Below are 56,461 nucleotides of genomic sequence, written 5' to 3'. Positions count from 1 at the left end.
CACCGACTTCCCGAACCGGTGGAGCGACCTGGCCCGGCAGACGGTCGGTGGCACCGGCATCCCGCTGATCGTGGTCGTCTTCGCCGTGCTCGCGGTCGTGTTCACCTGGCTGCTGCACTTCTCCTCGTTCGGTCGGGGTGTCTACGACATCGGCCTGAACATCGAGGCGGCGCACTTCACCGGCGTACCCGTCGCGCGCAGCAAGTTCGTGCTGTTCCTGTTCTCGGGCGTGGTCTCGGCGCTCGCCGGGATCTACTTCACGCTGCGCTTCACCAGCTCCCGCGGCGACAACGCCACCGGCCTCGAGCTCCAGGTGATCGCCGCGGTCCTCCTCGGCGGCGTCTCGATCTTCGGCGGCCGCGGCAAGGTCATCGGCGTGATCGCCGGGGTGCTCCTGATCGGGGTGCTGTCGAGTGCCCTGCGGTTGCAGGGCGTCACGGTCAACGTCATCAACATCATCATCGGGCTGCTGCTCGTCGCCTCGGTGATGTCCACCAGTGTCCTGGCGTGGGTCTCCGACGCCGCTGCCAGGCGCCACAACCGGGACCGGGCGGCCTCGTCCGATCCCCAGCTCACGCCAGCCGGCGTTGGAAACCAGAAGAGGTAGCACACATGTTGAGCAGCACGAAGAGGATCACCGGCGTCGCTGCCGTTGCCCTTTCGCTGGCGCTGGCCGTCAGCGGCTGTGGCAAGGGATCGGGCGACAGTAACGACAGCAGCAGCAGCGGGTCCAAGGCGCAGACGATCACGTTCATCCCGAAGAACCTCGGCAACCCCTACTTCGACAGCAGCGACGCGGCTGGCAAGAAGGCGGTCGGGGAGTTCGGCGGAACGTACTCCCAGGTCGGTCCGCAGGACGCCAGCCCGGACGCCCAGGCGCAGTACATCGACACCGAGGCGCAGAAGCACACCAATGCGATCGTGGTCTCCGCCAACGACCCCAAGGCACTCTGCGACTCGCTGAACCAGGCCAAGGACGCCGGCACCAAGGTCGTCACCTTCGACTCCGACACCGACCCGAGCTGCCGCGACATCTTCGTCAGTCCGTCCAACACCGAGGGCATCGGTAAGACCCAGGTGGACATGATCGCCGACCAGATCGGTGACGCAGGGGAGGTCGCGATCCTCTCGGCGAGCGCCAACGCGACCAACCAGAACGCGTGGATCGACGTGATGAAGAAGGAGCTCGCGAACCACCCGAAGATCAAGCTCGTCGAGACCGTCTACGGCGACGACGACGACCAGAAGTCCTTCGACAAGACCGCGGCGCTGTTGCAGAAGCACCCGAACCTGAAGGGCATCATCTCGCCCACCACGGTCGGCATCGCCGCTGCTGCCCGTTACCTGTCGACCTCGTCCTCCAAGGGCAAGGTCATGCTCACCGGCCTCGGCACGCCGAACCTGATGCGCAAGTACGTCAAGGACGGCACCGTCAAGGAGTTCGCGCTCTGGAACCCCGAGGACCTGGGCTACCTCGCGGCCTACGCCGCGCACGCCCTGGTCAGCGGCGACATCAAGGGCGACGAGGGTGACAAGTTCAAGGCTGGCAAGCTCGGTGACTTCACCGTCGGTGCGGACAAGGTGGTCGTGCTCGGAGACCCCTTCAAGTTCAACGCCAGCAACATCGACAAGTTCAACTACTGATCGCCTGAGGTCGGCGACAGTGCCGGTGACCATGCAACGGGTGTGCTTCCAGCTCCAGGTGAGGCCAGAGCGCCTCGAGGAGTACACCCGCCGCCACCGGGCCGTGTGGCCGGAGATGCTCCGTGCACTGTCGTCGACCGGCTGGCACAACTACTCGCTGTTCCTGCGTGAGGACGGCCTGCTGGTCGGATACTTCGAGACTCCCGATCTGCAGGCGGCCCTCGCCGGGATGGACGAGACGGACGTCAACGCCCGCTGGCAGGCGGAGATGGCTGAGTTCTTCGCCGACCTCGGCGAGGCACGCCCCGACACCGGCTTCACGCAGCTCGCGGAGATCTTCCACCTCGAGGACCAGCTAGACCCAGAAGGACAGGACTCATGACCAGCTTCACCGACATCACCGACCGGCTCGCCGAGCTCGCGATCGAGGTTCCGTCGTGGGCCTACGGCAACTCCGGCACCCGGTTCAAGGTGTTCGGCTCGGCCGGAACCCCCCGCAGTGTGGAGGAGAAGATCGCGGACGCCGCTCAGGTGCACACGTTCACCGGGCTGGCTCCGAGCGTGGCGCTGCACATCCCGTGGGACCTCGTCGACGACTACGGCAAGCTCGCGGCGTACGCCGAGGACCTCGGCGTCCGCCTCGGGACGATCAACTCCAACACCTTCCAGGACGACGACTACAAGCTCGGCAGCCTCGCTCATCACGACCGCGAGGTGCGGGCCAAGGCGATCCAGCACAACCTGGACTGCATCGAGATCATGAACCAGACGGGGTCGCGCGACCTGAAGATCTGGCTGGCCGACGGCACCAACTACCCCGGGCAAGGCGACATTCGGTCACGCCAGGACTGGCTGGCCGAGAGCCTGGCCGAGATCTACTCCCAGATCGGTGAGGGTCAGCGGCTGGTGCTGGAGTACAAGTTCTTCGAGCCGGCGTTCTACCACACCGACGTGCCGGACTGGGGTTCGTCGTACGCCCAGGTCAGCGCGCTGGGGGAGCGGGCCGTGGTCTGCCTCGACACCGGGCACCACGCGCCGGGCACCAACATCGAGTTCATCGTCGCGCAGCTGCTGCGGCTCGGGAAGCTCGGCTCGTTCGACTTCAACAGCCGGTTCTACGCTGACGACGACCTGATCGTCGGGGCGGCCGACCCCTTCCAGCTGTTCCGCATCATGGTCGAGGTGATCCGGGGCGGCGGCTTCGGCGCCGGATCCGACGTCGCGCTGATGCTCGATCAGTGCCACAACATCGAGGCGAAGATCCCCGGACAGATCCGCTCGGTGCTCAACGTGCAGGAGATGACCGCGCGGGCCCTGCTGCTGGACAAGGAGGCGCTCGCCGCCGCGCAGGCCGATGGCGATGTGCTGCTCGCCAACGAGATCTTCATGGACGCCTTCTACACCGACGTACGCCGTGACCTGGCCGCATGGCGCGAGGAGCGCGGGCTGCCGGCCGACCCGATGCGGGCCTATCTCGCGAGCGGGTACCAGGAACAGATCGAGGCCGACCGCGTGGGCGGGGCCCAGGCAGGATGGAACTGACGTGACCGACATCGCTGACCGACCTTTGAATGGGACCGTTGCCGCTCTGGTGGAGCGCTCCAACCGGCTCGGCGCGAACCCGAAGAACACCAACTACGCCGGCGGCAACACCTCCGCCAAGGGCGTCGAGACCGACCCCGTGACGAACGAGGACGTCGAGCTGGTCTGGGTCAAGGGTTCCGGAGGCGACCTCGGCACGCTGAAGCCCGCCGGCCTCGCGGCCCTGCGGCTCGACCGGCTGCGCGCGCTCGTGGACGTCTACCCGGGCGTGGAGCGCGAGGACGAGATGGTCGCCGCCTTCGACTACTGCCTGCACGGCAAGGGCGGTGCGGCGCCGTCGATCGACACAGCGATGCACGGACTCGTCGACTCGGCGCACGTCGACCACCTGCACCCCGACTCAGGCATCGCCATCGCAACCGCGGCTGACGGCGAGGAGCTGACCCGCAAGATCTTCGGTGACGCCGTCGTCTGGGTGCCGTGGCGGCGTCCCGGCTTCCAGCTCGGCCTCGACATCGCCGAGATCAAGGCGCAGAACCCACAGGCGATCGGGTGCATCCTCGGCGGCCACGGCATCACGGCGTGGGGCGGTACCAGCGAGGAGTGCGAGGCCAACTCGCTCAAGATCATCGACACCGCCGCGGAGTACATCGAGGCCAACAGCAAGGCAGAGCCCTTCGGTCCCGCCCTCGATGGGTACGCCGCCCTGCCGGCCGACGAACGTCGCGCCAAGGCGGCGGCCATCGCGCCGGCGGTGCGCGCCATCGCCTCGAAGGACCGGCCGATGGTCGGTCACTTCACCGACACCGACGCGGTGCTCGACTTCCTCTCCTCCGCGGAGCACCCGCGGCTTGCCGAGCTGGGCACCAGCTGCCCCGACCACTTCCTGCGCACCAAGGTCAAGCCGTTGGTGCTCGACCTGCCCGGCACCGCCTCCGCCGAGGAGATGGCGACGCGGCTCAAGGAGCTGCACGAGCCCTACCGCGAGGACTACCAGGCCTACTACGACCGCAACGCGACGCAGGACTCCCCGGCCATCCGTGGCGCCGACCCGCTGATCGTGCTCGTGCCTGGCGTCGGCATGTTCAGCTTCGGCAAGGACAAGCAGACCGCCCGTGTGGCCGGTGAGTTCTACGTCAACGCGATCAACGTGATGCGAGGCGCCGAGGGTGTCTCGACGTACGCACCCATCGACGAGGCGGAGAAGTTCCGCATCGAGTACTGGGCGCTGGAAGAGGCCAAGCTCCAGCGGATGCCGGCGCCGAAGCCCCTCGCCACGCGCATCGCGCTGGTCACCGGCGCGGCCAGTGGCATCGGCAAGGCCATCGCCGAGAAGCTCGCGGCCGAAGGTGCCTGCGTGGTGGTCGCCGACCTCGACCTGACCAAGGCGCAGGACGCGGCGTCCGCCATCGGCAACACGGATGTGGCCGTGGGCGTTCGGGTCGACGTCAGCGACGAAGACGCCGTGCACGCGATGGTCGACGCGGCCGTGCTCGCCTTCGGTGGGCTCGACCTCGTGGTCAACAACGCCGGGCTCAGCCTCTCCAAGCCGCTGCTCGAGACCACTGTGCAGGACTGGGACGTCCAGCACGACGTGATGGCCAAGGGATCGTTCCTCGTCTCGCGGGCGGCCGCCAAGGTGCTGATCGAGCAGGAGCTCGGCGGTGACATCGTCTACATCTCCTCGAAGAACTCGGTGTTCGCAGGGCCCAACAACATCGCCTACTCCGCGGTGAAGGCCGACCAGGCCCACCAGGTGCGGCTCCTCGCCGCCGAGCTCGGCGAGTACGGCATCAAGGTCAATGGCGTGAATCCCGACGGCGTCGTCCAGGGCTCCGGGATCTTCGCCGGCGGTTGGGGAGCGAAGCGCGCTGAGGTCTACGGCGTCGAGGAGAAGGACCTCGGCAAGTTCTACGCCCAGCGGACGCTGCTCAAGCGCGAGGTGCTGCCGGAGCACTGCGCCAACGCCGTCTTCGTGCTGTGCGGCCCGAACATGACCCACACCACCGGACTGCACGTGCCGGTGGACGCGGGCGTCGCGGCTGCCTTCCTGCGATGAAGCCTCGACTGCCGTGAGACGTTGCGTCGCCTTCGATCTCGGCGCCACCTCGGGACGCGTGATGGTGGCCGAGGTCGGAGCCGACGCGCTGCGCCTCGACGAGGTGCACCGGTTTCCCAACGGGGGCGTGCGTCACGAGGACGGCTCGTTGCGCTGGGACGTCGAGCGCATCCGTTCGGAGCTGCTGGTCGGGCTCCGAGTGGCGGCCGAGAGCGGTCCGGTCGACGGCATCGGTGTCGACTCGTGGGCCATCGACTATGGCCTCCTCGACGCCGACGGGAGGCTGCTCGGCGCGCCGTACTCCCACCGTGACGGGCGCACCGACGGCGTCCGGGAGAGGGTCGTGGCCGAGCTCGGCGAGTCGCTGCTGTACGACGTCACCGGGATCCAGCAGCTGCCGTTCAACACGCTCTACCAGCTCGTGGCCGCCAAGGACTCCGAGGAGTACGCCGACGCCACGACCCTTCTGCTGCTACCCGACCTCATCTCCTACTGGCTCACCGGTCGGCGTGTCGCCGAACGCACCAACGCCTCGACCACTCAGTTCCTCGACGCCACCACCCGCGAATGGGCGGTGCCGCTGCTCGAGCGTCTCGGGCTGCGCACGGACCTGCTGCCCGAGCTGGTCGATGCCGGCGAGACGGTCGGCACACTGCTGCCCGAGGTGGCCGCGCAGGTCGGCCTGCCGGAGGAGACGCCCGTGATCGCGGTGGGCTCGCACGACACGGCGTCCGCGGTGGTGGGTGTGCCGATGGGTGGGTCGGCGGCGGCGTACATCTCCTCGGGCACCTGGTCCCTCGTCGGCCTCGAGCTGCCGCAGCCGATCTTGACCGAGGAGGCACGGCGCGCGGACTTCACCAACGAGGCCGGCGTCGACGGCACCGTCCGGCTCCTGAAGAACGTGATGGGACTCTGGGTGCTCTCGGAGTGCGTGCGCGAGTGGCGTGCCGACCTGCCCGACCTGCTGGCCTGGGCCCACGCCGAGCCTGATCTCCGCAGTGTGGTGGACGTCGACGACCCGAGCCTGCTCCCACCGGGCGACATGCCAGCCCGGCTGCGTGCGCTGGCCGAGGCGGCGCGGGAGCCCGTGCCGTCCACGGAGGTGGGCATGGTCCGGATGGTGCTGGACAGCCTGGCGCTGGCCTATCGGCGCACGATCCGGAGTGCGTCTAGCATCGCGGGTGTGCGTCTCGAGGTCGTGCACGTCGTCGGAGGTGGCTCGCAGAACGAGCTGCTCTGCCAGCTCACGGCAGACGCGTGCGGCCTTCCGGTCGTCGCGGGACCAATCGAGGCGGCGGCCCTGGGCAACGTGCTCGTGCAGGCCCGGTCGCTCGGAGAACCACTGCCCGACCTGTCCTCCATGCGCGCGCTGGTGAGACGTACTCAGCGATTGCGCACCTACGAACCCCACAGCGTCTCGGGGGACTGGGACGCCGCAGAGAAACGGCTGGGCTGATCGCGTGCGCGTAGCCCTGCAGGTGACCTGCCTCAACGATGCCCTGTTCCCCGACACCGGCAAGGCGGTCGTGACGCTGCTGCGGCGGCTCGGCGTCGAGGTCGAGTTCCCCGAGGGCCAGACCTGCTGCGGGCAGCCGATGGTCAACACCGGTTACCTCGACGAAGCGGTGCCGGCGGTGCGCAGCTTCGTGGACGCCTTCGAGTCGTACGACGCCGTCGTGACTCCCTCAGGATCGTGCGCCGGCTCGGCTCGTCACCAGCAGCGCATCGTCGCCAAGCGGGCGGGGGACACGCGACTGCAGGAGCGGGTCGCCAGCCTCGAGCCGAGGGTCTTCGAGCTCTCGGAGTTCCTGGTCGACGTGCTCGGGGTGACCGACGTGGGTGCTTCGTTCCCGCACACCGTCACCTACCACCCGACCTGCCACTCGCTGCGCGCCCTCGGGGTCGGCGATCGACCACGCCGGCTGCTCGAAGCCGTGCACGGGCTCACGCTCGTCGACCTGCCGGGCGCCGACCAGTGCTGCGGGTTCGGCGGCACCTTCGCGGTCAAGAACGCCGACACCTCGATCGCGATGGGCTCCGACAAGGTGCGGCACGTGCGTGAGACCGGGGCCGAGGTGCTCGTCGCCGGCGACAACTCCTGCCTGATGCACCTGAGCGGGCTGCTCACCCGGCAGCGGGCCGGCGTACGCACGATGCACCTGGCTGAAGTGTTGGCGATGACGTGACCGCGACCTTCGTCGGGATGCCGGCCTTCCCCGAAGCGGCCCGGACCGCTCTCGCCGACACCCAGCTGCGCCACAACCTCGCGCACGCGACCACCACCATCCGCGACAAGCGAGCCCGGGTCGTGGCCGAGGTGGCGGACTGGGAGGACCTGCGCGTCGCCGGCGCCGCGATCAAGGACGCCACCCTCGCCGACCTCGAACATCACCTCGTCCAGCTCGAGGCTGCGATCACGGCAGCCGGAGGCACGGTGCACTGGGCCAGGGACGCGGCCGAGGCCAACCGGATCGTGGCCGACATCGCCAAGGCCCATGACGCCGACGAGGTGGTCAAGGTCAAGTCGATGGTCACCCAGGAGATCGGGCTCAACGAGGCCCTGGCCGCGGAGGGCATCGCCGCGTGGGAGACCGACCTGGCCGAGCTGATCGTGCAGCTGGGCGACGACCTGCCCAGCCACATCCTGGTCCCGGCCATCCACCGCAACCGCGCAGAGATCCGGCAGATCTTCCGTGAGCACATGGCGGCCGCCGGCAGGCCCGCGCCGGACGACCTCACCGACGATCCGGCCGAGCTGGCCGGGGCGGCCCGGCTGCACCTGCGCGAGAAGTTCCTGCGCGCCAAGGTCGCGGTCTCCGGAGCCAACTTCGCCGTCGCGGAGACCGGGACGCTCGTGGTGGTGGAGTCCGAGGGCAACGGCCGGATGTGCCTGACGCTCCCCGAGGTGCTGGTCTCGGTCGTCGGCATCGAGAAGGTGCTCCCGACCTGGCAGGACCTGGACGTGTTCCTCCGGCTGCTGCCGCGCTCCTCGACCGGCGAGCGGATGAACCCGTACACCTCGATGTGGACCGGGGTGACCCCCGGCGACGGGCCGCAGGAGATCCACGTCGTACTCCTCGACAACGGGCGCACCAACGCCCTCGCCGACGAGGTCGGTCGACAGGCGCTGCGCTGCATCCGCTGCTCGGCCTGCCTGAACGTGTGCCCGGTCTACGAGCGCGTCGGCGGCCACGCCTACGGCTCGGTCTACCCGGGGCCGATCGGCGCGATCCTGAACCCGCTTCTGCACGGGGTCGGGTCGGACCCGCAGACCGACTCCCTGCCCTACGCCTCCTCGTTGTGCGGCGCCTGCTTCGAGGTGTGCCCGGTGCGCATCGACATCCCCGAGGTGCTGGTCGACCTGCGTGCCCAGGTGGTCGACGCCCACCGCGGTGACCGTCGTCCCAAGGCCGAGTCGCTGGCGATGAAGGCGACCGGAGCCGCCTTCGGATCCGCTCGGCGCCTGGCCCTCGGCGAGAAAGTCGCCGGGCTCGCCGGAAGGATGCTGAACCGGGAGAGCAGACCACCGGGAGGGTCGGCCTGGACGGGGGCGCGCGACCTGCCGGTGCCGGCGCGCGAGTCGTTCCGCTCCTGGTGGAAGCGGACCCAGCGATGAGTGCACGCGAGGAGATCCTGCGCCGGGTGCGCGAGGCCACCGCCGGAGTGGAGGCGCCGACGCGACCTGCGCTTGCCGACTCCGGTCCCGTGTCGGTGGACCTCTTCGCCGACCGGGTGGCCGACTACCGCGCCGTCGTGGAGAGGTGTACGACGGACCAGCTGCCCGAGCGCGTGGCGGCCGCCGTCGAGGGGCGGGTCGTCGTACCGGCGGGACTCGGCGTCGAGGTCGCGGACGCGATCGACGACGACCAGCTGACTGCCGCCGAGCTCGACCGGATCGACACGGTCGTCACCGAGGCCCGAGTCGGGATCGCCGAGACCGGCACCATCGTGCTCGACCACGGACCCGGCCAGGGACGCCGTGCGCTCACGTTGGTGCCCGACCGGCACGTCTGCATCGTCCGCGCCGACCAGGTGGTCGCCGACGTGCAGGATGCCCTCGCCCTGCTCGACCACGCGCGACCGCTCACCTGGATCAGCGGCCCGTCGGCCACCAGCGACATCGAGCTGGACCGGGTCGAAGGTGTCCACGGCCCCCGCAACCTGCACGTGCTGCTGGTCGAGGACTGAGCGCTCACTCCGAGGTGATCGTCCGGAGCTCGCCCAGGGCCTCGGTGATGATCTCGCCGAGCGGGCGCTTCTCCCGCGGCGCTGTCCAGCGCTCGAACGCGACGCGGAACACCGCGACGCCGGCCTCGGCGGTGAGGCTGGCGGCGGGTTCCTCGACTCCGCGTTCGCGCAGGGCCCGGGCCAGGGCGGTGGCGAGGCGAGCCATCTTGGTCAGCTCCCGCTCGGTCAGTGCGGAATGCGAGCTGATCACGGCCTGCCGGGCCCGGGCGAAGGTGCGCCGGTCGACGAACCAGCCGGAGGCCTGCTCGAGAGCAGCCGCGACTGCCTGCATCGGGCCGGCCGACTCCGGTGCGGCGGCCACGGTGTCGACGAAGAGGGCCTCCAGCTCCGAGGAGCCGGCGAACAGCACCTCGCGCTTGTCGGCGAAGTGCCGGAAGAAGGTGCGCTCGGTGAGGCCGGCCCGTTCGGCGATGCGGGCGACGGTGGTCTCCTCGTAGCCCGCCTCGGCGAACAGCTCCATCGCGGCCTGCGCCAGCCGGGCGGGTGCGTTCGGCTCCCAGCGGCTCATGCCCGTGATCCTAGTTGATGACAGTCTCTGACATCGGGTGCTACTGTCCATGACAGTGACTGACATCGGTCCCGTCATCCATCCAGGAGGTCCTGACATGCGTCTGTTCGTCACCGGAGCATCCGGTTTCATCGGTTCCGCCGTCGTGCCCGAGCTGCAACGGGCCGGCCACACGGTGGTCGGACTGGCTCGCTCCGACGCCTCGGCCGAGGCGCTGGTCGGGGCGGGAGCGGAGGTGCATCGCGGCGACCTCGGCGATCTCGACAGCCTGCGCGCAGGTGCCGAGAAGGCCGACGGGGTCATCCACCTCGCCTACGTCCACGACTTCAGCCAGATGGAGGACGCCGCCCGGACCGACCTGGCCGCCATCGAGGCGATGGGCGCCGCGTTGGAGGGCACCGGCAAGCCCATGGCGATCGCGTCCGGGACCCTCGGGCTCGCGCCGGGCCGGGTCGGCACCGAGCTCGACGAGCCTGCGGCCGTGCACCCGCGCGTGGCGAACGCGTCGGCCACGCTGGCGCTGGCCGATCGCGGCGTACGCCCCCTGGTGGTGAGGCTGTCCCCGACCGTGCACGGTCAGGGCGACCACGGCTTCATCGCCGTGCTGGTCCAGATCGCCCGTGACAAGGGCGTGTCCGGCTACATCGGCGACGGGCAGAACCGCTGGAACGCCGTGCACCGGGACGACGCGGCCGCGGTCTTCCGGCTGGGGGTGGAGCCCCGCTGGATCGGTGCTGCACGCGGTGGGGGAGGAGGGCATCGCCGTGCGCGACGTCGCCGGCGTGATCGGTGCACACCTCGACCTGCCGGTGGTCTCGATCCCCGAAGCCGAGGCGGCCGAGCACTTCGGCTGGCTGGGCGGGTTCCTCGGCGCGGATGCCCCGGCCTCCAGCACGATCACCCAGGAGCTGCTCGGGTGGAAGCCGACCGGACCGGGCCTGCTCGAGGACGTGGCGCGCTACTACGTCTGAGCCGGCCACACGGTGTTGCGTTGTGGGACATCGCCGGGGCGTACGCCGGCCTAGCGTCTGGGCATGACCGATCCACGGGTGGCCCTGGTGACCGGCGCGGCGCAGGGCCTCGGGCTGGCCACGGCCCGACGACTGGCCGAGGACGGCCTGCGCGTCGTCCTCACCGACGTGAACCGCGGCCTGCTCGAGGCGAGCGTCGCCGAGCTCGTGGGTGCCGGGCTCGACGTCGCCGAGGCGGTCCTCGACGTCACCGACGACGCGTCGGTGGACGAGTGCCTGCGCTCACTCGGCCACCTCGACGTGCTGGTCAACAACGCCGGCGTCATCTCCCGTACGCCGGCCCAGGACATCGACTCCCTCCGGTGGGACTTCGAGATGGCCGTCAACCTCGGCGGCACGATGCGGTGCAGCCGGGCGGCGTACCCCCTGCTGGTGCGGTCGGACAGCGCGGCGATCGTGAACCTCGCGTCGGTGGGGTCGACCTTCGGGCTGCCGCAGCGGTTGTCGTACTCCACGGCCAAGACCGGGATCGTCGGACTGACCCGCACCCTGGCCGCGGAGTGGGGCCGGGACGGCATCCGGGTCAACGCCGTGGCGCCGGGCTACATCGAGACCCCGATGATGCTGTCCGGTTTCGACACCGGTGCGCTCGACCGCGAGATCCTGCTGCGTCGTACACCCCTGGGGCGGTTCGGCCGGTCCGAGGAGATCGCGGCCGCCATCTCGTTCCTGACGGGGCCGGACGCGTCCTTCGTGAACGGCGTCGTGCTCGAGGTGGACGGCGGCATCACCGTCGACGGGACCTTCCAGGACCTGTCGCGAACTGACACAGCCGCACGCTGAGGCGCCTGCCTACGTTCAGGCCCCGGCGCCCCGATGGAACGGCGCCCTCGCCCGAGGAGTCCCCATGAAGGTGGGCGTCTACGTCTTCAGCACCGACCTCGACCTCGACCCCGGGCCGCTGGCCCGCGAGATCGAGGACCGCGGCTTCGCCAGCATGTTCTTCCCGGAGCACTCGCACATACCGGTCTCCCGGGAGACCGACTACCCCGAGTCGTACGGCGGGGGTGTGCTGCCCGACTTCTACAAGCGGACCTACGACCCGTTCATCAGCTGCAGCTTCGCGGCGGCTGCCACCACCACGCTCCAGGTGGGCACCGGCATCTGCCTGCTCGCGCTGCGCGACACCGTGCACACCGCGAAGCTGGTGGCGTCGGTCGACCGACTCTCCGGCGGCCGGTTCGCCTTCGGTGTCGGCTTCGGCTGGAACGCCGACGAGTTCGAGACGCACGGTGACATCGACTTCAGGACCCGGCACCGCCGGGTGCGCGAGCAGGTGCAGATGATGCGCCAGATCTGGGGCAACGACGTCGCGCAGTTCGACGGTGAGTTCGTCTCGTTGCAGCCGAGCTGGATCTGGCCCAAGCCGGTCCAGCAGCCGCACCCGCCGGTCTACCTCGGTGGGAGCGGGCCGTTGACGATGAAGCACGCGGCCGCCTGGGCCGACGTCTGGTACCCGACGCCACCGCTCGCGGATCCCACGCTGGAGAAGTCGATCCCGGTCTTCCGCCAGCTGGTCGAGGAAGCGGGTCGGGACCCCGACTCGGTGCCCGTCGGAGCCGCTCCCGGCGCGGCCGACGAGGCCATGCTCGAGGCCTACCAGCGCAACGGCGTCTCCCACGTGAACATGGCGCTGATGGGGGACACCCCGGACCTGATGCTGGTCGAGCTGGACCGGCTGGCGAAGCTGCGCGACCACGTCCTCGGCGCCTAGGTAGCCGGGCCTGTGTCACAGAACCATGTCTCATATTGGTACGGCGCCCACCGGGGCCCTCTTCCTACCTTTCACGGCATCAGCAGCGTGGCGTGCGTCACGTCCTGCGACCTGAGGGATCGACACGCGGAGGAGTCCGATGGCCGGTAGCACCGCACCGACGGCGGAGCGTCCGACGCGCTCCCAGCAGCCGCGTCGGCCCGCGTTCGTGCTGCCCGGACAGGGCATCCTGCTCGCCAACATCGGGCTGGTCCTCGTCTCGCTGGTCTTCCTGGACGTGAACCTGTTCAGCCGCGTCAACCTGGCCACCCTCACCCCGGTCATCGGGGTGATGGCACTCGTTGCCCTGGGCCAGGCCTTCGTGATCGGCACGGGTGGCATCGACCTCAGCATCCCGTCGACCATCACGCTGGTCGGCGTCATCATCCTGAAGAGCGCGGCCGGCTCGAACGACGCGCTGGTCAAGGCACTGGTGATGTGTCTGGTGGCGACGATCGTGATCGGCCTCGTCAACGGCTTCCTGGTCGAGGTGCTGCGCCTCAACGCGCTGGTGGTCACGCTCGCCACCGGCCAGCTGATCGCCGGCGCGACGCGCATGTACCGCGGCCAGACGTTGGCGATCACGCGGGTCCCCGACAAGCTCTCCGAGATCGCCCGGTCGAGCATCGGTGCGATCAGCATCATCCTGGTCATCGCCGTACTCGTCGCCGTGGTCCTGGCCCTGTGGCTGAAGTTCCACACCTCGGGTCGCCGGCTCTCGGCCAGCAGCGTGGGACGTGCGGCCGCCGAGCACAGCGGTCTCGCGGCCACGCGGCAGCGCATCACCGCCTGGGTGACGGCCACCGTGCTGGTCGGCATCGGTGGTGTGTTCCTGGCCGGGCAGATCACCACGCCGGACCTCACCCTCGGCTCGCCGTACCTGCTGACCTCGGTGGTCGCGGTCGTGCTCGGTGGTGCCTCCATCGCAGGCGGCCGGGTGCGGGTCGCGGCCACCATCCTCGGGGCCACGTTCATCGTCGTGCTGGAGCAGATCTTCCGCGTCCGCGGCTTCTCCTCCGGCGTCTCCCTGGTCGTCGAGGGCCTCGTCCTCAGCGTCGGCCTCGCGGCCGTCGCGACCACCAAGAACGTCCGCTGGCTCACCGTGCGTCGTACGCCGGACGAGCCACCGGGCGGTCCGTCCACCCCGGGCGTGACCAGCAACAAGAAGAGTCAGGAGTAGTCCATGCGAATCAGTGTGCGCCGCCAGGGTGGAAGAAGCACCCGCGCTCGCTCGACCGCGACCACCGTCGTGGTTGCCGCGGCCCTCGCCTTCACGGCGGCCTGCGGTTCGTCCGATGGTGGGTCGAGTGGGTCCTCGTCCGACGCGAAGGGGAGTGCCGGCAGCAAGATCGATGTCGACCCCGCCGCCGTCCAGGAGACCGTCAACAAGGCCTTCCAGGCCGACGTCAAGCTAGACAGCCTGCCCGACACCGTCCAGGACGCCTTTGCCCGGGCGACCCTGACGCTGCCGCAGGCGAAGCTCGACAAGGCCTTCGAGTGCTGGAAGGGGGCGTCGTGCACCGTGGGCAACGGCAAGGTGACGCTCGGCATCGCCGACGGCTTCGGCCAGAACCAGTGGCGGAAGTTCTCCAAGATGGAGATCATCCTCCAGGCCCTCACCTACCCCGAGGTCGGCAAGATCCTGTCGACCGACGCACAGGGAGACCTGGCGACGTTCCAGTCCAACGTCCGCAGCCTGGCAGCCCAGGGCGCCAAGGCGATCGTGACCTACGACGACTTCGGTCCCGCGGCACTGCCGGCCTTCACGGCCGCGTCGCAGCAGGGCGCCAAGATCGCGTCGTACGTCGGGCCCGTGCCGGACGCACCCGAGTCCGCGGTCGCGGCCCAGGTGCACGGCGACACCTGTGCGACCGGCGAGGACATGGCCGACGTGGCCACGAACGACCTGAAGCTCAGCGGTGACGTCGCGATCTTCAACGGCACGCCGGGCAACCCGCAGGGTCAGGCCTGGAACAAGTGCTTCGAGGACAAGATCAAGGGCAGTGGGATCACCGTCGGCAAGAAGCTCGACACGAACTGGACGCCGGCCGGCGTCTACCAGGCCGCCTCCGCCCTGGTCAGCTCGGGCGACGACGCCAAGGGGATCTTCTACGACTACGCCGACCCGATGCCGCAGATCATCTCGGCGTACGAGAAGGCCGGCAAGGTCACCCCGGCACTGGTCACGTGGACCTCGAACAACGGGCTCTTCAAGGAGTGGCAGCAGCGCCAGGGCACCGACAAGGCGTTCGAGCTCTACTTCACCAACGGCCTGAACTGGCAGGGACGAGCAGCCGTCACCGCGGTGATGGACCTGCTGGCCGGCAAGAAGGTCGAGAACCAGATGATCATGCCGCAGCCGTTCGTCAAGGCCGTCAAGGGCGTCTACGACCCGAAGCGTCCCGACGACTACCCGGGTCCGAGCGTGCTCGTGCCCGACGCGCTGATCAGCCGCATGTTGCAGTGACCGGGGCCGGGACGGGACGCGACCACCGCGTCCCGTCCCGGCTGCGGACTTGCCGCACCCGCCTTCATTCGACCGGGCGAGACAGAGAGCGAACCCACCGTGTCCAACACCATCTCCACCTCACCGCCGCTGGTGGCCGGATCGCCGCGACCGACCAGCCGGGTGCTCGACGCGAGCGGCCTGTCCAAGCGGTACGCCGCGGTGCAGGCCCTCGACGACGTCGGGCTGACGCTGGAGGCGGGCGAGATCCACGCGCTGGTGGGCGAGAACGGCTCGGGCAAGTCCACGCTCGTCGGCGTCGTGGCTGGCACGGTGCAGCGCGACAGCGGGACGGTGCGCATCGGTGACACCGACGTGTCGCGACACCACCCACGCCGGGCCCAGCGACTCGGTGCGGTCACCGTCTTCCAGGACGGTTCGCTGGTCCCCGAGCTCTCGGTGGCCCGCAACCTCTACCTCGGCACGCCCCCGGAGAGCCGGCCGTCGTACTCGCGGGTGACCTCGTGGGCCGAGGAGCTCCTGCTCCAGCACGGGTTCGACATCGACCCACACCTCCCAGCGTCGGAGCTGCCGGCGGGCGACCGGCAGCTGGTCGAGATCGTGCGAGCCGTCGCGAGCAAGCCCCGCATCCTGATCCTCGACGAGGCCACCTCGGCGCTGGACTCCGCGGGCGTCGACGTCGTGCTCGGCCTGATGCGGGACGCCGCCGCCGCTGGTGCCGCCGTGCTCTTCGTGACCCACCGGCTCTCCGAGGTGATGCGGGTCGCCGACCGGGTCACGGTGCTGCGCGACGGACGCCACCAGGGCACCCACGAGATCGGCGACGTCAACCCCCAGCGGCTCGTCGAGCTGATGGCCGGCACCCGCGTCGACCTGGAGTTCCCCGATCGGGCACCCGCCGGGCCCGAGGCGGCGTTGCTGCTCGCGTGCAAGGAGCTCCGGGGTGTCGGGTTCGGTCCCGTCGACCTCGAGCTGCGCGCCGGCGAGATCGTGGGTGTCGCCGGGGCCGACGGCAACGGGCAGGTCCCGATGCTGCGCGGTCTGGCGAGGTACGGCGAGGTCGACGGCACCGTGACTGCCGGCGACACGACGATCCGCACCTATCCGGAGGCGATCGAGCACGGAGTCGTCTACCTCAGCTCCGACCGACGTGGGGAGTCGCTGTTCGCGGGCCTCACCATCACCGACAACCTCGGTCTCGGCGTCCTCGACGAGCTGTCCGACCGTGGCGTCGTACGCACCCGGCGCGAGCGGAGGTTCGTGCACGACGCCATCGAGCGGTACCGGATCCGGATCGGCAGCCCGTCCCAGAGCCCGGCCGAGCTGTCGGGTGGCAACCAGCAGAAGGTGGCCCTGAGCAAGGTGCTGGCGATGTCGCCCCGCGTGGTGCTGATCGACGAGCCCACGCAGGGCGTCGACGTGCGCTCGCGGATGGACATCTACCGCTTCCTCCGCGAGATCGCCGACCACGGCAGCTGTGTGGTCGTGGTCAGCTCTGACGCCTCCGAGCTGGCCGGCCTGTGCGACCGCATCCTGGTGATGTCGCGCGGCAAGGTCACCTCCTCGATGCCCGGGCAGGGGGCGACCGAGGAGTCGATCGTCGCGGCCTTCGCCGTCGAGCACGAGCTCGCCATCGACCCGAACGCGGTCGCCGTCGACGAGGACGCGGCCGCGCCCGACGCGACCCCCGCGGAGAGTCCGGCCCAGCCCCGCGCGAAGCGGCGTACCGGGTGGCGCACCAAGGTCTCGGCCGACGGGCTGCGTCTGGTCGCGCTCGTCGCGCTGATGGTGCTGCTCGGGGCGTTCACCCAGTCGCGCAACCCGACCTTCCTGACCGAGCTGAGCATCTTCAACGTGATGCTGCTGGCGTTGCCGCTCGTCGCGGTCGCGGCCGCCCAGTTCTTCGTGCTGCTCGTCGGCGGCATCGACGTCTCCGTCGGCGCCACGATGACGCTGACCGTCGTCGTCGCCTCGTCCTGGGTGCAGGACGGCAACGCCACCTCGGTGCTGCTCAAGTCACTCATGGTGGCCCTCGTGGTGGGCGGAGCCGTCGGTCTGGTCAACGCACTGCTGGTCGAACGCATCGGGCTCTCGCCCGTGATCGCGACCATCGCGACACTCGGGATCGCGTCCGGCGTCGCGCTGATGCTGCGGCCCACCGCGGCGGGGGTCATCTCGCCCGAGCTGATGAAGATGATGATGTCGCGGCTCGGCCCCGTTCCGTACTCGCTCATCGTGCTCGTCGCCGTACTGGTGGTGATCGACGGGTTCCTGCGCCGTACCGGCTTCGGCCTGCGCGTCCGGGCCGTCGGCCTCAACGGTGTCTTCGCCCGACGACTCGGCATCCCGACCACGACGGTCCGTGCCTGCTGCTACCTGGTCTGCAGCATCCTGGCCGGTGTGGCGGGCATGATCCTGGCCGCGCAGGTGGGCATCGGCGATCCCAACGCCGGTAACTCCTTCACACTGCTGGCGATCGCTGCCCCGGTGCTCGGTGGCGCGGCGCTGTCCGGCGGGCACGGCTCGCTGGTCGGCGCGACCATCGGCGCCTTCATCCTGGTGGTCGCGCAGAGCCTGGTCTCGGTGCTCGGCCTGACCGACGGTGCCAGCTACATCTTCACGGGCGGACTGACCCTCCTCGCGCTGGTCAGCTCGGCCGACAGCCTGCGCCGCCTGCGCAGGATCCTGAGTGCTCGGAAGGAGCTCGCATGACCACCTCCAGCCCGTTCTCGGTCGGCACCACCGACCCCGTCCTGCACGGCAGGCGCGGCGTCGTGACCGGAGGAGGCTCCGGCATCGGCCGGGCATCCGCACTCCGCTTCTCCGGTGCCGGCGCGACCCTCGTGCTCTGGGACCGGAACCTCGAGGCGGTCGAGGCAGTGGCCAAGGAGGTCGAGGCCGAGGGTGGCACGGCGTACGCCGTCGAGGTGGACGTCGCCGACCCCGCATCCGTGGCCGCCGCGGCGACCAGGAGCGTCGAGCTGCTCGGTGGCATCGACCTGCTGATGAACAACGCCGGCATCCTCGACGACTACGCACCGATCCTGGAGACCGACGAGGCGCTCTGGACCAAGATCATCGGCGTCAACCTCACCGGTCCCTACCTGGTCACCCGGTCGCTGATGCCGGCACTCCTGGAGGACGGCGGCGGGGCCATCGTGAACACCGCCTCCATCGCCGGGATCGTTGCTGGTGGGGGCGGCACGGCGTACACGGCCTCCAAGCACGGCGTCATCGGCCTGACCCGCCAGCTCGCCTTCGACTACGGACAGCTCGGGGTGCGGGTCAACGCGATCTGCCCCGGCGCCGTGGAGACCGGCATGACACGGGCGCTCTTCGACGAGGGCGACGCCGCCGTGATGGAGTCGGTGCGCAGCGTCCCTGCAGGACGCCACGCCCAGCCCGAGGAGCTGGCCGAGCTGGCGTTGTTCCTGGCCAGCGACGCCGCGAGCTTCTGCCACGGCGCCTGCTTCGTCGCGGACGGTGGCTGGACGATCCGCTGACCCGTCAGGGCTGGTGGGTGTGCTGGATCGCGTCGGTCATGACCGGCGCCTTCTCGCGAGCGGCCGTCTCCTGGCGCTCGAGCTCGCGTTCCTGGGAGCGGGTGTCGCGGGTGTAGGTCGCCACCCACCGGCGCTGTGCGCTCGGCGTCATGTGGCACAGGCCGGGGATCTGGGGGTACTGCTGGCACAGCGTCGGCTCGCGCCGGGCTGGCTCCCGCGGCGCGGCTGCCGGGGCTGCCGCGCCGCGGGTGTCGGTGGGCGAGCCGCTGGAGAGCCCGATCGCCGCGAAGAGGCGGCGGGCCTCGGCCCCGCACGACGCGCAGCTGCGGGTCGACGGGGGCGGGCTGGGCTCCCAGTGCTCGGCACGTACGCCGCACGCGGTGCAGCGGTAGTCGACGAGGACCGACATCAGCGGATCACTCGAAGCAGGCCGGAGCGTGCTTGTACTCGGCCCAGTCGTCGGGGTCGTGGGTGATCCAGACCGACGCGTCCTCGCTCTCCTGCAGGCGCTTGATCCGCCGCAGGCTCACCAGGGCCTCGCGGGTGTCCCAGTCGATCGGGAAGTGGTACTCCTGCTCGAGCGCCGCCCGCAGGTGTACGGCATCGCCGGTGAGGATGAACGTGCGCGACGCCAGCCGCACCTTCAGGCTCAGCTCGCCGGGGGTGTGGCCGGGCATGTAGAGGATGACCAGGCTGCCGTCACCGAACAGGTCGACGTCGATGCCCGGCACCTCGTGCCAGTCGAAGTTCCGGATCCGGGCCAGCTGGTCCGGCATGTAGCAGAAGGCGCCGATCGGGGCCGGCCAGTGCGCGAACGGCAGCTCGCCGGCACCGACGTAGTGCTTGGCGTCGGGGAACTGGTGCAGTGCCCCGGAGTGGTCGAAGTGCAGGTGCGAGGTGATCACGTGGGTGACGTCCTCGAGCTTGTAGCCGAGGGCCTCGATCTGGCGGTCGAGCTTCTGGTCCTCGCCGCCGGTGATGCCGAGGCCGTCCGCGAGCTCCTGGCCGTAGAGGGCGACCGGGTCGTCGATCGCCTCGGGAGCGATGCCGGTGTCGAAGAGCACGAGCCCTTTGGGGTGCTCGATCAGGAAGGACGGCATCGGGATGGTGAGCATCCCGCTCAGGCCGTACATCAGCGTGGTGGCGTCCACCGTGAGCGAGGGGCAGTCCAGTGCCCACATCCGCCGTGCGAATCCCAGGGACATGGCGCGTGCGTCCTTCCGTGCGTGCAGCCGGGTGAGTCGGGTGCCCACAGGTTGGTGCGCGCGGACGGTCGGGCGTCGTCCCACTTTGCGACACGACCGGACAACGGGTCGTGCGGCGGCACACTGTCGCAATCTCGTACACGTCACGACGGTCCACGCGGCCTTTGATGAGCACGGCTCGATCGAGCCGCCTCACCGTCGACGCGAAGGACATCTCGATGACGACCGGCAGCATCGTCGCCCTCACCGGGCCCGAACAGGTCCAGCTGAAGTCGTTCGAGGTCCCGGACCCCGAGCCGGGCGCCGTCGTGCTCCGCGTGCGGCGGGCCAACGTCTGCGGCTCCGACATCCACCAGTTCCACTACGAGAGTCCCTCGCTGCGGGAGGCCGGCCTCGGCCACGAGTTCGTCGGCGAGATCGCCGCTCTCGGCGAGGGCGTGACCACGGACTACGCCGGCGAACCGGTGGCGGTCGGCGACCGCGTCGTACCGGTCTACTTCCTGCAGTGCCACCACTGTGCGGCCTGCCTGCGCTCGGAGTTCAGCTCCTGCGTCAACAGCCTGGCGGCGTGGAGCCGCAACCCCGAGCTGGCGCCGCACTTCAGCGCCGGCTACGCGACCCACTACTACGTCCAGCCGGGCCAGCACTTCTACCGGGTGCCCGACGGGGTCGACGACGCCTCGGTGGCCGGTGCCAACTGTGGCCTGGCGCAGATGATCTTCGTGCTCGACAAGGCCGGGCTGGAGGCGGGCGAGACGCTGGTCGTGCAGGGGGCAGGCGGCCTGGGGCTGTACGCCGCCGCGGTCGGTCGTGAGCGCGGTGCCCACGTGGTCGTCGTCGACGGCGTCAAGGACCGGCTCGACCTGGCCCGCGAGTTCGGGGCCGACGACGTGATCGACCTGACCGACCACGCGACCCCGGCCGACCGGGCACAGGCCGTGCGCGACCTGACCGGCGGCGTCGGGGCCGACCTGGTCCTCGAGGTGACCGGGCACCCGGCCGCCTTCTCCGAGGCCATCGAGATCGCCCGGGTCGGCGGGCGCATCGCCTCGGTCGGCAACCTCAACGGCGAGGCGGAGATCTCCTTCGTCCCGGGACTCGTCACCCGCAAGTCGCTCACCATCCGGGGGGTGCTGCGCTACGACCCGTGGTACCTGCACCGGGCCGTGCAGTTCCTCAGCCGCCGCGCCGGCCTGCACCCGTTCGGCGAGCTGGCCGGCGTGACCTACTCCCTCGACCAGGCCCTCGACGCGTTGCGCGACGGCGAGTCCCGCTCGGTCGCCCGCGCCGCGATCGTCCCCTGAGCCAGCCACCCACGACCACGGAGGAACCATGGACTTCCCGACACAGCTGTTCATCGACGGTGAGTGGGTCGACGCCGAGAGCGGCGGGACCTTCGACGTCACCGACCCGGCCACCGGCGAGGTCGTCGCTGCCGTCGCCGACGCCGGGGCGGTCGACGTACGCCGGATGATCGACGGTGCCGCCGCTGCCCAGGAGGCCTGGGGAGCACTGCCGGCCCTGGAACGGGCCGCGATCATGAAGCGTGCCGTCGGCCTGTTCGAGGAGCGGATCCACGACCTCGCCACCCTGCTGACCCGCGAGCAGGGCAAGCCGCTGGAGCAGTCGATCGGCGAGCTGCGCTACGGCATCGGCTTCATCGACTGGTTCGCCGAGGAGGCCCGCCGGGTCTACGGCATGACCATCCCGGCGACGACGACCTCGAAGCGCATCCTCGCCCTCAAGCAGCCGCTCGGCGTCACCGCCTGCATCACGCCGTGGAACTTCCCGAGCCTGCAGATCCTGCGCAAGCTCGGTGCCGCCCTCGCCGCCGGTTGCACGATGATCGTCAAGCCGCCGGAGCAGACACCGCTGTCCGCACTCGAGATCGCCCGGGTCTTCTCCGATGCCGGGCTGCCGGCCGGCGTTCTCCAGGTGGCCCCCTCGCTGGACCCGGTGCCGGTCAGCCAGACCTTCATGGAGGACGCGCGGGTCCGGATGATCTCGTTCACCGGATCGACCGAGGTCGGCAAGATCCTGATGCGGGGCGCGGCCGACACCGTCAAGAAGGTCTCGCTCGAGCTGGGTGGTCACGCACCGTTCATCGTCTTCCCCGACGCCGACATGGACCACGTGGTGCGCGAGGCGATGTCGACCAAGCTGCGCAACATGGGCCAGACCTGCGTCTCGGCCAACCGGCTGTTCATCCACGAGGACGTCGCCGAGGAGTTCACCCGGCGCCTGACCGAGGAGTTCCAGCAGCTCACCGTCGGACACGGCCTGGACGAGGCCAGCGACGTGGGGCCGCTGATCGAGGAGGCGGCCCTGGAGAAGGTCGAGCGACACGTCGAGGACGCGATCGCCAAGGGTGGCAAGGTCCTGGTGGGCGGTCACCGGGCCGCGGCCGGCAACGCCTTCTTCGAACCGACCATCATCATCGGGGCCGACGAGTCCATGCAGCTGGCGCAGGAGGAGACGTTCGGCCCGGTCGCGCCGATCTTCACCTTCGCCGACGAGGACGAGGTCGTACGACGGGCCAACGACTCCGACTACGGCCTGGCGGCGTACTTCTTCACCGCCGACCTGAACCGGGCCATCCGGGTGGCCGAACGCCTCGACTACGGCACCGTCGGGGTCAACGACGCCAGCATCTCCGCGGTGCAGGCGCCGTTCGGCGGGGTCAAGGAGTCGGGCATCGGGCGCGAGGGTGGGCCGCTGGGGATCGAGGAGTACCTCGAGGTGAAGTACGTCTCGGTGGCGGGGCTCTGAGGAACGTTCGGTGGCGGCCTTCACCTTCCGGGAGCTGACCCCGACCGACTTCCTGCGCCGCGCCGCCGAGGTGTACGGCGACCAGATGGCCGTGGTCGACGGTGATCTCCGGATCGGCTACCGCGACCTGCACGAGCGCGCACTGGCGCTGACGGGGGTGCTGGCCGACCTCGGCATCGAGCCGGGTGACCGGGTGGCTGTGCTCTGCGTGAACAGCCACGTGATGCTCGAGATGCACAACGCGGTGCCGATGAGGGGTGCGGTGCTGGTGCCGCTGAACATCCGCCTGTCGGTGGACGAGATGGTGCACGTGGTCGAGCACTCCGGTGCCAGCCTGCTGGTGGTGACACCCGAGCTGCTGGAGCAGGCGGAGCTGGTCGCGCTCCGCACCGGCGTGCACCTGCTCGAGTCCGGCCCCGGGTCGGCGTACGAGTCGGGCGTGCGGAGCGCCGACCCGCAGCCGGTGCCGTGCACCGACGAGCGCAGCCTGCTCGGGATCAACTACACCAGCGGCACGACCGGTCGGCCCAAGGGCGTGATGATCCACCATCGCGGCGCCTACCTGCAGAGCCTCAGCCTGCTCGTGCACCTCGGCATGGACTCGCGGTCGCGCTACCTGTGGACGGTGCCGATGTTCCACTGCAACGGCTGGTGCCTCACCTGGGCCCTCAGCGGCATCGGCGCCGTGCACGTCGCCCTGCGGGCGATCGATCCCGACCACATCTGGCAGCTGATCCGCGAGGAGGGGATCACCCACCTGAGCGCGGCACCGACCGTGCTGACCATGATCGCCGAGTCCGACGGCGCCAAGGGGCCGCCGCCCGAGCCCCGCGTGGCGGTGACCACGGGTGGCTCCCCGCCGTCCCCGAGCCTGCTGGTCAGGATGGACTCGCTCGGCTTCGACGTCACCCACCTGTACGGCCTGACCGAGACCTTCGGACCGATCGCGATCAACGAGTGGCAACGGCAGTGGGACGAGCTCGACGATCAGGCGAAGTCGCAGCTGCGCGCCCGCCAGGGCGTCGGCAACGTGATCGCCGAGCCGTTGCGCGTCGTCGACGAGGCCGGGGCCGACGTCCCCCGCGACGGCGAGACCATCGGCGAGATCGTGGCGCGCGGCAACGACGTGATGCTCGGCTACTACCGCGACGACGAGGCGACGGCGCAGGTCGACCTCGAGGGCTGGTTCCGGACCGGTGACCTGGCCGTGCACGCCCCGGACGGCTACGTCGAGATCCGTGACCGGGCCAAGGACATCATCATCACCGGTGGCGAGAACGTGGCCTCGGTGGAGATCGAGCGAGCCATCGACAGCCACCCGGCCGTGGTCGAGTCAGCCGTGGTCGGCATGCCCGACGACAAGTGGGGTGAGGTGCCGGTCGCGTTCGTGACCGTGCGGAACGGCGCCGTGCTGACGGCCGACGAGGTGGTGGCGCACGTGCGCACGACGCTGGCCGGCTTCAAGGTGCCGAGGAGGGTGGTCTTCTCCGAGCTGCCGAAGACCTCGACCGGCAAGATCCAGAAGCAGGTCCTCCGCGCCACCGAGGTCCCCGCCCGGTGAGCGCGTTCGTCACCGGGGTGGGGCTCACGCCGTTCGGTCGCCTCCCCGGTCGGGACTCGCTCGACTGGCAGTGCGCGGCGGCCCATCTGGCCGTCGACGACGCCGACCTGGAGGTCGGCGAGGTGGATGCCGTGATCACGGGATACTCGACCGTGGCCGGCCACCTGATGCCGGCCAACCTGTTCGCCGAGCGCTTCGGCATCCGTCCGGCCGTCGCCTTCGGCACCAGCGTCGGCGGCGCGACCGGTCTGGCCATGGTCGACCAGGCGCGGGCGCTGATCGAGTCCGGGAAGGCGCGGCACGTGCTCGTCGTGGCGGGTGAGGACCGCGCGAGCGGACAGACCCGGGCCACGTCCACCAAGGTGCTCGCCCAGGTGGGTCATCCCGCCTACGAGGTCCCCCTCGGCGGCACGGTGCCGGGCTACTACGCGCTGCTGGCGTCCCGCTACCTCTGGAGCTACGGGCTGGCCGAGGACGCGCTCGCCCCACTGCCGGTGCAGATGCGGGAGCACGCCGGCCGGAAGGTCGGGGCCCAGTTCCAGAAGCCGATCACCGTCCTCGACGTACGCACCTCGCGACCGGTGGCCGAGCCGCTACGGCTGCTCGACTGCTGCCCGGTCTCCGACGGAGGCGCGGCGTTCGTCGTCTCGGCGCGGGCGACGTCCGACCGGGCCGTGCGCATCGCCGGCACCGGCCAGGCCCACCGGCACCAGCACCTCACCGCCATGGAGCCGGGCAACACCGGAGCAGCGGTGGCCGCGGCGCGCGCGTTCGAGGAAGCCGACCTGGACACGAGCGACGTCCACGTGTTCGGCATCTACGACAGCTTCTCGATCACGGTTGCGATGCTCGTCGAGGAGCTCGGGCTGGTCCCTCCGGGACGGGCGGGGTCCTACGCCCGTGCCGGCGCCTTCGCCAGCGACGGCCGCTACCCGATGAACACCCATGGCGGCCTGCTCTCCTACGGCCACTCGGGGGTAGCCGGCGGGATGGCTCACCTCGCCGAGGTCGTCACCCAGCTGCGCGGTGAGCGCGGGGCCGGGCAGGTCGACCACTGCCGGGTCGGCTACGTCCACGCCGACGGTGGAGTGCTGTCCGCCCATGTCGGTGTCGTGCTGGTGCGGGGAACCGCGTGAACGGGCTGCCGGTCGACGTGGCCACCGACTGGACGCGCGGAGGACCACGCTTCGTGCTGGCGGTCTGCGACGAGTGCAGCAACACGTCGTACCTGCCCGCCGAGCACTGCTCGCGCTGCGGAGCCCGCGGTCGGACTCCGCGTGTCGCCGTCGGTACCGGCACCTGCGTGGCCGTCACCTGGGTGCACGTCACCGTCGACGGCGGCGACCCCGCCGGCCTGGTGCTGGTCGAGCTGGACGAGGGGCCGGTCGTGATGGGCCGCACCGCCGAACGCGAGCTGCGTCCGGGTGACGGCGTGGGCGTCGCGTTCGAGCCCTCCGGAGCCGGACGCGGTCTCGTCCCCGTCTTCTCGAGGAAGGCCTGATCCTGATGGTCCATCCGCTCGACGTCTTCCACCGACCCGCATCGGTCGCGGTGGTGGGAGCCTCCGACGACACCGAGAAGATCGGCGGTCGCCCGCTGCGGTACATGCGCGAGTTCGGGTACGCCGGACGCGTGTACCCGGTCAACCCGAGGCGCGACACCGTCCAGGGCATGCAGTCGTACCCCAGCCTGACCGAGGTCCCGACGGTGCCGGACATCGCGCTGATCGCCGTACCCGGTGCTGCTGCGGTGGAGGCAGTCGCGACGGCAGCACGGATGGGGGTCAAGGGCGCCGTGGTCATGTCCTCGGGCTTCACGGAGACCGGTCGACCCGAAGGCGCTGCCCTCCAGGCGGAGATGCTCGCCCACGCGCGCGACGCCGGCCTGCGCATCGTCGGCCCCAACTCCCAGGGACTGGCCAGCTTCCACTCCGGCGCGGTCCTCGGCTTCTCGACGCTGTTCACCGAGGAGCCACCGGCGGACGGCCCGGTCGCCATCATCAGCCAGAGCGGTGCCCTGGCCTCGGTGCCCTACGGCATCCTCAGGCGTCGGGGGATCGGGGTGCGCTACGCGCACGGGACCGGCAACGACGCCGACGTCAGCGCCGCCGAGCTGGCTGCCGCGGCACTGGAGGACCCCGAGCTGCGGCTCCTGATGCTCTACCTCGAGAGCGTCAACGATCCCGAGTCCTTGGTGCGGATCGGTGAGCTCTCACGGCGCAACGACGTGCCGGTGGTCGCGCTGGTCGGAGGTCGCAGCAGCAGCGGCAGCAGGGCCGCTGCGTCGCACACGGGTGCGCTGGCCACGGAGCGGCGGGTGCTCGATGCCTTCCTCGAGCGCGTCGGCATCTGGCAGGTGCACAGCGTGCGCGAGCTGGTCGCGGCCACCGAGCTCTACCTCCAGGACTGGCAGCCGACCGGCTCGAACCTCGCGGTGGTCAGCAACTCCGGTGCCGTGTGCGTGCTGGCCGCCGACGCGGCCGAGGACGCCGGCCTGCCGCTGGCATCGCTGCTGCCGACGACGGACGCGCGCCTCAAGGAGGTGTTGCCCGACTTCGCGTCGACCACCAACCCCGTCGACGTGACCGCGGCGCTGCTCACCGACAGTGGGCTGTTCGGCAAGGTCCTGCCGGTGCTCGGTGCCGATCCCGGCGTCGACGCCTGTCTGCTGGGCATCCCGGTCGCGGGTCGTGGGTACGACGTCGAGCGGTTCGCCCGGGACGCGGCCGAGTTCGCCGCCTCGGGTACGCCGCTCGTGCTGGCCGTCCCGCAACCCAACGTCGCCGCACCCTTCGTGGACGCCGGTCTGCCCGTCTTCGAGGAGGAGTCCTCGGCCGTCGCTGCCCTGGCGCAGTACCTCGCCCATCGACGACGGATGGCCCGGGCGGACTCGTTGCCGCGTCCTGCGCTCACAGCCGGCCCCAGCGGCGCTCCAGGCCGGCTCAACGAGGCGGAGAGCCTGGCGCGGCTGGCGGAGATGGGTGTCCCGACGGTGCCGCGCGAGATCGTCTCCTTCCCGGAGGACGTGGCGGACGCCTTCACCCGACTCGCGGTGGATCGGGTGGTGGTCAAGGGCAGCACCGACGCGGTCAGCCACAAGTCAGACCTCGGCCTCGTCGAGCTCGGGTGTGCCTCTGCCGAGGAGGCGCTGGCCGCGGCACACCGGATCGCGGTCGCGGCGGCGCTGCACGGGGTGGTCCTGGACGGCTTCCTGGTCGCGCCGATGCTGCGCGGCCTGCACGAGGTCGTCATCGGGGCCAGCATCGACCCGGTGTTCGGTCCGGTGGTGCTCGTCGGTGCCGGCGGGTTGTACGTCGAGGCGCTGCCGGACACCGCGGTGCTGCTGGCGCCGTGCACGGCCGACGAGGTCCACGAGGCGATCCAGTCGCTGCGCATCGCCCCCGTGCTCGGCGGTGTCCGGGGTGCTCCACCGGCTGACGTGGACGCCTGGGTCAAGGCCGTCGTCCGCGCATCCGAGGCGATGGCGGCCTCGGAGACCGTCGTCGGCTTCGACGCCAACCCGGTGCTGCTGCTGGAAGCCGGTCAGGGTGCCGTCGCGGTCGACGCCGTGGTGCTGGCCACGACCTGAGCGTCCGCACGGCGCTCGACCCGTCCGATGGCGGCGACGATTTCGGTCTGCGAGATCGACCGCGCCAGGTTGCCGAGGTGCGGCGCCGTCATCGTCAGCCGGGCGATCTCGTCCACCTCGGCCTCGGTCGCCGCAGGCATGCCCAGCTCCTCCAGGCTGATGGGCAGGCCGATCTCGCGCAGGAACGATGTCAGGTCGATCAGCTCCTCCTCGGCCGCCCCCTCGGCCTCGCGCTGCACTAGCAGCGCCCAGGCGACGTGCTCGCCGTGCATCGCCCGCGCGGCACCGCGAGCGGGCATCAGGCCGCGCGTCAGCGAGTGCGCGAGCGACAACCCGCCGTTCTCGAAGCCGAGACCGCTCATCAGCACCACGGCCTCCACCAGCGCCTCGAGGTCGGGCGTCACGCGCCCCTGCTCACAGGCCTGCAGGCCACCTACGGCGTGGGCCCGGATGGTCGCGTAGCAGGCGTCGGCGATGGCGACGCCGGTGAGGAGCGGCCGGGTGCCGAGGGGCGTGACCCCGGTGCCGGCGAAGCAGCCGGCGGCCTCGTAGCGCTTGGCGATCGCGTCCCCGACACCTGCCCTCAGGAACGCCGTCGGTGCGGCGACGACGAGCTCGGTGTCGACGACGACGGCCGCCGGGTTGGTCCGGAGCCGGTCCACGCCGACCATGACGTGTCCGTCGTCGTACATCGCGACGGCGGCACTGGTCGGGCTGTCGTTGGACGCGATCGTCGGCACCGTGACCACCGGCCGGTCGAGCCGTAGGGCGACCGCCTTGGCCGCGTCGAGGCTCTTGCCGCCGCCGAGGCCGACCACCACGTCGACGTCCCCGGTGTCCACGTCGGCGCCCGGAGCCGCGAGCGCGTCGGCCGCTGCAGCAGTGATCTCGCCCTCCAGCACGCGGTACGTCGCCGAGAGACCTGCCTCCACGAGCAACGAGCCCACCCGCTCACCGAGCAGGTCCAGCACGAAGGCATCGCCGATCACCACCGGGCGGGTGCCGTGCTCGGCCAGGAGCGAACCCAGCGCCTCGAGGGCGCCCGGCCCCTGCACGTAGCGGGACGGTGCCGCGAAGATGCGGAGCGGGTTCACACCTCTCCGAGGATCGCGCGGGTCACGGCCGGCAGGTCGACGCCGTACTTCGCCTCGAGGTACTCCTGCGAACCGCACTCGAAGAAGCTGTCGGCCAGGCCGACCCGGCGGAGAGGTCGCAGGATCCCGCCCTGGTAGAGCGCCTCGGTCACCAGGCTGGCCAGGCCACCGGTCGTCTTGTGGTTCTCGGCGACGACCAGCCGGTCGTGCCGGCGCGCGAACTCCACCACCGCGGCGGTGTCGAAGGGCTTGATCGTCGGCACGTGCAGGACGCTCGCCTGCACGCCTCGGTTGTCGGCGGCCTTGGCCGCGTCGAGGGACCGCGCCGTCATGTAGCCGGTCGAGATCACTCCCACGTCGCCCGAACCTTCCCGCAGCAGCGCCGCCTTGCCCGGCACGAAGCGGTAGTCCTCGCCGAGCTCGACCGGCACCTTGCCGCGCAGCAGCCGCACGTAGACCGTCCCCGGGATGTCGGCCACTGCGCGCACCACCTGGGTGAGCTCGGTCGCGTCGCACGGGTCGATGATGGTGAGGTCGGCGATCCCGCGCATCATGTTCAGGTCCTCGGTCGCCTGGTGGGTGGCGCCGTACCCGTTGGTCAGCCCCGGCATGCCGGCGAAGATCTTCACCTCGGCCTTCGAGTGCGCTCCGGCGATGGCCACGAAGTCGTAGGCGCGCCGCGTGACGAAGACGGAGTACGTCGTGCAGTAGGCGATCTTGCCGGTCTTGGCCAGTCCGGCCGCCGTCATCACGAGGCTCTGCTCGGCCATGCCGACGTTGAAGAACCGGTCGGGGTGGGCGTCGCGGAAGGGCAGGATGTCGCTGTAGCGACCCATGTCGGCCGTCAGCGCGACGATCTCGGGGCGCTCCCTGCCCAGCTGGGCGAGGGTCTCGCCGAACGGCGCCAGCACGGTCGTCTTGTCGGCGATGTCGATGAGCTCGCCCATCCCCCGGGTGTGGCCCCGGGGTGCGGTGTCACGCGTGGACGTCACGGTTGTCCTCCAGCTCCTGGACCAGCCCGGCCCACTCGTCGTCGGTGACCCGCACGAAGTGGGCACGCGGTCGGTCGACGATCGTCGGCACCCCCGACCCCGGCGTCGTCCGCATCACGATGGCCTTCGGCTTGCCGTCGGAGACCCGCGACTTCTCCAGGGCCTCCACCAGGGCGGACATGTCGTTGCCGTCGATCTCGGTGGTGCTCCAGCCGAACGCCGTGAACTTGTCCGCGACCGGCTCGATCGCCACCGTCACTGGTCCGTCGGCCTGGATGCCGTTGCAGTCGATGAGCACGACCAGGTTGTCGCACCCGAAGGTGGCGCCGGCCATCGCCGCCTCCCAGGTGGATCCCTCGTCCAGCTCGCCGTCGGAGATCTCGACGTACACGCGGCCAGGGGAGTCGTCGAGCCGCAGCCCCAGCGACATCCCGACCGCCTGGCCGAGCCCGTGGCCCAGCGACCCGCCGACGATCTCGACCCCGACCGTGTCGTCGAACGTGCTCATCGGCAGGCGTGAGCCGTTGAGCCCGTACGTCGGGAGCTCGTCCTCCTCGATGTAGCCGGCCGCTGCCAGCACGGCGTACATCGCGATCGAGTAGTGCCCGGTCGAGAGCAGGAAGCGGTCCCGCTCGGGCCAGTCGGGCCGCTCGGGGTCGTGGCGCAGCTCGTGGAAGTAGAGGGCGGCCAGGCAGTCGGCGATCCCGAGGCCTTGGGCGATGTAGCCCTCGCCCTTGCCCCGGGTCATGGTCATCATCATCCGGCGCAGCTGGTACGCACGGTCGCGGAGCTCGTCGATGTTCGGCGGCTCGCGGTCGGTGGTCGGCATGGGCCAAGGCTGGCAAGCAACGACCCGTCCCGCGTGTGCCACATTGTGACAGCGGGACGGGCCGCGGACGCAGCGACCGGAGGGGCTAGAAGTACTGCTTGTCCGGGTCGATGTGGTAGGCCTGCAGCTTCCGGTACAAGGTCGAGCGCGAGATACCGATCGACTGCGCGGCCGCCACCTTGTTGCCGTCGTGACGACGCAGCGCCTCGAGGATCGCCCCGAGCTCGAGCTCCTCGATCGCACTCAGGTCGCGCTTGCGGGTGTTGCCCTGCAGCTCGGCCGGCAGCGCGTCGGGACCGATCTCCGGGCCGATCGCAGTGGACAGCAGGCCGCGGATGGTGGCCTCCATCTGGCGCAGGTTGCCGGGCCACGGCGCCCGCATCAGGCAGCGCAGCGCTGCCGACGAGAAGTAGGCCTGCCGGTTGCCCCGGTGCTTGTTGAGCAGGGCGATCGCGGTGGGACCGATGTCGTCGCGGCGGTCGCGCAGCGGCGGCAGGCTGACCCGACCGACCCCGACGGTGTCGATCAGCCGCCGCAGACCGGGGGCCGGGCTGTCGGCGGTCGTCAGGGTGGCCACGATGCGCGGCGTGTTCTCGTCGAGCCGGTCGAGGAGCGCGGCTGCGGCGCTGGCCGCCTCCGGCGTGAGCGCGTCGAGGTGGCGCAGGAGCAGGGCATCCGGCTGGAGCTCGAGCTCGCGCCGGAGCACGGCCACGAACGGCGTGGTCTCGTCGGACCACAGGGCCGCCGCGTCGAGCACGGCCACCTTCTCCTGGTCGACCCCGACAGAAGCGAGGACGGCTCGGGCCAGCGCGAACTTGCCGACGCCGGGCTCGCCCTCGATCAGGATCGGCACGCCCTTGGTGGCGAAGCGGGTGCTTTGCGCGATGACCCGGGCCAGGGCCGCACTCTTGCCCGGCAGCGTGACCGTCGGCTTGGGCAGGTGGGCCTGGTGGTGCACCGGCTCGTCGGGTGTGGTCCGGTCGACGGCGAACTCGACCAGTGCCCCGATCACGAATCCGTCCCGCTCGACCGGCTTGCAGCGCCCGATGCTCAGCCGTCCGGCGCTCAGGCCGTACTGGTCCTCGGCCGTCTTGGTGCCCAGCGCCACAGCCCGCACGTACTCCCACAGCGCCGCCCGGTCCACGCCCTCGAGGAGCTCGGTGACCTTGGGGCCGGCGATGCAGATGTCCTGGCCGATCGCGGCCACGGGGGCGCGGCGGGAACCGATGGCCACGAGGTACTCGTCGAGCAGCTGACGCTCGTTGGTCGAGGCCTGCGCGAGCAGGCGCGACTCGACCTCCTGGGCGGTGGCCGTCATCAGCGGGGTCAGCAGCGGGTTGCCCGACATGGCCTGGCACGACAACGTGATGACGCCCTCGAGCCGGCGGGTGATCGGGTGGTGGACGGGTACGCCGACGCAGGTGAACGGGCGCAACGCATCAGCGAGGTGCTCGGGACCGGAGATCTGGATCGGGCCGTCCTGCTCGATCACGCTCCCCAGCCCGTTGGTGCCGATCGACTCCTCGCTGTTGTCGAACCCGGTCTCGGCGTGGATCCGGTCGAACATCCGGTTCATCACCGGGTCTGGGACCCACCGGTGGACGAGCGTGGCGTCGCGGTCGGCCAGCAGGACGCCGGCGCTGAGCCCGGAGAGCTGGTCGGCGAGATGGCTCAGCACGGGGTCGGCGGCGATGCGCAGGGCGGCGCGGGCGTGGTGCTCACCCTTGAACACGAGGGTGGGACTCGCCAGCTGGGCGCCGCTGAGCAGCGAGCGACGCCAGGACTTGAGGACATCGGGCCGCACGGAACGGGCGAGGTGATCGGGCAGGTCACCTTCGCTCAGCAGGTACTCGCGCGCGGCGTCGACAGCGTTGACGCTCCTCATCGGCATGGGCACGGCTCCTTCGTATCCCCCCGAGGTGTGATGGTCATTACACCCCAGGGCTGGTAGCAGCGCCCGTCCACTGTTCCAGATTGACACAGTCGGTCGCGCGCCGATGTGTCGATCCCGGCGGGACCGACGAGGGCAGTTCACCTGTCCCACGGGTGACACGCGCGTCCCGAAATGGGACAACGAGCCGCTGGCCCTGCTCCTGAGGATGGGCACCGCTCCCGGTCACCGGGAAGTCGCCAGACCAGAAGGGACAACCAGCATGAACGACGTGGTGAATGCGGACTCCGGCCCGATGACCGAGGTGGATGCCGTCGTGATCGGGTCCGGCTTCGCCGGTCTGTACAGCATCCACAAGCTGCGCAACGAGCTCGGACTCGACGTCCAGGCCTTCGACGACGCTGCCGACGTGGGGGGCACGTGGTTCTGGAACCAGTACCCGGGAGCCCGCTCCGACACCGAGGTGAACGCCTACTGCTACTCCTTCGACAAGGACCTCTTCCACGAGTGGAAGTGGAGCGAGCGCTACCCACGCCAGCACGAGATCCGCGCCTACCTCCAGCACGTGGCCGACCGCTACGACCTGCGCCGCAGCATCAGGTTCAACACCCGCGTGCAGAGCGTCACCTGGGACGAGCCGAACAGCCGGTGGATCGTCGACGCCGACGGGGAGAAGTACGCCGCGCAGTTCGTCGTCGAGGCGGTCGGGCTGCTCTCGGCGACCAAGGTGCCCCACTTCGCCGGCCAGGAGAAGTTCAAGGGCGAGATCTACCACACCGCCCGGTGGCCGCACGAGGACGTGGACCTGGCGGGCAAGCGGGTCGGCGTGATCGGCACCGGCTCCAGCGGCACCCAGGTCATCGGCGAGATCGCCCCCCGGGTCGGGGAGATGACCGTCTTCCAGCGCACGCCCCAGTGGGTGGTCCCGGCCAAGCACCGGCCGATCTCGCCCGGTCTCCTCGAGCGGATCGAGCAGGACTACGAGGGCTACTGGCACGACGTCCTCTACTCGGTCACCGCCTTCGGGTTCGAGGAGAGCGACGTCGCCGCCGAGTCGGTGTCGGAGGAGGAGCGGATCGCGGCCTTCGAAAAGCAGTACGAGCAGGGCGGCGGCTTCCAGTACATGTTCGCGGCGTTCAACGACGTGGCCACCAGCCGGATCGCCAACGCTGCGGCCACCGAGGTCATCGCCCGCAAGATCCGCGAGACGGTCAAGGACCCGGTGACGGCCAACCTGCTCATCCCGAGCGACCTGTACGCCAAGCGGCCGCTGTGCTGCGACGGCTACTACGAGGTCTACAACCAGGACAACGTGCAGCTGGTCGACGTGCAGCACAACCCGATCGTCGAGTTCACCGAGAACGGCATCCGCACCGAGGACGGGCACGAGTACGAGCTCGACGTGATCGTGCTGGCTACCGGGTTCGACGCCGTCTCGGGCAACCAGCTGAAGATCCAGCACACGGGTCGCAACGGCGTCAGCCTTCACGACGCGTGGAAGCACCGGCCCCGCACGCACCTCGGCCTGATGTCGCACGGGTTCCCGAACCTGTACATGATCTACGGCCCGATGGGTCCGTTCACGAACCAGCCGCCGCTGCACGAGGCCCAGGTCGACTGGGTGGCGGGCACGATCCAGTACGTCCGCGACCACGACCTCGGCTCGATCGAGGCCGGCGCCGAGGCCGAGGAGGCCTGGATCGCGGAGAGCGACGAGCAGGCTGCCGGCACCCTGTTCGCCGTCACCAACTCGTGGATCAACGGATCGAACATCCCGGGCAAGCCGATCATCAACATGTTCTTCATGGGCGGCTCGGCGGCGTACATGGACAAGATGCAGCACGAGGTGGACACCGACTACCAGGAGAACTTCGTGCTGGGCTCGCCGGTCCCGGCGTGACCTTCGACCTGGCGCACCCACCCGAGGTCGTCTCACTGGCGGAGAGGACAGCGGCGTGGGTGCGCGAGGTCGTCCTGCCGGTGGAGGACGAGTTCGGAGGTGACCTCGGCGCCGCCGGTGGCGAGGGCCTCCGCATCGAGCTCCAGCAGTCCGCTCGGACGGCCGGTCTGCTCGCGCCGCACGCTCCCGTGGAGTACGGCGGCCAGGGACTGGGCATGGTCGACCGGGCTCCGGTCTTCGAGGCGGCCGGCCACTCGCTCTTCGGTCCGCTGGCGATCAACGTCGCGGCGCCGGACGAGGGCAACGTGCACCTCCTGGCCCATGTCGCGACCGAGGTGCAGAAGGAGGAGTTCCTCCGTCCGCTCGTCCTGGGCGAGACGCGCTCGGCCTTCGCGATGACCGAGCCGGCTCCGGGGGCGGGCTCCGATCCCGCCGCCCTCACGACCAGTGCCGTACGCGTGCCGGGCGGCTGGAGCGTGAGCGGCCACAAGTGGTTCATCACGGGTGCCGACGGGGCCGGCTTCATGATCGTGATGGCCCGGACGAGCGGTGCTCCCGGTGACGCCGGCGGGGCCACGATGTTCCTCGTCCCCGCGGACAGCCCCGGTCTCGTGGTGGGTCGGCACCTGCGCACCCTGGACCGGTCGATGCTCGGTGGGCACTGCGAGGTCTCCCTGTCGGAGGTCTTCGTCCCCGACGACGGTGTGCTCGGCGAGGTCGACGAGGGCTTCCGCTACGCCCAGGTCCGGCTGGGCCCGGCCCGGATGACCCACGTGATGCGCTGGCTCGGTGCGGCCCGACGAGCCCACGAGGTCGCACTGGAGCACGTCGCGTCGCGGCGCGCGTTCGGCAGCAGCCTCGGCGACCTCGGCATGGCCCAGCAGCTCGTCGCCGACAACGAGATCGACATCGCCGCCACCCGGGCCCTGCTGATGCAGGCGTGCTGGGAGCTGGACCGCGGCGAGCGTGCCTCGATGTCCTCGTCGATCGCCAAGACCTTCGGGGCCGAGGCGATCGGGCGCATCGTCGACCGGTCGGCCCAGCTGTGTGGAGGTCTCGGGGTCAGCGAGGACCTGCCGGTGGCCCGGCTGCTGCGCGAGGTGCGCCCGTTCCGGATCTACGACGGTCCGTCCGAGGTGCACCGGTGGTCCATCGCGCGGCGCGCCGTACGCCGGGCCGCGGCCGCGCCGATGGGTGGGTGAGCCGTAGTGGAGCTCACGCAGGGTGAGCTGGTCGACCTCGCCGAGCTGCTGGTCGCCGCGGGGGAGCAGGTGCACGGTCCGCTCGAGGCCACCCTCGTCACCGGCGGCAGGTCCAACCTGACCTACCGGGTCGGTGACGACGGCTCCTCGGCCTGGGCCGTACGCCGTCCGCCCGCGGTCGGTCGCACCACGTCGGCGCACGACGTCGGCCGCGAGTACCGCGTGTGCCAGGCCCTCGCGGGGTCGTCGGTGCCGGTCGCGCGGCCGGTGGCGTACGACGCCGACGGCCGCACCTGGGGGGTGCCGCTCGCGGTGTTCGCCTGGGTCGACGGGCGGGTGGCCCGCAGTCGGGCGGACACGGCGGACTGGTCGTACGCCGAGCTGGACGCCTGCGTCGACGCCCTGGTGCAGACCCTGGCCCGGCTGCACTCCACGGACGTGGACGGGGTGGGGCTGGGTGGGTTCGCCCGCCGCGACGGCTACTCGGTACGCCAGCTGCACCGCTGGTCGGCGCAGTGGCGGGAGATGGGGTCGGCCCATCCGCTGGAGGCGCGGCTGCAGCGGCAGCTGGAAGGGCGGCTGCCGCGACAGACCGGGGTGGCCCTGGTGCACGGCGACTACCGCATCGACAACGTGCTGCTCGACCACGCCGACCCGGGCCGGGTGCTGGCGGTCGTCGACTGGGAGCTGTCCACGTTGGGCGACCCAGTCGCGGACGTCGCGGTGATGGCGGCGTACCGGCACCCGGCGCTCGACGGAGTCCTCGGGCTGGAGTCGGCATGGACCGACGAGAACCTCGCCGACGCCGACGAGCTGCGGTCGCGCTACGAGGAGGCGACCGGGACCAGCGCGCTCGACTGGGTCTTCCACCTCGGCCTGGCCTACTACAAGCTCGCTGCGATCGCCGAAGGCATCGCCCACCGGCAGCGGGTCGGCGGCGACGACCGTCCCAGCGACGACGCCGAGCTCCGCGCGAGCATCACGGCGTTCCTGGAGGCCGGCCTGGAGGTGCTCTCCAGCCATGTCTGAACCGGGCGTCCGCTCCGCCCTGGTCACCGGTGCGACCCGCGGCATCGGCCTGGGCATCGCCCGGATGCTGGCGGCCCGTGGTCATGGCCTCTCGATCGCCGCCCGTGACGTCAGTCGGCTGGAGACGGTAGCGGACGAGCTGCGCCTGATCGGCGCGCCTCGAGTCCTCGAGTGCCCCGGTGACCTGGCCGACACCGAGTGGCCGGGTCGCATCGAGGCCGCGCACCGCGACGCGTTCGGCTCGCTCGACTGCCTGGTCCTCAATGCCGGCGTGGGTACGGCGGGGACCATCGGCGACTACCGGCTCGACCGCCTCGACAAGACCGTGGCCGTCAACCTCCGTGCCCCGTTCGCGCTGCTCCAGGCGTGCCTGCCCATGCTCCGCGTCGCGGCCGAGCGAGATCCCGCTCGCGGTGCTCGCGTCGTGGCCCTCGCCTCCATCGCCGGGGTGTACGCCGAGCCGGGGCTCGCGGCCTACGGGGCGAGCAAGGCGGCCCTGATCTCGTTGGTCGCGGCACTCAACGCCGAGGAGTCAGGACACGGTGTCTCCGGGACCGCGATCTCGCCCGGCTATGTCGAGACCGAGATGTCGGAGTGGATCCGCGACCGCATCCCCGGTGACCAGATGATCCCGGTGGAGGATGTGGTGCGTGTGGTCGAGGGCCTGGTCGACCTGAGCGCCCGGACGGTCGTGCCACAGCTCGTGATGACCCGGGCCGGCACGGCAGGCTTCGTGCCCTAGCCGCATCGAGGAGGAGACGTGGAGCTGTTGCTGCAGGGACAGGTCGCTGTCGTGACCGGTGGCGCCCAGGGCCTGGGGTTGGCCATCGCCGAGAGGTTCGTCGACGAAGGAGCACGCGTCGTGCTCGGCGACGTCAACGCCGAGACGGCGACGGCTGCCGCGGAGCAGCTGGTCGCGCGCGGAGGAGCCGACTGCGCCCGTGCCGTGCGCTGCGACGTCACGTCGGAGGACGACGTCCAGGCGCTGGCCGACGCTGCCGTCTCGGCGTACGGCCGGCTCGACGTGTGGGTCAACAACGCCGGCGTCCTCCGGGACGCGACGATGCGCAACCTCTCCTCCGACGACTTCCTCGCCGTGCTGCTGACCCACGTCCACGGCTCGTGGCTCGGCACCCGCGCGGCCGGGGCCGTGATGCGTGAGCAGGGGAGCGGGGCCATCGTGAACATGTCGTCGATCTCGGGCAAGGTCGGCAACATCGGCCAGACCAACTACAGCGCGGCTAAGGCCGGCATCGTCGGCCTGACCAAGGCCTCGGCCAAGGAGCTGGCCCGGAGCGGGGTGCGGGTCAACGCGGTGCAGCCTGGCCTGATCCGGACCCCGATGACCGAGGGCATGCGCGAGGACATCTGGCGCAAGCGCCTCGAGGAGATCCCGATGGAGCGCTTCGGCGAACCGGCGGAGGTCGCCTCGGTGGTCACCTTCCTCGCCTCGAAGATGTCGAGCTACATGACCGGCACCGTGCTGGAGGTCACCGGCGGGCGGCACATGTAGCGGCGGACCGGGGCTCGACGCCGCTAGCGTGGGCTCGTGGCCACGCACTGGACGCTCGGCTGTGATGCCGCCGACCCGCACGCGCTCGCGGCGTTCTGGGCCGAGGCCCTCGGCTACGTCGCCGAGCCCGGGTACGACGACCCCGACGGTGCCTCCATCGTCGACCCGGAGGGGCGCGGTCCCGCGATCGGCTTCCTGCGCGTGCCCGAGGGCAAGACCGCCAAGAACCGGATGCACATCGACCTCCGGGTGGCCGGTGAGCCGCCGTGGGAGATGGCCGAACGCGAGCTGCTGATCCGGGCCAAGGTGATCGACCTCGTCGAGCAAGGTGCCGCAGCCGTCCGCGAGGAGCTCTACGACGACCACCTCGGTCATGTCGTGATGCTCGACCCCGAGGGCAACGAGTTCTGTGTGGCCTGAGGCGTCGTCCGCGATCGTGTCGCGTTTCAGGCCGTCGCGGGGGTGGGCTTGGCGAAGAACACCCTCTGGAAGCCGCCCTCGGTACGGCGACCGGTCTCGCGCCAGCCGAGTCGCGCGTAGAGCTCGATGTTCTCGGTCATGGCGCTGTTGGTGTACAGCCTGAGCTCGTCCCGGCCGAGCCGTGCGGCGGTCCTGTCGGCATGCTCGAGCAAGGCGCGGCCCACTCCCCGGCCCTGGGCGACGGGCCGGACGGCGAGGTTCTCCACGAGCAGGCCGTCTCCCTCGTCGACCAGCACGACCAGCCCGACGAGCTCGCCGGCGTCCTCGACGACGTCCACGCGACGGTCCCGGATCCTGGCGGCGTAGTCGTCGTCCATGGGAGCGGGACGACGGCCGATTCGCGCGATGTAGGGCGAATAGGCCTCTTCGACGATCGCTCGGACGACGTCGGTCTCGTCCTCGCGTGGTTTCCTGACCTCCATCGGGAAAGAGTCCCACCGCCGCCCGTTCCGTGTGAGTCCAGGCGGCGTCGTACGCCGTTAGCGTGATCGGCATGCCGAGCCCCGGAAGCGCGCCGCGATGACGGAGCGGCGCCGCGACCGGCTGGTCGCGCGGGTGCGCAGCGGTGTCGCCCGCCTGGTCGAGGCGGTCGGCGCCGTCGCCGACGCCGATCCCGAGCAGATCGAGGCCACGGCCAAACGGCTGGGCTCGTCACGGCGCTACCTCGCCCCCGTCGCCTGGGTGGCCGGCATGCTGGTCCTCGTCGTACGCGGCATCAAGCTGTTGCTCACCAACTGGCGACTGCTGCTGGTCGAGCTCGTCCCGGCCACCTGGGTGTGGGTGACCATGTGGGACCTGCGCCGCGAGGGTCTCCGGGCGCCACCCCTGCAGCACGTCACGGCCGAGGAGGTGCTGCTGACCTTGGGCCTCGCGTGGGTGTGGGCCGTGGCCGCGCTGTGGTGCAACTGCGTGTTCGGGTTCGCGATCACGCAGCGGCATCCGCACCTCCGACCAGCCATCCAGCACACCTGGCCGCACCGGTGGCGCCTGCTCGTGGCCGGGCTGGTGGTGGGCAGCGGGGTCTGCGCCGGGTTAGCGTTCATCCCGCGCCTGGACTCGGTGTGGGTCTACGCCGGAGCCGTGTGGGCGATGTACGGGATCATGCTCTCCTCCCTCGTGGTGATGCCGGCCTGGGTCATCGGCTTCACGCGACACCGGTTCGGTCCGGTCGAGACCGTGCAGCGGTGGGTGACGGGCTGGGCCCTGGCAGCCGTCGCCATGACGCCCGGCTTCGTGGTGGCACGCCTCGGGGGGCTGCTCCTTGATGCCCGGCGCGGGCAGTTCGACGTGCTCGGCTACGTCCTGCTCACCGTCGGCGCCATCCTGTACGCCGCTGGTCTGTCCTCGGTCAAGGCGGTGACCCTCAGCATGAAGCTGGAGATCCCCGACCAGGACCGCGACGCGGCCTAGCAGGTACTACAACCATCGCCCGATGGTGGATGGAACCGCGGGACGGCGACTGTGGGTGCACGGCCAGAAGAGGCCAACCCATCAACGTCGGAGGAATCCCATGAAGCTCATCAAGCTGTTCGCCGCAGGCGCCGCCGTTGCCGTCGTACCCGCCGTCGCGGGACTCGTCGGCAACCCGTCGTCCTCCCAGTCCGTCCCGGTCCCGGCGGCCCAGCACAGCTCCGCCGCCCCGGCCGCGCCGACCGCACGGCCGTCGGCGACGCGCACGCACGACGCGAACGACGACCACGGCCGTCGGCACGGCGGTCGAGGCGCTGACGATCGCCCGAACCACGATGCCAACGACGACCGCGGTCAGCGCCGCGCCCGCGGCAGCGACGACGGCCCGAACCACGACGCCAACGACGACCACGGCGGACGCCGCGCCCGCGGCAGCGACGACGGCCCCAACCACGACGCCAACGACGACCACGGCAGGCACCGCGGCGCCCACCACGGTGGTGACGACCACGGCTCGGGCGGGCACGGTTCCGACGACTGACACCTGTCGGGTGGAGCACGACGAGCCGGGCTGGCTGGCAGGGTGGGCACATGTCGACCCTCGCCGACCAGCCCGCTCACCGTCGGGAGCTGTTCGAGGCCCGGCTGGAGCGGTGGCGGCCTGACCTGGGGGCCGCTCTCGCGCCGCTCTTCGACGACCACGAGGCCGTGCTCGACCGGCTGGTCGACATCGCGGCTCGGGCCTTCGTGGCTCGGCCCGAGGAGCTGCACGCGCTCGACCTGAAGCGGTCCCTGGCCCCGGACTGGTTCCAGCGCGAGCAGATGGTCGGCTACGCGGCGTACGCCGACCGCTTCGGCGAGACGTTGGCCGGTGTGGCGGAGCGGGTGCCGTACCTCGCCGACCTCGGCGTCACCTACCTGCACCTGATGCCGCTGCTCACCCCGCGCCAGCCGCCGAACGACGGCGGCTACGCGGTCCAGGACTACGACAGCGTGCGGCCCGACCTCGGCACCATGGACGACCTGCGGCACCTGACCGAGGTGCTGCGTGAGCACGACATCAGTCTGTGCCTCGACCTGGTCCTCAACCACGTCGCCCGCGAGCACGCCTGGGCCGAGCGGGCACGGCAGGGCGACCCGCGCCACCGCGCCTACTTCCACGTGTACGACGACCGCAGCATCCCCGACGAGTACGAACGCACGCTGCCCGAGGTGTTCCCCGACTTCGCGCCGGGCAACTTCACGTGGGACGACGAGCTGGACGGCTGGGTCTGGACGACGTTCAACGACTACCAGTGGGACGTCGACTGGTCGAACCCCGACGTGCTCTGCGAGTACGCCGAGATCATCCTCGACCTCGCCAACCACGGCGTCGAGGTGCTCCGGCTCGACGCGATCGCCTTCATCTGGAAGCGGATGGGCACCAGCTGCCAGAACCAGCCCGAGGTGCACGCCCTCACGCAGGCCCTCCGCACGGTCACCCGGATAGCGGCTCCGGCGACGCTGTTCAAGGCGGAGGCGATCGTCGGCCCGCAGGACCTGCTGGCCTACCTCGGGCAGGGCGAGCACCACGGCAAGGTCAGCGACCTGGCCTACCACAACAGCCTGATGGTGCAGATCTGGTCGATGCTGGCCAGTCGCGACGCCGGGCTGGCGGCGTACTCGCTCCAGCAGCTCGCCACCCCGCCGAGCACCACGGCCTGGATCACCTACGCGCGCTGCCACGACGACATCGGCTGGGCCATCGACGACGACAGCGCGGCCGCCGTGGGGGTGAGCGGCTACGCCCACCGGAGGTTCCTCTCGGACTTCTACGCAGGCGAGTTCCCCGGATCGTGGGCGCGCGGACTGGTCTTCCAGGAGAACCTGTTGACCCACGACCGTCGCATCTCGGGAAGCCTGGCCTCGTTGGCCGGTCTCGAGGCGGGGGACCCGTTCGCCGTACGACGCATCCACCTCGCGCACGCGCTGGTGATGGGGTTCGGCGGCCTGCCGGTGATCTGGATGGGCGACGAGCTCGGCCTCCTCAACGACCCCGACTGGCAGTCGGTCCCCGAGCACGCCGAGGACAACCGCTGGGCCCACCGCCCGGCGATGCCGTGGCCGCCGCCCGATGACGTGCACGGTGTCCGGGCCTCGACGCGCGCGCTCGTCCGGGCTCGCAAGCGGCTGCCGCACCTGCACGCGTCGGTCGCCGCCGAGGTCATGGACCCCCAGGATCCGGGCGTGCTCCTCGTCGTACGCCGCCACCCGCTCGGCCCGATGCTCAGCGCCTACAACGTCACCGACACCGACCGGGTGCTGCCCTACCAGGCGTTGCGCGAGGTCGGACTCGATCCCGGCCAGGTGGTCGACCGGATCACCGGAGAGCGACCCGACGGCTACACCGAGGCGTTCCACCTGCCGCCGTACGCCGTGCTCTGGCTGACCGCAGGGTCTGATCAAGTTTCCTGAAATAGCACGATTGATCGTGACAACTGTGGTCTCCTCGTGCGCATGCTCGGGGGACACCTGCGCACGGCGAGGACCGTGGCGCTCATCAGTGCGGTGCTGTGCCTGGCAGCGGGCTGCGCGTCCGCCGGGGGCGCTGCGTCGTCGGCTGCGCCGTCGCGACCGGTGGTGACCGCGGGGCCGAAGACCCACGACCTCTTTCTGACCGGCACCATCCGCCGAGGAGGTCACCGAGTCCGCGGAGCTCGCGTCTCCGTCGAGCTGGTGTCCACGGAGGACGTCAAGAACGGGCAGGTTGTCCCCACCTGGGACACCCATCCGGTCAAGACCGATGCCAACGGCCGCTATGCCGTGCGGATCGACCCGGACGTGATCCCCGGGAAGTTCTTCGAGGACGTCGACATGCTGAACTTCGACCTCGACGTCGTCATCGGCAAGCAGTTCGCGAGCTGGGGCAGCACCCTGTTCCTCGTCGGCCAGCCTCAGGTCTGGCGAACCGAGGAGGCACGGGTGGGCGACACCGTGATGGACATGTCGCTCGACTTCGGGTCGCGCAGGGTCACCACCACCGACTCCGAGGGCCACAAGACGCACGAGCGCTTCCTCGTGATGTAGCCACCCTCAGGACTGGAGCCGCAGCACCGGACGTCCGGTCTTGGTGCGCACCTCGACGGCCGAGATGTCGTTGCGGCGCGCAGCCGTGCCGGCGCTGAAGTGCATGGTCTTCCCGCCGATGGCCTGCCAGGTGCCGACCTGCTGCATGCTCCCGTCGCGGGTCACCACGAACAGGGCATAGGTGGTCGTCTTCGGGAGGTTCTCGTAGGCGTCCCAGTCGGGTCGGTAGCTGCAGGTGAGGTCGATCTTGGTGCCCCACCCGACCGGGGTGAAGGCGAGGCTGCCCGTGACGGGTGCGCCACCGACCGGGATCATCGACAGGCTGGCCGGTTGGACCGCGCTCGAGGGGCCGGGCGTGGGGGGCGACGCGACCGGTGGCTCGTCGGCACCGAGGCTGGCGACCAGGGTCGTGCCGACCGCGACCGCAGCAGCGAGGCCCACGCCCACTGTCGCGAGCAGGCGACGACGGCGCGTCCGTCCCACCTCCCGCACGAGCGAGGGCAGCAAGGTGGCGGGGACCGGCTCCATCGCCGGTGCCGGCTCGAGGATGACCGGGTCGACCCGGGCGAGCAGCCCGGGCAGGCCGGCCAGCTCGCGCACCGACCGGGAGCACGACTCGCAGGTGGCGAGGTGCTTCTCGTAGGCCTGGCGCTCGCTCGGCGAGAGTGATCCGAGGACGTAGGCGCCGTCGAGCTCGGCGAACTCACAGTTCATGCTCCGACCCCCATCTCTTCCAGGGCCAGCCGCAGGGCGCGCAGCGCGTAGTGGGTGCGAGACTTCACGGTGCCCTCGGGAATGCCGAGGATCTCGGCGGCCTCGGCGACCGGGCGGCCGCGGTAGTAGCACTCGAGGAGCACGGCGCGGTGCTCCTCCGAGAGCCGGGTGATCGCCTCGGCGACGACCCAGGAGAGCAGCAGCTGGTCGGTGCGGTCGTCCTGGGTGGGGAGCTCGGGGACATCGGCGACGGTCACCTCGCTGCGCGCACGCTTGGTGCGCCACTCGTCGATGACGATGTTGCGGGCCACGGTGAACAGCCAGCCGCGTATGGCGGGCGGCGGGTTGTCGAGCATGTCGCGCTTGCGCCAGGCCCGGAGCAGCGTCTCCTGCACGACGTCCTCGGCCCGGGCGCGATCGTGGCCGGTCAGGCGCAGGCAGTAGCCCCACAGCGCGCCTGCGTGCTCGTCGTGCAGCTGCTGCATCAACGCGACCTCGTCGTCGGCCATTCGTCCTCCTACCGGTGATACGGAGAAGGGCCTCTCGAGGTTCAGTGTGCCGCTCACTGGCTGAACGCCGTCAGGAAGCGGTCGCGGAAGGTGTCCATCCGCGCGACCGGTGCGTCGGGTGACGGTCGCATGCCGGGCTGCCAGCCCCAGTCGGCGAACTGCCCGAGGACGGAGCGGTCCCGGGCCACCACCGTGATCGGCACGTCGTGGTCGGCGTCCTGTCCCGAGACGATGTTGGCGGGCTGGTGGTCGCCGAGCAGGACCAGCACGGTGTTGTCGTTGCCGTAGTGCTGCACGAAGGAGACCAGCGAGCTCAGCGAGTACTGGATCGACTGGCCGTACGCCGCCCGGACACTCGCGGGCGAGCGCCAGACGACCTTCTTCGACGGCGACTGCTCGGGCATCCCGTCGAACACCGAGCCGTCACCGACCTTCGTCTGGTCGACCAGGTGCGGCGTACGCGACCACGGCGCATGGCTGGAGACGAGGTCGATCTCGGCCATCACCGGTCGCCGGTGCTGGGGGGCGAGCTCGAGCCGGTGGAAGGCGTCGAGGGTGTACTGGTCGGGCATGGTCGGGTACCCGAAGCGCGGTCCCCGGTAGCCGACGTTGCGGGAGTCGTAGAACGTGTCGTAGCCGTAGAAGGCTCCCTGCGGCCAGTCGTGGGTGTTGGCCGGGACGTCACTCACGGTGCGCCAGCCCGCCCGCTCGAACAGCTTGCTCAGGGTGAGCCGCTGGCTGGTCATCAGCACGTCGTAGCGCTGCTGGCTGTTCACCCACAGTCCGGACTGGAAGGTGGAGTGCGCCAGCCAACTGATGGCGCCGAAGGTGGGGGAGGTGAGGAAGGCGCTGCGCGAGCCGAAGCCGTCCGCGGCCAGCTCCTGCGTGCTCCGGTCGAGCAGCCGGTCGATGCCCGGCGCGAACGACGAGCCCTGCACCGCCGAGCGGCCGTAGCTCTCGACGAAGGCGAAGATCACGTCCTTGCCGCGCAGCCTGGTCAGCAGCTGCCCGGCCGGCGCGTTGCGCAGCGGGTCCTGCGCGGCCGAGCGGGCGAACTCGCGCTGGTCGCTCAGCTCGGCCGGGATCCGCGCCACCTCGTCGAAGGCGTAGGACGCTGCGCCGGCCGAGGCGAAGGGCGCGACCCCGTCGTACGTCGCGTGGTGCAGGGAAGGCAGGGCGAAGCCCACCCCGGTCACGGCGGTGACGACCCAGACGACCGCCAGGGCGGCAGCACCGCGCAGCGACACCCGGCGGTGCCGGGCCACGATCGATCCCAGCCGCCGCAGGGCGAGCGGGGTCAGCACGAGGAGGGCGACGAACAGCACGGCCGCCACTGTGAGGAGGGCGATCGATGCGACGGTGCTCAGCGAGTCGCGGAGCAGGCCGTACAGCGATCCGACGTAGGTCCAGTCGATCACGGGGTCGAAGGAGCGGTTCAACGCGAAGTAGAAGCCCATGTCGAGGGTCTTCGCGATCACCACCAGCGCCATCACCACGCCCACCGCCACCGCGGTGAGGTTGCGCAGCCGCGTCGGCAGCAGCGCGGCGAGCACGACGAGCACCAGCACCTCGAGCGGCAACCGCACGAAGGCCACCGGGCCGAGGTCGCCGACCCGGTCGGGGAGGGTGAGGCCGACCCAGAGCAGCAGCACGGCTCCGAACGTCAGGGGTGCGGTGAACCGCGCGGCCACGACCTCGCCGTGACGGCTGCGCCAGAGCCACCACACCTGTCGGCCGAAGGACTCCGCGAGCAGTGCCAGCGAGATCACGAGCAGCAGACCGGTGACCGGGCCGGGCAGCACGCCGGACGCGGCGACGGTGAGCACGATGCCCTGGAGGGCGGCGACGACCTTGCCCCAGTAGCGCGGCGGTGTCGGTCGTCCCAGCCACGGCAGCACCTGCTCGGCGGCCAGCAGGAGGTAGCGCGCCAGCCCGATCGTCAGCACCCACGCGCCGGCCGAGTGGGCGACGTACACGCTGAGCACGAGGATCAGGAAGGCGTCCACCTCCATGTCGAAGCGCGCCCCGAACGCCGACTCGGTGTGCGTACGACGGGCCACCTGGCCGTCCACCCAGTCGAGGAACAGCGCGATCGAGCTGATCAGCACGAGCAGCGTGACCTGCGTCGGGTGGAAGAACGACTCGACGACCATCGCGGCGACGAGGACAGACAGGACACCGCGGACGAACGTGACCACGTTGGCCGGTCCGAGGCGCGCGAACACCCTGTTCGTCAGATCGCTTTGAACCGCGGACACTGCTTCTCCGTTCACGTGGGTACAGGAGTTGGTACGGCGAAACCGGTGCACTGGTTCAAGGTCAGCCGAGATGGGTGGAGACGGATGTCGGTCGAGGCACAGGCCTTCTGGGTGCGCGAGCCCGGCGTGGGTGAGCTCCGCCCCGTGGTCGTGCAGGACCCTGCCCCCGGCGAGGTGCTGGTCCGCACGCTGGTCTCGGGCATCAGCCGCGGCACCGAGGCGCTGGTCTTCGACGGTCGTGTCCCCGACAGCCAGCGCGACACGATGCGGGCGCCGTTCCAGGAGGGCGAGTTCCCCGGTCCGGTGAAGTACGGCTACCTCAGCGTGGGCGTGGTCGAGGAAGGTCCCCCCGAGCTCCGTGGTCGCACGGTCTTCTGCCTGCACCCCCACCAGACGCACTACGTGGTTCCGGCATCCGCCGTGCACGTGGTCCCCGACGACGTGCCGCCCGAGCGCGCCGTGTTGGCCGGCACCGTCGAGACCGCCGTCAACGCCCTGTGGGACGCCGGTCCGCTGCTCGGCGACCGGGTCGCGGTCGTCGGGGCCGGGATGGTCGGCTGTGCCGTCGCGCGACTGCTCGCCGGGATCCCGGGCACCCGCGTCACGCTGGTCGACGTCGACTCCTCCCGGGCCGGGGTCGCGGCCGCTCTCGGCGTCGCGTTCGCCCTCCCGGAGGACGCACCTGCCGGGCAGGACCTCGTCGTGCACACCAGCGGCACGTCGGCCGGGCTGCAGCGCGCGCTCGACCTGCTGGTCGCCGAGGGCACCGTCGTCGAGCTGAGCTGGTACGGCGACACCGAGGTGACCCTCTCCCTCGGCGGCCGCTTCCACTCCGACCGGCTGTCGATCCGCTCCAGCCAGGTCGGCACGGTGGCGACAGCTCGCCGCGGCCGGCGTACCACGGACCAGCGGATGGCCCTGGCCCTCGAGCTGCTCCGCGACCCGGCGTACGACGTGCTGCTCTCGGGCACCTCCCGGTTCGAGGAGCTGCCCGACGTGATGCCGCAGCTCGCCGCGGGCAAGCTCGCCGCCCTGTGCCACACGATCACCTACGACGGAGGTGCCTGACGTGTTCTCCGTGACCGTTCGCGACCACATGATGGTGGCGCACAGCTTCCGGGGTGACGTGTTCGGACCGGCCCAGCGGCTGCACGGTGCCACCTTCGTGGTGGACGCCACCTTCCGCCGCCCGGACCTCGACGACGACGGCATCGTCGTCGACATCGGCCGCGCCAACGAGCAACTGGCGGAGGTGCTGGGGGAGCTCACCTACCGCAACCTCGACGACGAGCCCTCGCTGGCCGGCACCAACACCACCACCGAGGTGCTCGCCCGCGTCGTGGCCGACCGTCTCTGCGACCGGATCGGCGCAGGCGGCCTCGGCGAGGGGGCCCGCGGGATCACCGCGGTGGCCGTCACCCTGCACGAGTCCCACGTCGCGTGGGCCAGCTACGAGCGGGAGCCGTGAGCACCCGGCGAGAGGTCCACGTCGTCGTCCCCGACGACATCGACGACCCGACCACCCCGAGCGGCGGCAACGTCTACGACCGCCGCCTGTGCGAGGAGCTGAGCCGGTCGGGGTGGACGGTGCGGGAGCTGACGGTCCCCGGAGAACCCGGAGACTCGCTGGCCGGTGTCCTCGCCGACGTGCCCGGCGGGGCGGTCGCCCTGGTTGACGGGCTGGTCGCGGTGGCGGCGCCGCACGCGATGCTGCGGGAGTCGAGCCGGCTCCGGCTCGTCGTACTCCTGCACATGCCGTTCGGCGAGCGCGACCCCGACCTCCGCGCCCGGGAGCGCCAGGTGCTCGCGGCGACGACCGCCGTCGTGACCCCCAGCGGGTGGAGCCGGCGATGGGTGCTGCGGCACTACGGCCTGCGGCCGTGGTCGGTCCACGCTGCCCCGCCCGGCGTGGACCCCGCCGACCTGACGACTGGGAGCGAAGCCGGCACCCGACTCGTCTGTGTCGCCGCTGTCACTCGCGACAAGGGCCATGACGTGCTGCTCGCGGCCCTGGCCGAGGTGGCCGACCTGTCCTGGCAGCTCACCTGCGTGGGTTCGCTGTCCAAGGATCGTCGGGTGGCCGCGAGCGCGCAACGTGCCGCCGTCGCCCACGGCATCGACGATCGCGTGACGTGGGCCGGCGCGGTGTCGCGCGAGGAGCTCGCCAAGGTCTGCGCGCAGGCCGATGCGCTCGTCCTCGCGAGCCGGGCCGAGAGCTGGGGAATGGTGGTCACCGAGTCGCTGGCGCGCGGGGTGCCGGTGATCGCAACCGAGGTCGGCGGGCTCCCGGAGGCGCTCGGCTCGTCGGCTGCCGGGCTGCTGGTCCCGGCCGGGGACGTGCCCGCGATGGCGGGTGCACTGCGGCGCTGGCTCGAGGACGAACGGCTGCGCAACGACCTGCGGCTGGCCGCGCGCTCCCGTCGTACGACGCTGACCGGCTGGCCGCTCACCGCGGCCAGGGTCGCCACCGTGCTCGACGAGGTGTCCCGATGAGCCGGCGGACGTGGGCCTGGGTGCGCAACGTCGGCGGGGCGGCCGTCATCGGCGTACTCCTCTGGCGCCTCGGCACCGGACCGTTCCTCGACGGCGTGCGCACCGTCGACGGACGCGCCCTGCTCATCGCGACCGTGATCGCGATGGGTACGACGGTTTGCTGCGCCTGGCGGTGGAGCGTGGTCGTCCAGGGGCTGGGGGTCGGGCTGCCGATGCGCCAGGCCGTGGCGTCCTACTACCGCTCGCAGTTCCTGAACAGCACCCTTCCCGGGGGAGTCCTCGGTGACGTGCACCGGGCCGTCCGTCACGGTCGCGAGGCCGGGGACCTCCCCCGCGGTGCGCGGGCCGTCGTCTGGGACCGCGTGTCCGGACAGCTGGTCCAGCTCGTGCTCACCGTTCTGGTGCTGCTCGCGCTGCCCTCGCCGGTCAGGTCGTCGGTGCCGGTGGTGGGGGCCCTGGTCGTGGGCGGGCTGGTGGTGGTCGTGCTCGGCTGTCGTGCCCTGATGCACCACGGCGCCGCGCGGTGGACCCGGATGGTGCGCACCGCCGCGTCCGACCTGCGCACCGGGCTCCTCGCCCGGCGTGCGTGGCCGGTCATCCTGGTCGCGTCATCGCTCGCCGTGTTCGGCCACGTCCTCACCTTCCTGGTCGCGGCCCGCACCGTCGGGTCGACCAGCTCGACGCTCCAGCTGGTGCCGCTCGCGCTGCTCGTGCTCGTCGCGATGGGCATCCCGGCCAACGTGGCCGGCTGGGGTCCGCGCGAGGGCGTGGCGGCCTGGGCCTTCGCCGCAGCCGGGCTCGGTGCTTCGGAAGGAGTCGCCACGGCCGTCGTCTACGGCGTGATGGTGTTCGTGGCCAGCCTGCCCGGCGCCGTCGTGCTGCTGGTGGGGATGCGGAGGCCCGCCCATGCCTGAACGTCCCTACACCTTGCTCAGCTGCGGCATCTCGATCGACGGGTACCTCGACCGCGGCACCGGCGAGCGGTTGATCCTCTCCAACGAGGCCGATCTCGACCGGGTCGACGAGATCCGCGCCGGGTGCGACGCGATCATGGTCGGTGCGGCGACCATCCGCCACGACAACCCGCGGCTGCTCGTCCGCCACCCGGCGCGCGTCGAGCAGCGTGCCGCCCGCGGTCTGCGTCGCTCACCGGTCAAGGTCACGCTCACCCGGCAGGGCGACCTCGACCCGTGCGCCGACTTCTTCGCCACCGGCGACTCCGAGAAGCTCGTCTACTGCGCCAGCGACGCCGTGCTGTCGACCAGGCGACGGCTCGGCGCCGCCGCCACGGTGGTCGACGGCGGTCGCCCGGTCGACGTACGCCGGATGAGCGAGGACCTGCGGACACGCGGCGTACGCCGGCTGATGGTCGAGGGCGGCGGCACAGTGCACACCCAGTTCCTCACCGCCGACCTGGCCGACGAGCTGCAGCTGGTGGTGGCGCCGTTCTTCGTGGGCGACTCGCGAGCCAGCCGGTTCGTGGGCGACGGCCGCTTCCCCTTCCACCCCGGCCGCCGGGCGAGGCTCGCGGAGGTGCGTCCGATCGGGGACGTCGTGCTCCTCCGCTATGCGCTCTCGTCCCGTTTCTGCCTGGACCTGACCGAGGAGAGCGCATGAGCACCCGACCACCGACGGCCACGATCCGCACCCAGCTCGTCATCCCGTTGGAGTTCGCCGACGGGTACGCCGCCGATGCCCGTGTCTTCACCTTCCACGACCTCGTCGACGGCCGGGAGCACCTCGCGCTCGGGCTCGGCGACCGGGTGCGCCCGGTGGCCTCCCGCGCCGACGACCCGCCCCTGGTCCGGCTGCACAGCGAGTGCCTGACCGGCGACGTCTTCGGCAGCCAGCGCTGCGACTGCGGACCGCAGCTGCGCGAGTCGGTCGAGCGGATCACCGACAGCGGCGGCTACCTGCTCTACCTCCGCCAGGAAGGGCGCGGCATCGGCCTCTACCGCAAGCTCGACGCCTACCTGCTCCAGGACGACGGACTCGACACCTACCAGGCCAACCTCGCCCTCGGCTGCGCGGCCGACGCGCGCGACTACACCCCCGCGGCCCAGATGCTGCGGGCGTTGGGGGAGCCGCGCATCGAGCTGCTCAGCAACAACCCGGACAAGGCCGCCCAGCTCGACGGGCTGGGCATCACCGTCACCGAGCAGGTCCCGACGATGGTGCACCTGTCACCGGCCAACGGCCGCTACCTCGCGGCCAAGGCGAGGTACGGCGCGCACTCGCTCGACGGGGTGCTGTAGCTCGACGGGATCGGATGCTCAGGTCGGTCCGCGGGCGATCATGGTGTCGGCGAACCGGTCCATGTACGACCAGTGCTCCTCCACCATCCGCTCTCGCAGCGGCGTCGATCCTGCGCGATCGCGGTGGTAGCAGAAGAACTCCACGGCGTGAGCGTCGCCCAGTGCCCCCGTCGACGCAACGAGACGGCGTCGCCACCTGGCCTGCGCGTTGACGGAACGTTCCGACAAACGCGGTGGTGACGGAACGTTCCGTCAACCCGGATCGCAGGTCGGGCTCACATGCCGGCGCCCCACCGGCCGCCCTTCTCCTTGTCCTCCAGCCGGGTACGGCGAGATGGCGACGCTTCCGGTCCATCCAGGCCGCGGTGCCGAACACCACGACGAGGACGACCACGATGGAGATCACGATCGGGGCCAAGACAATTCAGGCAACGATGCCGAAGCCTCCGGTCCAGGAGACCTTCTCGGCGGCTGCGAGCTTGATCTGCAGGAAGCCGATGGCTTCGAGCTCGCGGGCACGGCTGAGGGAGCCGGTGTCGATGGCCTCGAGGCGCCCGGCCGTGACGATCTCGGCGACCTGAGCCTTGGCGTCGGCGTCGTCACCGGCGATCAGCACGGTGGTGGTCAGCGCGCCGACGGCACCCGACGCGAGGGTCGAGGCGAAGTTGGTGTTGAACGCCTTGACCACGCGGGAGTCCGGCAGGGCCGCGGCGATCACGGCAGTGGCCGAGCTGTCGGCGGGGACGACGAGCGAGTCGAACGTCTCGAAGTTCAGGGGGTTGGTGATGTCCACGACGATCTTGCCGGCGAGGCTCTCGCCGCGCTGCGCGAGCACGCCCTCGACGGCGGGGTAGGGGACGGCCAGGACGACGATGTCGCCGGTGACCTGCTTGTCGGCGTCGGAGGTGTTGAGCTGCTCGACGGTGTGGGCGCCCTTGCCGGCGATGGCCGCGATGGCCTGCCCCATGTTGCCGGTGCCGATGATGCTGATGTGTGCCATGGTCTGCTCCTGGTCAGTTAGTTGTTCCTACAACTAAGACCGTACGACGATTAAGTTGTAGCGTCAAGTAATCCGTTAGAGTGGTGCCATGACCGACTGGCTGGACGACGAGCAGCAGGCCGCCTGGGTGCGCCTGATCGCGATGGTGGAGCTGCTGCCCGGCGTACTCGACACGCAGCTGCGCCGCGAGGCCGACCTCACCCACTTCGAGTACTTCCTGCTCGCCATGCTCTCCGAGGCTCCCGAGCGGACCCTGCGGATGACCGCCCTCGCCGTACGCACCAACGCCACGCTGCCCCGCCTCTCCCACGTCGTACGACGGCTGGAGGAGCGTGGCCTGGTCGAGCGCTTCCCCTGTCCCGAGGACGGCCGGGCCACCAACGCCCGGCTGACCGAGGCGGGCTGGGCCAAGGTCGTCGAGACGGCGCCCGGTCACGTCGCCACCGTCCGCCGCAACGTGATCGACGCCCTCACCCCGAAGCAGGTCGAGCAGCTCGCGGCGATCGCGGGCGCCATCCTCGAACGCATCGACCCCGACGGCACGATGTCGCCACGATGAGCGTCCCGTGGGCGATGCAGATCGTCGTGCGGGTCGAGAAGGACCCGTCGCCCGCGCACACCGCAGTGCTGCGCGCGGCGGGTTCGGCCGTCGCCGTCTCGCTGGCCGGCTTCGTCGCACCCGACGCCGATCCCGAGGTGCGCGAGCGCACCGAGCGGTGGCGTTCCGGCCCCATCCGCAAGGTCGTCCGGCGTGCCCGTGGCGCCGGGTGGACCCGACAGCTGGCCGTCGCGGGCGTGGCTGTGCACCGGTTCCACGGCGTCGACGTCGCGGTGCACGTGCCCGGACCGGTCGACGAGGTCGACCCGGAGATCTCACGGCTGCAGGTCGGCGGCCTCACCCTGGAGGACGCGGACGAGAACGAGCCGGAGGGCGCCGGCGTTCGGTTGTGGCTGAACCCCCACCTCACCCTGACGACCGGCAAGGCGGCGGCCCAGGTCGGTCACGCCGCCCAGCTGGTGTGGGAGTGGCTGCCGGCCGACGGCGCCGACAGGTGGGTGGCCGACGGCGCTCCGCTCGACGTCGTGGTGGGTGCCGAGTCCGACTGGGCCGGGTTGGTGGAGCACGCGCCCGTGGTGGTCACCGACGGCGGCTTCACCGAGGTCCCGCCGGGCACCATCACGGTCGTCGCAGGTCCGGTCAGCTCCAGCCGCCGTACGGCACCGTGAGGATCTCGAGGACGTGGCCGTTGGGGTCGTCCCAGTAGAGCCCGCGACCGCCGTCCTCGTGGTTGATCTCGCCGGGTAGCCGGTGGAAGGGGTCGGCCCAGTACGGCAGGCCGCGCTCCTCGATGCGCCCGTGGATTGCGTCGAACTCCTCCTCGGAGACCAGGAACGCGTAGTGCTGCGAGCGCGGCTTTCCCTCGCTGTCGGCGACGTCGAGGGACACCTCGTTGGCCACCTTGACCTCGAGGAACGGTCCGTAGGGTCGTGGCTCCGGGAGGCCGAGGATCTCCACGAGATGGCGGGCGGTCTCCTGCTTGTCGTGGGCGTGCACGATCGTGTGGTTCAACTGGACGGCCATCCCACCATCATCCCCTCGCGGCGGCGTACTCCTGGAGGAAGCGCGCCTCGGCGGTGGCGACGCGCTCGATCTCGCCGGGATCCACGCTCTCGTTGGGCGCGTGGATGAGCGCCAGCGGTTCCTCGACGCCCATCAGCAACAGCTCGGCGTCGGGATAGGTCTCGTGGAAGACGTTGCACAACGGGATGGATCCGCCCTGTCCGAGAAGCACCATGTCGCGCCCGTAGGCCTCGCTCATCGCCTTCCGCATGGCGTCGTACGCCGGGCCGTCGGTCTCTGCGCGGAACGGACTGCCGGTCGCCTCGATCTCCGTCGTGACCGTGACGCCCCAGGGTGCGGCCGCACGCAGGTGGGCCGTCAGCGCGGCCTCGGCCTGGTCGGGGTCGGTGCCCGGCGGGATCCGGAGGTTCAGCCGGGCACTGGCCCGCGGCACGATGGCCGCGGTGGAGCCGACCACGGGCGGGCAGTCGATGCCCAGGATCGTGAGAGCGGGGCGCGCCCAGAGCATGTCCGAGACGGTGCCGGCGCCCAGCAGGGACTCCCCGCTGCCCATGCTCGCGTCGCTCCTGAACGCATCCGGGTCGTACGGCGCTCCGGCCCAGGTCTGGTCGTGCTGGAGGCCCTCGACCGTGGTCTCGCCCTGTGCGTCCCGAAGGCTGGCCAGGATGGAGACCAGGGCGGCCAACGCGTCGGGGGCAGGACCGCCGAACATGCCGGAGTGCAGCTCACCGGGCAGCGCCTCGACGTGCACCACGACGTTGACCATCCCGCGCAGGCTGACCGTCACTGCGGGCACACCGACTGCCGCGTTGCCGGTGTCGCAGACCAGGATCGCGTCGGCGCGGAGCAGCTCGGCGTTCTTGGGCACGAAGTCCTCGAGCCCACCGGTGCCCTGCTCCTCGGAGCCCTCGACGACCAGCTTGAGGTTCACCGGCACCTCCGAGCCCAGTGCACGCAGCGCGGTCAGGTGCATCAGGATGTTGCCCTTGCAGTCCGCTGCGCCACGGCCGAACCACCGGCCGTCGACCTCGGTCAGCTCGAAGGGCGGGGTCCGCCAGGCGTCGTCGTCGAGTGGCGGCTGCACGTCGTAGTGGGCGTAGAGCAGCACGGTCGGCGCGGAGGCTCCGGGCCCGGGCCGGCTGCCCACCACGGCGTTGCTGCCGTCCGCGGTCTCGTGCAGGCCGATGTCGGTGAAGCCCTCCTCACGGAAGGCGTCGACCACCCAGTTGGCCGCGCGGGCACATTCCTCGGGCGGGAACTGCCGCGCATCGGCCACCGACCTGATCGAGACCAGCTCGGCCAGCTCGGAACGGACGCGCGGCATCAAGGCGCTGATCTGCTGCCCGAGATCGCTGCTCACTGTTCCACCGTGTCGGCGTACTTGAGGTCGCTGACGTAGCTCTTGAAGTCGTCGAGTGCCTCGGGGCAGTAGACCTGGATGACGGCCAGCTCGCCGAGGACGGCGCGCTTGTCGGCGACGATCGGCCGCATCCCCGGCCCGCTGGAGCCGGTGCTGAGCATCGAGTAGAGCGTGGCCTGGGCCAGGGCGTCCCCGGGGTTCTCACAGATGGCGCCACCGTCGGAGCCGAGCACCCGCACCAGCTGGTCCTTCGACGGCACGTGCTGGGCGCCGGCGTCCTTGAGCGCGGTGATCAGCTGGTCGGCCTTGTCGTTGGCCTTGCTGCTCTTGTTGGCCGAGCTGAAGGTGAACAGCCCGATCACGATGAAGACGCCCAGGATGATCCAGGCCCCCCAGTAGACCCAACGGTTGTGGTGCTCGGGCTCGGGTGCGTACTCGCTCATGACGCCTCTCCCTCCGCCGGAATCGGCTGCTTCCACGAGGGCTTGCGCAGCCGGTAGAACAGGAACGGCACCAGCAGGCCCAGGCCGAGGGCTCCGCCGCCGACGATCAGGAAGTAGCTCCACCCGCTGCCGCCGCCGAACTGGGAGGGTGGGATGAAGCCGATCAGCAGGGCGGCCAGCGAGGACGCCAGGCCGACGCCGCACAGGCCGACGAGCATGGGTGCCCGGTAGCCGCGGGGATGGTCGGGGTCGTTGCGCCTGAGCCGTACGGCGGCGACGAACATCAGCAGGTACATGATCAGGTACACCTGCGTGGTGATCACCGAGAAGATCCAGTAGGCGCTCGACACGTCGGGGATGAGGGCGTAGCCGAGGGCGATGACCGTGGTGAGCGCGCCCTGGGTGACCAGGATGTTCTGCTGCACGCCGTGCTTGTTCAGCGCCTGGAGGTACGGCGGGAGGTAGCCCTCCTCGCGGGAGATCAGCAGCAGCCCCTTCGACGGACCGGCCAGCCAGGTGAGCATCCCGCCGAGAGAAGCGGCCACGAGCATGATGCCGAAGAT

57 protein-coding genes and 1 pseudogene (2 of these 58 cut by a window edge) are annotated in these 56,461 nt (G+C 70.7%); 41 read left to right on the top strand and 17 right to left on the bottom strand.

Going from position 1 to position 56,461, the window contains the following annotated elements:
• The 9 genes in view from H976_RS0103165 to H976_RS0103125 are tightly spaced (at most 19 nt apart) and all read left to right on the top strand, a layout consistent with a single transcriptional unit that may run on beyond the window.
• Positions 1–607 carry the 3' portion of an ABC transporter permease gene (locus H976_RS0103165; RefSeq protein ID WP_027860352.1) on the top strand. It extends 455 nt beyond the left edge of the window, so the window shows 607 of its 1,062 coding nt (coding positions 456–1,062); its start codon lies beyond the left edge, outside the window; the stop codon is at positions 605–607.
• A 5-nt stretch (positions 608–612) separates the two neighbouring features.
• The gene (gene rhaS / locus H976_RS0103160) at positions 613–1,644 is read left to right on the top strand and encodes a rhamnose ABC transporter substrate-binding protein (RefSeq protein ID WP_027860351.1); all 1,032 of its coding nucleotides are present in this window, start codon (positions 613–615) and stop codon (positions 1,642–1,644) included.
• 19 nt (positions 1,645–1,663) lie between these two features.
• Complete coding sequence (locus H976_RS0103155; protein WP_231388779.1) at positions 1,664–2,026, top strand: L-rhamnose mutarotase; 363 nt, start codon at positions 1,664–1,666, stop codon at positions 2,024–2,026.
• Positions 2,023–3,186 (top strand): L-rhamnose isomerase, encoded by a 1,164-nt coding sequence (rhaI, locus tag H976_RS0103150; protein WP_027860349.1) that lies wholly within the window; start codon positions 2,023–2,025, stop codon positions 3,184–3,186. Before H976_RS0103155 ends, rhaI begins: the two co-directional genes overlap by 4 nt.
• 1 nt (position 3,187) lies before the next feature.
• Positions 3,188–5,245 (top strand): bifunctional aldolase/short-chain dehydrogenase, encoded by a 2,058-nt coding sequence (locus tag H976_RS0103145; RefSeq protein ID WP_231388778.1) that lies wholly within the window; start codon positions 3,188–3,190, stop codon positions 5,243–5,245.
• A 13-nt stretch (positions 5,246–5,258) separates the two neighbouring features.
• Positions 5,259–6,701: a rhamnulokinase family protein gene (locus tag H976_RS0103140; RefSeq protein ID WP_027860347.1), complete on the top strand. Its 1,443-nt coding sequence runs from the start codon at positions 5,259–5,261 to the stop codon at positions 6,699–6,701.
• A gap of 4 nt (positions 6,702–6,705) precedes the next feature.
• Positions 6,706–7,431 (top strand): (Fe-S)-binding protein, encoded by a 726-nt coding sequence (locus tag H976_RS0103135; RefSeq protein ID WP_027860346.1) that lies wholly within the window; start codon positions 6,706–6,708, stop codon positions 7,429–7,431.
• Complete coding sequence (locus H976_RS0103130; protein WP_027860345.1) at positions 7,428–8,861, top strand: LutB/LldF family L-lactate oxidation iron-sulfur protein; 1,434 nt, start codon at positions 7,428–7,430, stop codon at positions 8,859–8,861. The genes H976_RS0103135 and H976_RS0103130 overlap by 4 nt, the downstream gene beginning before the upstream one ends.
• The gene (locus tag H976_RS0103125; RefSeq protein WP_027860344.1) at positions 8,858–9,433 is read left to right on the top strand and encodes a lactate utilization protein C; all 576 of its coding nucleotides are present in this window, start codon (positions 8,858–8,860) and stop codon (positions 9,431–9,433) included. The genes H976_RS0103130 and H976_RS0103125 overlap by 4 nt, the downstream gene beginning before the upstream one ends.
• A 4-nt stretch (positions 9,434–9,437) precedes the next feature.
• On the opposite strand, the gene H976_RS0103120 is transcribed toward H976_RS0103125, so the two are convergent.
• Complete coding sequence (locus H976_RS0103120) at positions 9,438–10,001, bottom strand: TetR/AcrR family transcriptional regulator (RefSeq protein ID WP_027860343.1); 564 nt, start codon at positions 9,999–10,001, stop codon at positions 9,438–9,440.
• A gap of 49 nt (positions 10,002–10,050) precedes the next feature.
• On the opposite strand from H976_RS0103120, the pseudogene H976_RS31075 reads away from it, so the two are divergent.
• From H976_RS31075 to H976_RS0103080, 8 genes and pseudogenes are all read left to right on the top strand, one after another.
• Positions 10,051–10,644: pseudogene (locus H976_RS31075) on the top strand (NAD-dependent epimerase/dehydratase family protein); the annotation flags it as partial.
• 88 nt (positions 10,645–10,732) lie between these two features.
• On the top strand, positions 10,733–10,972 hold the full coding sequence (locus H976_RS30550) for a hypothetical protein (RefSeq protein WP_027860341.1): 240 nt from the start codon (positions 10,733–10,735) through the stop codon (positions 10,970–10,972).
• 63 nt (positions 10,973–11,035) lie between these two features.
• Positions 11,036–11,815, top strand: a complete 780-nt coding sequence (locus H976_RS0103105; RefSeq protein ID WP_027860340.1) for an SDR family NAD(P)-dependent oxidoreductase — start codon at positions 11,036–11,038, stop codon at positions 11,813–11,815.
• 64 nt (positions 11,816–11,879) lie between these two features.
• The gene (locus tag H976_RS0103100; protein ID WP_027860339.1) at positions 11,880–12,746 is read left to right on the top strand and encodes an LLM class F420-dependent oxidoreductase; all 867 of its coding nucleotides are present in this window, start codon (positions 11,880–11,882) and stop codon (positions 12,744–12,746) included.
• A gap of 139 nt (positions 12,747–12,885) precedes the next feature.
• Positions 12,886–13,965, top strand: a complete 1,080-nt coding sequence (locus H976_RS0103095; protein ID WP_027860338.1) for an ABC transporter permease — start codon at positions 12,886–12,888, stop codon at positions 13,963–13,965.
• A gap of 3 nt (positions 13,966–13,968) precedes the next feature.
• Positions 13,969–15,252, top strand: coding sequence for a substrate-binding domain-containing protein (locus tag H976_RS0103090; RefSeq protein ID WP_027860337.1), 1,284 nt, complete (start codon positions 13,969–13,971; stop codon positions 15,250–15,252).
• Positions 15,253–15,351: 99 nt separating this feature from the next.
• Positions 15,352–17,964: an ATP-binding cassette domain-containing protein gene (locus H976_RS0103085; RefSeq protein WP_051276105.1), complete on the top strand. Its 2,613-nt coding sequence runs from the start codon at positions 15,352–15,354 to the stop codon at positions 17,962–17,964.
• Positions 17,961–18,755, top strand: coding sequence for an SDR family NAD(P)-dependent oxidoreductase (locus H976_RS0103080; RefSeq protein WP_081682627.1), 795 nt, complete (start codon positions 17,961–17,963; stop codon positions 18,753–18,755). Before H976_RS0103085 ends, H976_RS0103080 begins: the two co-directional genes overlap by 4 nt.
• Before the next feature lie 4 nt (positions 18,756–18,759).
• On the opposite strand, the gene H976_RS24280 is transcribed toward H976_RS0103080, so the two are convergent.
• Together H976_RS24280 and H976_RS0103070 are read right to left on the bottom strand one after the other, a co-directional pair.
• Complete coding sequence (locus H976_RS24280; protein WP_036224461.1) at positions 18,760–19,164, bottom strand: hypothetical protein; 405 nt, start codon at positions 19,162–19,164, stop codon at positions 18,760–18,762.
• A gap of 7 nt (positions 19,165–19,171) precedes the next feature.
• Complete coding sequence (locus H976_RS0103070; protein WP_051276201.1) at positions 19,172–19,960, bottom strand: N-acyl homoserine lactonase family protein; 789 nt, start codon at positions 19,958–19,960, stop codon at positions 19,172–19,174.
• A 167-nt stretch (positions 19,961–20,127) separates the two neighbouring features.
• Here H976_RS0103070 and H976_RS0103065 point away from each other — a divergent pair, with 167 nt between their 5' ends.
• Genes H976_RS0103065 through H976_RS0103040 form a run of 6 tightly spaced genes read left to right on the top strand, consistent with a single transcriptional unit; the run spans position 20,128 to position 27,878 of the window.
• The gene (locus H976_RS0103065) at positions 20,128–21,264 is read left to right on the top strand and encodes a zinc-binding dehydrogenase (RefSeq protein WP_196803938.1); all 1,137 of its coding nucleotides are present in this window, start codon (positions 20,128–20,130) and stop codon (positions 21,262–21,264) included.
• Positions 21,265–21,292: 28 nt separating this feature from the next.
• Positions 21,293–22,729: an NAD-dependent succinate-semialdehyde dehydrogenase gene (locus tag H976_RS0103060; RefSeq protein ID WP_027860332.1), complete on the top strand. Its 1,437-nt coding sequence runs from the start codon at positions 21,293–21,295 to the stop codon at positions 22,727–22,729.
• 10 nt (positions 22,730–22,739) lie between these two features.
• On the top strand, positions 22,740–24,290 hold the full coding sequence (locus H976_RS0103055) for an AMP-binding protein (protein WP_027860331.1): 1,551 nt from the start codon (positions 22,740–22,742) through the stop codon (positions 24,288–24,290).
• On the top strand, positions 24,287–25,426 hold the full coding sequence (locus tag H976_RS0103050) for a thiolase family protein (RefSeq protein WP_027860330.1): 1,140 nt from the start codon (positions 24,287–24,289) through the stop codon (positions 25,424–25,426). The genes H976_RS0103055 and H976_RS0103050 overlap by 4 nt, the downstream gene beginning before the upstream one ends.
• A complete protein-coding gene (locus tag H976_RS0103045; protein ID WP_027860329.1) occupies positions 25,423–25,791 on the top strand; it encodes a Zn-ribbon domain-containing OB-fold protein in 369 nt (122 codons plus the stop codon). The genes H976_RS0103050 and H976_RS0103045 overlap by 4 nt, the downstream gene beginning before the upstream one ends.
• A 5-nt stretch (positions 25,792–25,796) precedes the next feature.
• A complete protein-coding gene (locus H976_RS0103040) occupies positions 25,797–27,878 on the top strand; it encodes an acetate--CoA ligase family protein (RefSeq protein WP_027860328.1) in 2,082 nt (693 codons plus the stop codon).
• Here the strand turns inward: H976_RS0103040 and H976_RS24275 are convergent.
• From H976_RS24275 to H976_RS24265, 4 genes are all read right to left on the bottom strand, one after another.
• Positions 27,833–28,972: an iron-containing alcohol dehydrogenase gene (locus H976_RS24275; RefSeq protein ID WP_036224458.1), complete on the bottom strand. Its 1,140-nt coding sequence runs from the start codon at positions 28,970–28,972 to the stop codon at positions 27,833–27,835. The two genes, H976_RS0103040 and H976_RS24275, sit on opposite strands and share 46 nt — an antisense overlap.
• Positions 28,969–29,964: a transketolase family protein gene (locus H976_RS24270; protein ID WP_196803937.1), complete on the bottom strand. Its 996-nt coding sequence runs from the start codon at positions 29,962–29,964 to the stop codon at positions 28,969–28,971. Before H976_RS24270 ends, H976_RS24275 begins: the two co-directional genes overlap by 4 nt.
• Positions 29,948–30,793 (bottom strand): transketolase, encoded by an 846-nt coding sequence (locus H976_RS0103025; RefSeq protein WP_027860327.1) that lies wholly within the window; start codon positions 30,791–30,793, stop codon positions 29,948–29,950. The genes H976_RS24270 and H976_RS0103025 overlap by 17 nt, the downstream gene beginning before the upstream one ends.
• Positions 30,794–30,878: 85 nt before the next feature.
• A complete protein-coding gene (locus H976_RS24265) occupies positions 30,879–32,684 on the bottom strand; it encodes a sigma-54-dependent Fis family transcriptional regulator (protein ID WP_036224452.1) in 1,806 nt (601 codons plus the stop codon).
• A gap of 262 nt (positions 32,685–32,946) precedes the next feature.
• Here H976_RS24265 and H976_RS24260 point away from each other — a divergent pair, with 262 nt between their 5' ends.
• From H976_RS24260 to H976_RS0102990, 6 genes are read left to right on the top strand one after another with little or no spacing between them, the layout of a single operon-like run.
• Positions 32,947–34,584 carry an NAD(P)/FAD-dependent oxidoreductase gene (locus H976_RS24260; protein WP_051276103.1) on the top strand — a complete coding sequence of 546 codons (1,638 nt, stop codon included), beginning with the start codon at positions 32,947–32,949 and terminating at the stop codon, positions 34,582–34,584.
• Positions 34,581–35,786: an acyl-CoA dehydrogenase family protein gene (locus tag H976_RS0103010; RefSeq protein WP_027860326.1), complete on the top strand. Its 1,206-nt coding sequence runs from the start codon at positions 34,581–34,583 to the stop codon at positions 35,784–35,786. Before H976_RS24260 ends, H976_RS0103010 begins: the two co-directional genes overlap by 4 nt.
• Positions 35,787–35,792: 6 nt before the next feature.
• Positions 35,793–36,815, top strand: coding sequence for a phosphotransferase family protein (locus tag H976_RS0103005; protein ID WP_027860325.1), 1,023 nt, complete (start codon positions 35,793–35,795; stop codon positions 36,813–36,815).
• Positions 36,808–37,557, top strand: coding sequence for an SDR family oxidoreductase (locus tag H976_RS0103000; protein WP_027860324.1), 750 nt, complete (start codon positions 36,808–36,810; stop codon positions 37,555–37,557). Before H976_RS0103005 ends, H976_RS0103000 begins: the two co-directional genes overlap by 8 nt.
• Before the next feature lie 18 nt (positions 37,558–37,575).
• Entirely contained in the window at positions 37,576–38,328 is a 753-nt protein-coding gene (gene fabG / locus H976_RS0102995; protein WP_196803936.1) for a 3-oxoacyl-ACP reductase FabG, read from the top strand.
• A 36-nt stretch (positions 38,329–38,364) separates the two neighbouring features.
• Positions 38,365–38,748 (top strand): VOC family protein, encoded by a 384-nt coding sequence (locus H976_RS0102990; RefSeq protein WP_027860322.1) that lies wholly within the window; start codon positions 38,365–38,367, stop codon positions 38,746–38,748.
• Between the two features lie 26 nt (positions 38,749–38,774).
• Here H976_RS0102990 and H976_RS0102985 read toward each other — a convergent pair whose 3' ends face one another.
• A complete protein-coding gene (locus H976_RS0102985; protein WP_027860321.1) occupies positions 38,775–39,230 on the bottom strand; it encodes a GNAT family N-acetyltransferase in 456 nt (151 codons plus the stop codon).
• Positions 39,231–39,327: 97 nt separating this feature from the next.
• Between H976_RS0102985 and H976_RS0102980 the strand changes: the two genes are divergently transcribed.
• The 4 genes from H976_RS0102980 to H976_RS0102965 all read left to right on the top strand — a co-directional run bounded on the left by H976_RS0102980 (position 39,328) and on the right by H976_RS0102965 (position 43,284).
• Positions 39,328–40,218 (top strand): hypothetical protein, encoded by an 891-nt coding sequence (locus tag H976_RS0102980; RefSeq protein WP_027860320.1) that lies wholly within the window; start codon positions 39,328–39,330, stop codon positions 40,216–40,218.
• Positions 40,219–40,318: 100 nt separating this feature from the next.
• The gene (locus tag H976_RS0102975) at positions 40,319–40,759 is read left to right on the top strand and encodes a hypothetical protein (protein ID WP_027860319.1); all 441 of its coding nucleotides are present in this window, start codon (positions 40,319–40,321) and stop codon (positions 40,757–40,759) included.
• Positions 40,760–40,809: 50 nt separating this feature from the next.
• On the top strand, positions 40,810–42,672 hold the full coding sequence (locus H976_RS0102970; protein WP_027860318.1) for an alpha-amylase family protein: 1,863 nt from the start codon (positions 40,810–40,812) through the stop codon (positions 42,670–42,672).
• Between the two features lie 42 nt (positions 42,673–42,714).
• The gene (locus H976_RS0102965; RefSeq protein WP_027860317.1) at positions 42,715–43,284 is read left to right on the top strand and encodes a hypothetical protein; all 570 of its coding nucleotides are present in this window, start codon (positions 42,715–42,717) and stop codon (positions 43,282–43,284) included.
• A gap of 6 nt (positions 43,285–43,290) precedes the next feature.
• Here H976_RS0102965 and H976_RS0102960 read toward each other — a convergent pair whose 3' ends face one another.
• The 3 genes from H976_RS0102960 to H976_RS24255 are packed head-to-tail and all read right to left on the bottom strand — an operon-like array spanning position 43,291 to position 46,732.
• Positions 43,291–43,998 (bottom strand): anti-sigma factor, encoded by a 708-nt coding sequence (locus H976_RS0102960; RefSeq protein ID WP_027860316.1) that lies wholly within the window; start codon positions 43,996–43,998, stop codon positions 43,291–43,293.
• A complete protein-coding gene (locus H976_RS0102955) occupies positions 43,995–44,507 on the bottom strand; it encodes a sigma-70 family RNA polymerase sigma factor (protein ID WP_027860315.1) in 513 nt (170 codons plus the stop codon). The genes H976_RS0102960 and H976_RS0102955 overlap by 4 nt, the downstream gene beginning before the upstream one ends.
• A 53-nt stretch (positions 44,508–44,560) precedes the next feature.
• Entirely contained in the window at positions 44,561–46,732 is a 2,172-nt protein-coding gene (locus tag H976_RS24255) for a CDP-alcohol phosphatidyltransferase family protein (RefSeq protein WP_231388777.1), read from the bottom strand.
• 117 nt (positions 46,733–46,849) lie between these two features.
• Here H976_RS24255 and H976_RS0102945 point away from each other — a divergent pair, with 117 nt between their 5' ends.
• From H976_RS0102945 to ribA, 6 genes are read left to right on the top strand one after another with little or no spacing between them, the layout of a single operon-like run.
• Positions 46,850–47,833, top strand: a complete 984-nt coding sequence (locus H976_RS0102945) for a zinc-binding alcohol dehydrogenase (protein ID WP_027860314.1) — start codon at positions 46,850–46,852, stop codon at positions 47,831–47,833.
• A gap of 1 nt (position 47,834) precedes the next feature.
• Positions 47,835–48,233 (top strand): 6-carboxytetrahydropterin synthase, encoded by a 399-nt coding sequence (locus H976_RS0102940; RefSeq protein WP_027860313.1) that lies wholly within the window; start codon positions 47,835–47,837, stop codon positions 48,231–48,233.
• Positions 48,230–49,258, top strand: coding sequence for a glycosyltransferase family 4 protein (locus H976_RS0102935; RefSeq protein ID WP_027860312.1), 1,029 nt, complete (start codon positions 48,230–48,232; stop codon positions 49,256–49,258). Before H976_RS0102940 ends, H976_RS0102935 begins: the two co-directional genes overlap by 4 nt.
• Positions 49,255–50,172 carry a lysylphosphatidylglycerol synthase transmembrane domain-containing protein gene (locus tag H976_RS0102930; RefSeq protein WP_027860311.1) on the top strand — a complete coding sequence of 306 codons (918 nt, stop codon included), beginning with the start codon at positions 49,255–49,257 and terminating at the stop codon, positions 50,170–50,172. The genes H976_RS0102935 and H976_RS0102930 overlap by 4 nt, the downstream gene beginning before the upstream one ends.
• Positions 50,165–50,875 (top strand): dihydrofolate reductase family protein, encoded by a 711-nt coding sequence (locus tag H976_RS0102925; RefSeq protein ID WP_027860310.1) that lies wholly within the window; start codon positions 50,165–50,167, stop codon positions 50,873–50,875. The genes H976_RS0102930 and H976_RS0102925 overlap by 8 nt, the downstream gene beginning before the upstream one ends.
• Positions 50,872–51,513: a GTP cyclohydrolase II gene (ribA, locus tag H976_RS0102920; RefSeq protein ID WP_027860309.1), complete on the top strand. Its 642-nt coding sequence runs from the start codon at positions 50,872–50,874 to the stop codon at positions 51,511–51,513. Before H976_RS0102925 ends, ribA begins: the two co-directional genes overlap by 4 nt.
• A gap of 18 nt (positions 51,514–51,531) precedes the next feature.
• Here the strand turns inward: ribA and H976_RS30545 are convergent, their stop codons facing one another.
• Complete coding sequence (locus tag H976_RS30545) at positions 51,532–51,657, bottom strand: YciI family protein (RefSeq protein WP_231388776.1); 126 nt, start codon at positions 51,655–51,657, stop codon at positions 51,532–51,534.
• A gap of 280 nt (positions 51,658–51,937) precedes the next feature.
• Positions 51,938–52,513, bottom strand: coding sequence for an NADPH-dependent F420 reductase (locus tag H976_RS0102910; RefSeq protein ID WP_027860308.1), 576 nt, complete (start codon positions 52,511–52,513; stop codon positions 51,938–51,940).
• Between the two features lie 88 nt (positions 52,514–52,601).
• Here H976_RS0102910 and H976_RS0102905 point away from each other — a divergent pair, with 88 nt between their 5' ends.
• Positions 52,602–53,072 carry a MarR family winged helix-turn-helix transcriptional regulator gene (locus H976_RS0102905; RefSeq protein WP_027860307.1) on the top strand — a complete coding sequence of 157 codons (471 nt, stop codon included), beginning with the start codon at positions 52,602–52,604 and terminating at the stop codon, positions 53,070–53,072.
• Positions 53,069–53,740 carry a hypothetical protein gene (locus tag H976_RS24250; protein ID WP_036224446.1) on the top strand — a complete coding sequence of 224 codons (672 nt, stop codon included), beginning with the start codon at positions 53,069–53,071 and terminating at the stop codon, positions 53,738–53,740. Before H976_RS0102905 ends, H976_RS24250 begins: the two co-directional genes overlap by 4 nt.
• On the opposite strand, the gene H976_RS0102895 is transcribed toward H976_RS24250, so the two are convergent.
• The 4 genes in view from H976_RS0102895 to H976_RS0102880 are tightly spaced (at most 7 nt apart) and all read right to left on the bottom strand, a layout consistent with a single transcriptional unit that may run on beyond the window.
• Positions 53,712–54,095, bottom strand: a complete 384-nt coding sequence (locus H976_RS0102895; RefSeq protein WP_027860306.1) for a VOC family protein — start codon at positions 54,093–54,095, stop codon at positions 53,712–53,714. The genes H976_RS24250 and H976_RS0102895 overlap by 29 nt on opposite strands.
• Positions 54,096–54,102: 7 nt before the next feature.
• On the bottom strand, positions 54,103–55,455 hold the full coding sequence (locus H976_RS0102890) for a dipeptidase (protein ID WP_155917930.1): 1,353 nt from the start codon (positions 55,453–55,455) through the stop codon (positions 54,103–54,105).
• Positions 55,452–55,898: a hypothetical protein gene (locus tag H976_RS0102885; protein WP_027860304.1), complete on the bottom strand. Its 447-nt coding sequence runs from the start codon at positions 55,896–55,898 to the stop codon at positions 55,452–55,454. The genes H976_RS0102890 and H976_RS0102885 overlap by 4 nt, the downstream gene beginning before the upstream one ends.
• Positions 55,895–56,461 carry the end of an APC family permease gene (locus H976_RS0102880; RefSeq protein WP_027860303.1) on the bottom strand. It continues 897 nt past the right edge of the window, so only the last 567 of its 1,464 coding nucleotides appear in the window; its start codon lies off the right edge, out of view — the gene reads right to left on this strand; the stop codon is at positions 55,895–55,897. The genes H976_RS0102885 and H976_RS0102880 overlap by 4 nt, the downstream gene beginning before the upstream one ends.

The sequence above is a fragment of the Marmoricola sp. URHB0036 genome, from assembly GCF_000426045.1.
GTDB lineage: Bacteria > Actinomycetota > Actinomycetes > Propionibacteriales > Nocardioidaceae > Marmoricola.
Note: the sequence above shows the minus strand (reverse complement) of the source record. Positions and strands in the feature narration are given on the sequence as shown.

Bases quoted from the DNA above. Each gene is read 5' to 3' on its own strand.
- rhaS (WP_027860351.1), top strand. From the start codon at position 613: ATGTTGAGCAGCACGAAGAGGATCACCGGCGTCGCTGCCGTTGCCCTT.
- rhaI (WP_027860349.1), top strand. From the start codon at position 2,023: ATGACCAGCTTCACCGACATCACCGACCGGCTCGCCGAGCTCGCGATC.
- H976_RS0103125 (WP_027860344.1), top strand. From the start codon at position 8,858: ATGAGTGCACGCGAGGAGATCCTGCGCCGGGTGCGCGAGGCCACCGCC.
- H976_RS0103120 (WP_027860343.1), bottom strand. From the start codon at position 10,001: ATGAGCCGCTGGGAGCCGAACGCACCCGCCCGGCTGGCGCAGGCCGCG.
- H976_RS0103105 (WP_027860340.1), top strand. From the start codon at position 11,036: ATGACCGATCCACGGGTGGCCCTGGTGACCGGCGCGGCGCAGGGCCTC.
- H976_RS0103100 (WP_027860339.1), top strand. From the start codon at position 11,880: ATGAAGGTGGGCGTCTACGTCTTCAGCACCGACCTCGACCTCGACCCC.
- H976_RS0103095 (WP_027860338.1), top strand. From the start codon at position 12,886: ATGGCCGGTAGCACCGCACCGACGGCGGAGCGTCCGACGCGCTCCCAG.
- H976_RS0103090 (WP_027860337.1), top strand. From the start codon at position 13,969: ATGCGAATCAGTGTGCGCCGCCAGGGTGGAAGAAGCACCCGCGCTCGC.
- H976_RS0103080 (WP_081682627.1), top strand. From the start codon at position 17,961: ATGACCACCTCCAGCCCGTTCTCGGTCGGCACCACCGACCCCGTCCTG.
- H976_RS24280 (WP_036224461.1), bottom strand. From the start codon at position 19,164: ATGTCGGTCCTCGTCGACTACCGCTGCACCGCGTGCGGCGTACGTGCC.
- H976_RS0103070 (WP_051276201.1), bottom strand. From the start codon at position 19,960: ATGTCCCTGGGATTCGCACGGCGGATGTGGGCACTGGACTGCCCCTCG.
- H976_RS0103065 (WP_196803938.1), top strand. From the start codon at position 20,128: ATGAGCACGGCTCGATCGAGCCGCCTCACCGTCGACGCGAAGGACATC.
- H976_RS0103060 (WP_027860332.1), top strand. From the start codon at position 21,293: ATGGACTTCCCGACACAGCTGTTCATCGACGGTGAGTGGGTCGACGCC.
- H976_RS0103040 (WP_027860328.1), top strand. From the start codon at position 25,797: ATGGTCCATCCGCTCGACGTCTTCCACCGACCCGCATCGGTCGCGGTG.
- H976_RS0103025 (WP_027860327.1), bottom strand. From the start codon at position 30,793: ATGCCGACCACCGACCGCGAGCCGCCGAACATCGACGAGCTCCGCGAC.
- H976_RS24265 (WP_036224452.1), bottom strand. From the start codon at position 32,684: ATGCCGATGAGGAGCGTCAACGCTGTCGACGCCGCGCGCGAGTACCTG.
- H976_RS24260 (WP_051276103.1), top strand. From the start codon at position 32,947: ATGAACGACGTGGTGAATGCGGACTCCGGCCCGATGACCGAGGTGGAT.
- H976_RS0103000 (WP_027860324.1), top strand. From the start codon at position 36,808: ATGTCTGAACCGGGCGTCCGCTCCGCCCTGGTCACCGGTGCGACCCGC.
- H976_RS0102985 (WP_027860321.1), bottom strand. From the start codon at position 39,230: ATGGAGGTCAGGAAACCACGCGAGGACGAGACCGACGTCGTCCGAGCG.
- H976_RS0102980 (WP_027860320.1), top strand. From the start codon at position 39,328: ATGACGGAGCGGCGCCGCGACCGGCTGGTCGCGCGGGTGCGCAGCGGT.
- H976_RS0102975 (WP_027860319.1), top strand. From the start codon at position 40,319: ATGAAGCTCATCAAGCTGTTCGCCGCAGGCGCCGCCGTTGCCGTCGTA.
- H976_RS0102970 (WP_027860318.1), top strand. From the start codon at position 40,810: ATGTCGACCCTCGCCGACCAGCCCGCTCACCGTCGGGAGCTGTTCGAG.
- H976_RS0102965 (WP_027860317.1), top strand. From the start codon at position 42,715: ATGCTCGGGGGACACCTGCGCACGGCGAGGACCGTGGCGCTCATCAGT.
- H976_RS0102960 (WP_027860316.1), bottom strand. From the start codon at position 43,998: ATGAACTGTGAGTTCGCCGAGCTCGACGGCGCCTACGTCCTCGGATCA.
- H976_RS0102955 (WP_027860315.1), bottom strand. From the start codon at position 44,507: ATGGCCGACGACGAGGTCGCGTTGATGCAGCAGCTGCACGACGAGCAC.
- H976_RS0102945 (WP_027860314.1), top strand. From the start codon at position 46,850: ATGTCGGTCGAGGCACAGGCCTTCTGGGTGCGCGAGCCCGGCGTGGGT.
- H976_RS0102930 (WP_027860311.1), top strand. From the start codon at position 49,255: ATGAGCCGGCGGACGTGGGCCTGGGTGCGCAACGTCGGCGGGGCGGCC.
- H976_RS0102925 (WP_027860310.1), top strand. From the start codon at position 50,165: ATGCCTGAACGTCCCTACACCTTGCTCAGCTGCGGCATCTCGATCGAC.
- ribA (WP_027860309.1), top strand. From the start codon at position 50,872: ATGAGCACCCGACCACCGACGGCCACGATCCGCACCCAGCTCGTCATC.
- H976_RS0102910 (WP_027860308.1), bottom strand. From the start codon at position 52,513: ATGGCACACATCAGCATCATCGGCACCGGCAACATGGGGCAGGCCATC.
- H976_RS0102905 (WP_027860307.1), top strand. From the start codon at position 52,602: ATGACCGACTGGCTGGACGACGAGCAGCAGGCCGCCTGGGTGCGCCTG.
- H976_RS24250 (WP_036224446.1), top strand. From the start codon at position 53,069: ATGAGCGTCCCGTGGGCGATGCAGATCGTCGTGCGGGTCGAGAAGGAC.
- H976_RS0102895 (WP_027860306.1), bottom strand. From the start codon at position 54,095: ATGGCCGTCCAGTTGAACCACACGATCGTGCACGCCCACGACAAGCAG.
- H976_RS0102885 (WP_027860304.1), bottom strand. From the start codon at position 55,898: ATGAGCGAGTACGCACCCGAGCCCGAGCACCACAACCGTTGGGTCTAC.